Origin of the sequence: Winogradskya consettensis (assembly GCF_018332715.1) — a bacterium.
GTDB lineage: Bacteria > Actinomycetota > Actinomycetes > Mycobacteriales > Micromonosporaceae > Actinoplanes > Actinoplanes consettensis.
This window is the reverse complement of record NZ_BOQP01000051.1, coordinates 115343-173013: the sequence shown is the minus strand read 5'-3', so window position 1 is coordinate 173013 and position 57671 is coordinate 115343. Positions and strand designations below refer to the sequence as shown.

Sequence of the window (57671 nt, the reverse complement as noted above, 5' to 3'; positions counted from 1 at the left end):
CCGGTCGAGGCCGAGGTGCGGGCGCCGGTTGTCCCGCCCGCGCTCACGCCGTGGGTGCTGTCCGGGCGTACCGCCGAGGCCCTCGCCGGCCAGGCCGAACGCCTCGCCGCCCTGCTGCGGGCCCGCCCGGACCTCGACCCGACCGACGTCGGCTGGTCGCTCGCCGGCACCCGCGCCACGTTCGAGCACCGCGCCGTCATCCTGGCCGCCGGCCCGTCCGCGACCACCGAGGGCCTGGACGCGTTGCGGCGGGGCACCGCCTCGCCCGCGCTGGTCCGCGGCGCCGCGGGCACCGGCCGGCTCGCCATGCTCTTCACCGGTCAGGGCGCCCAGCACCCCGGCATGGGCCTCGACCTGTACGCCCGTTTCCCCGTGTACGCCGAGGTGTTCGACGCGATCGACGCGCGCCTCGACTGGTCGCTGCTCGACGTGCTCGCCGACGAGCGGATCCACGACACCCGGTTCACGCAGGTGGGGCTGTTCGCCGTCGAGGTGGCGCTGTTCCGGCTCCTCGAGAGCTGGGGTGTCACCCCCGACCACCTGCTCGGCCACTCGATCGGCGAGCTGGCCGCCGCGCACGTCGCCGGCGTGTTCGACCTCGACGACGCCGTGCGGCTGGTGTCCGCCCGCGGTCGTCTGATGAAGGCGCTGCCCGAGGGCGGCGCGATGCTGGCGATCGAGGCCGACGAGGCAACGGTTCGCTCGCTGATCGGCGACAGCCTCGACATCGCCGCGGTCAACGGCCCCACCTCGGTGGTCGTGTCCGGTCCGGCCGGGGCGATCGAAGCGCTGGTGACGGACAAGCGGACCAAGCGTCTGCAGGTCTCGCACGCGTTCCACTCGCGGCTCATGGAGCCGATGCTCGAGGAGTTCCGGGCCGTCGCGGAGAGCATCGAGTACGCCCCGCCGCGGATTCCGCTCGTGATGGACGGCTGGGACGCCGACTACTGGGTGCGGCAGGTACGCGGGACCGTACGGTTCGCCGACGGCATCGCCCGGCTCAGCGCGCAGGGCGTGACGCGGTTCCTCGAGGTCGGGCCGTCGGGCGTACTCGCCGGCATGGCCCGGACCTGCCTCGACAGCACCGCGACCGTGGTGGCGGCGCTGCGTGGCGACGAGAGCGAGAGCCTGCTGCGCGGGCTGGCCCAGCTGCACGTGGCGGGTGGCGGCGTGGACTGGACCGCCGTGCTCGGGGGCTGGGGCGGACAACGGATCGCTCTGCCCACGTACGCCTTCCAGCACGACCGTTACTGGCTCGGCCCCACCGCCGTCACCGCGGAGAACGCCGGTCCCGGCACCGGCAGCGGCTGGGACGCGGGGTTCTGGGAGGCGGTCGAGCGCGAGGACCTCAGCCGTCTCGCGGGCGTGCTCGAACTCGGCGACGACAGCGCGATGGCCTCCGCGCTGCCCGTCCTCGCGGCGTGGCGCCGCAGCCGCCGGCAGACCTCGCTCGTGGACTCGTGGCGGCACCGGATCAGCTGGCAACCGCTGAGCACGCTGCCGGCCGCGAACCTCACCGGCACCTGGCTCGTCATCACCGTCGCGGACGACGAGCTGCCCTCCGGGCTCGACGCCGCCCTCACCGGGCACGGCGCGACCGTCCGGCACGTCGTCGTTCCGGGGCGGGCCGATCGCTACGAGCTCGCCGCCCTGCTCTCCACCTTGGTCTCCGGTGATGAGATCGCCGGTGTGCTCAGCCTGGCCGGCCTGCGTGCAGGCGCGGACCCGGCTCACCCTGCCGTGCCGGCCGGTACGGCGCTCACGCTCTCACTCGTCCAGGCGCTCGGCGACGCCGGCCTCGACGCGCCGCTCTGGGTCGCCACCCGCGGCGCGGTCACCGCCGGGCACTCCGGCCCCGCCGGCGACATCGAGCAGTCCCCGCTGTGGGGCCTCGGCCGGGTCGCCGCGCTGGAGGTCCCGCAGCGCTGGGGCGGCCTGATCGACCTCCCCGCCGAGCTCGACACCCGCGCCGGCGCCCGGCTCGCCGCCGTGCTCACCCAGCGCGGCGAGGACCAGGTCGCGATCAGACCCGCCGGGGTGTACGCCCGCCGCCTCGTCGCCGCCCCCGTCTCCGGCGCCGCCCGCACCTGGCAGCCCGGCGGCACCGTGCTGATCACCGGTGGCACCGGCGCGCTCGGAGCCGAGGTCGCCCGCTGGCTCGCCGGACGCGGCGCGGGCCACCTGATCCTCGCCGGTCGTCGCGGACCCGCCGCCCCCGGCGTCGACGCCCTGACCGCCGAGCTGACCGAGGCGGGCGCACGGGTCACCGTGGTCGCCTGCGACGTCGCCGACCGGGCGGCCCTCGCCGAGGTCGTCAACGCGTACCCGCTGACCGGTGTGGTGCACGCCGCCGGGGTCAGCGACGCGCTCGAACTCGAGGCCACCGAGCTGACCGGGTTCGCCGCCGTCGTCGCGGGCAAGGCGGCCGGTGCGGCCAACCTCGACGCGCTGCTCGGCGACGCCGACCTCGACCTGTTCGTCGTCTTCTCCTCGATCGCGGGCGTGTGGGGCAGTGGCGGGCAGTCCGCGTACGCCGCCGCCAACGCGTACCTCGACGCCCTCGTCGAATCCCGCCGCGCCCGCGGCCTCGCCGGTCTCGCCGTCGCCTGGGGCCCCTGGGCCGAGGTGGGCATCGCCGCCGACGACGCCACCCGCGGCTACCTCGAACGCCGCGGTCTGCGCGCGATGAACCCGGATCAGGCCATCGCCGCCCTGGCCCGCGCCGTGGACCACGACGACGTGGCCGTCACGGTCGCGGACGTCGACTGGGTACGCTTCGCCGACCAGTTCACCGCGGGCCGGGCCAGCTCCCTGTTCGCCGAGCTGCCCCAGGTCCGGGACCGTGCGGCCACCACGGCCGCCCCCGGCGACAACGAGCTGGCCCGCCGTCTGCGGGGCGAGCGTCCCGCCGAGCGCCGCCGTACGCTGCTCGACCTGGTCCGCTCGCACGCCGCGGCCGCCCTCGGTTTCTCGTCGACGAGCGACGTCGAGCCCGGCCGCGCCTTCCGCGACATGGGCTTCGACTCGCTGACCGCCGTCGAGCTGCGCAACGCGCTCGCCGACGCCACCGGGCTGACGCTGCCAGCCTCCCTCGTCTTCGACTACCCGGCCCCGGAGGTGCTCGCCGAACATCTCGTGGACGCGTTCGGCCTGGCCGAGGAGCCGACGCTCGCCGATGTCGCGGTCCGCCCGGTGCTGCCCGTCGTGGACGACGAGATCGTCATCGTCGGCATGGGCTGCCGGTACCCGGGCGGCGTGCAGTCACCGGAGGACCTGTGGCGGCTCGTCCTCGGTGGCGGGGACGGCGTTTCCGCGTTCCCCGACGACCGCGGCTGGTTCGTGCCCGCCGACGCCGCGTTCGCCCGCGCGGGTGGATTCGTCTACGACGCCCCGGAATTCGATGCGGGCCTGTTCGGGATCTCGCCTCGTGAGGCCCTGGCGATGGATCCGCAGCAGCGGCTGTTGCTCGAGGTGTCGTGGGAGACCTTCGAGCGGGCAGGCGTTGACCCGCGATCGCTTCGCGGGCGTCCGGTGGGTGTGTTCGTCGGTGCTTCCAACTCCGGGTACGGCTTCGGCGGCCAGGTTCCCCCCGAAGCTCAGGGTCACCTGCTGACCGGGAGCGCGAACAGCGTGATCTCGGGTCGGGTGGCGTACACGTTCGGCCTCGAAGGCCCCGCCGTCACGGTTGATACGGCGTGTTCGTCGTCGCTGGTCGCATTGCACTGGGCCACTCAGGCGCTGCGGTCCGGTGAGTGTGAGATGGCGCTGGTCGGTGGTGTCACGGTCATCACCGGCCCCGAGGTCTTCGCCGAGTTCTCGCGACAGGACGGCCTCTCGTCGGACGGCCGATGCAAGTCGTATGCCTCCGCCGCTGATGGGACGGGCTGGGCCGAGGGCGCCGGTCTCATCCTGGTCGAGCGGATGTCGGACGCTCGTCGCAACGGGCATCAGATCCTTGCTGTCGTACGCGGTAGCGCCGTCAACCAGGACGGTGCCTCCAACGGTCTGACCGCGCCGAACGGGCCCTCGCAGCAGCGGGTGATCCGGCAGGCTCTGGCCAGCGCTGGTCTGAACGCGTCGGATGTGGATGTCGTCGAGGGCCACGGCACCGGTACCCGGCTGGGTGACCCGATCGAGGCGCAGGCCCTGCTGGCCACCTACGGTCAAGAACGTGACCGGCCGCTGTGGCTGGGGTCGGTGAAGTCGAACATCGGGCACACACAGGCCGCGGCCGGTGTCGCGGGCATCATCAAGATGGTCATGGCGATGCGGCACGGTGTATTGCCGTCGACGCTTCATGTTGACGAGCCGTCGAGTCAGGTTGACTGGACGACCGGCGCCGTCAAGTTGTTGACGGCTACCCAGTCGTGGGACAGCGATGTCCGGCGGGCGGGTGTGTCGTCGTTCGGGATCAGTGGGACGAACGCGCACACGATCATCGAGCAGGCGCCTGGTGCTGATGAGCCGGCGGCGGTTGCTCCGGTGCTGGACGGTCCGACGGCGTGGCTGGTGTCCGGCCGGTCCCCGCAGGCGTTGCGGGGTCAGGCCGCGCGACTGAGCACTGTGGACCCCGCGGATCCGGCTGCGGTAGCGGCGGCGTTGGTGCGGACCCGGGCGGCGCTGGAGCACCGGGCCGTGGTGATCGCCGATCGGGCCGAGGGCTTTGCCGCGGGGCTGGCCGCGGTCGCTGAGGGCCGGTCCGCCGCCGGTGTGGTGACCGGGCGCTCGGGCGACGGCCGGCTCGCGATGCTGTTCACCGGCCAGGGGTCTCAGACACCGGACATGGCCGCGGATCTGTACGAGCGTTTCCCCGTTTTCGCTGATGCTCATGACGCGGTCGGTGCGCGGGCCGAGATCGTTTCGGATGAGCGGGTTCACGAGACGCAGCACACCCAGATCGCTCTGTTCGCGTACGAGGTGGCGTTGTTCCGCCTCCACGAGAGCTGGGGCATCGTCCCCGACTTCCTGCTCGGTCATTCGATCGGTGAGTTGGCCGCCGCGCACGTGGCGGGCGTGTTCGATCTCGACGATGCGATCAGGTTGGTGTCCACTCGTGGTCGTCTGATGCAGGCGCTTCCCGCGGGTGGTGCCATGCTGGCGATCGAAGCTTCCGAGGCGGAGGTTCGTTCGATCATCGGTGACGATCTCGATGTCGCCGCGGTGAACGGTCCAACCTCGGTGGTGGTGTCCGGTCCGGTCGAGGCGATCGAAGCTTTGATCACGGACAGGCGGACAAAACGTCTGCAGGTGTCGCATGCGTTCCATTCGCGGCTGATGGAACCGATGCTCGAGGAGTTCCGCGCGGTTGCGGAGACGGTCACTTACGCGCAGCCACGGATCCCGCTGGTGATGGACGGGTGGGACGCGGACTACTGGGTGCGTCAGGTGCGCGGGTCGGTGCGGTTCGCCGACGGCATCGCCCAGCTGAGCGCTCACGGGGTGTCGAGGTTCCTGGAGGTCGGGCCGTCGGGGGTGCTCGCCGGGATGGCGGCCACCTGCCTGGGCGCCGATGACGTTGTCGTGCGGGGTGATCGGCCGCTGGAGGCGGCCGCGCGGCTGCACGTGAACGGCGTCGGCGTGGACTGGACAGCCGTGCTGCCGGCAGGGCACCGCGTGGAGCTGCCGACGTACGCGTTCCAGCACGACCACTACTGGATCCGGCCCGCCTGGCCCACGCCGACCGCCGCGCACGCCGCCGAGGCCGGCTTCTGGCGTGCCGTCGAGGACCGGGACGTCGACGCCCTCAGCGCCACCCTGCGCCTCGACCGCCACCACGACGAACTCAGCACGCTGCTGCCCGCCCTGTCCCGCTGGCGGCTCGGGTTGCGCACCGACGACCTGGTCGGCGAGCTGCGCTACCGGATCTCCTGGCAACCGGCCGAGCTGACCACCGCCTCCCTCGACGGCGAATGGCACCTCCTCGGCACCGGCCTCGACGACATCGCCGCGGCCCTCACCTCAGCCGGCGCCACCGTCACGCTGTCCGAGGACGCCGACCCGGCCGGGCTGCCGACGGCCGGGACCCTGGTCCTGGTCGACGCCGATCCGGCCACGCTGGCCACCACGATGCAGGCCCTCGCCGGAACCGCGGTACAGATCTGGGCCCTGACCCGCGAAGCCGTAGGCCCCGACGCCCCGGCAGGCTCGGACCGCGGCGCGCTGACCTGGGGTGCCGGTCGGGCGGTCGCGTTCGAGGCCACGGGAACCTGGCGCGGCCTGGTCGACATTCCCGCCGTCCTGGACGAGGCAACCGGGAACGCGCTGGTCGCGGCCCTGGGTCAGACCGGCGAGGACCAGCTGGTCGTCCGCCCCGGCGCCACCTACGTCCGCCGGCTGATCGACGCGGGGGGCGAGGCACCGGCCACCACCTGGGAGCCGCGCGGCACGGTCCTGGTCACCGGCGGCACCGGAGCCCTGGGCGGCCACGTCGCGCGCTGGCTCGCCGGACGAGGTGCCGAGCACATTCTGCTCGTCGGGCGTCGTGGCCCGGACGCGCCGGGTGTCGCGGAGCTCGTGGCCGACGTCGAGGCGTCCGGTTGCCGGGTGACCGTGGTGGCCTGTGATGTGGCCGATGGGGATGAGCTGGCCGGGGTGCTGGCGGCGGTCCCCGCCGAGTTCCCGTTGCGGGCCGTCGTGCACGCCGCCGGAGCCGTCGACACCGTCGAGCTGGCCGACCTGGACCCCGATCGCCTGGCGTCCGTCATGCGGGCCAAGGTCGAAGGTGCGGCCACCCTGGACAGGCTGACCGGCGAGCTCGACGCGTTCGTGCTGTTCTCCTCCATCTCGGGCGTGTGGGGCAGCGGTGGCCAGCTCGGCTACGGTGCCGCCAACGCGTTCCTGGACGCCCTCGCCGAGCGTCGCCGCGCCGCCGGGAAGCCCGCCACCGCCATCGCCTGGGGCCCGTGGTCCGACGCCGGCATGCTCACCGACGCCGGCGCCGAGGACTACCTGCGCCGCCGTGGATTGCGCCCGCTCGCCGTGCCGGTGGCCATCGCCGCGCTCGGCCGGGCCGTGGACGCCGCCGAGACCACCGTGGTGGTCGCGGACGTCGACTGGCCGGTCTTCCGGTCCACGTTCACCGCGGTCCGCGCCAACCGGCTCTTCGACGAGCTGGCCGGTGCCGAGCCCGAGCAGGCCCCCACCGCGGCCGCGTCGGACGCCCTGCGCCGCAGCCTGGCCCCCGTCGGCGAGACCGAGCGGCGCCGCATGCTGCTCACCGTGGTCCGCACCGAGGTGGCTACCGTCCTCGGCTACTCCGACACGCACGCGATCGAGCCCGGGAAGCCGTTCAAGGACCTGGGCTTCGACTCGCTCACCGCCGTCGAGCTCCGCAACCGGCTGGCCACCGTCACCGGCCTCACCCTGTCGGCCGGCATCGTCTTCGACTACCCGAATCCTTCCGCGCTGAGCGAGCACCTGCGCGCACTGCTGGCCGAGGAACCGGGCGACGTCCGGCGTGACGACGTCGTACTGCGCCGTGACGGTCTCGACGAGCCGATCGCCATCGTCGCGATGAGCTGCCGTTACCCGGGCGGTGTCGAGTCGCCCGAGGACCTGTGGCGCCTGGTCATGCAGGGCGTGGACGGCGTCGCCGAGTTCCCGTCCGATCGCGGCTGGGACCTCGGTGCCCTGTACGACCCGGACCCGGACCGGCCCGGCACCTCGTACACCCGGGCCGGTGGTTTCCTGGCCGGTGTCGCCGATTTCGACGCCGGCCTGTTCGGGATCTCGCCGCGTGAAGCGGTCGCGATGGACCCCCAGCAGCGTCTGCTCCTGGAAGCCTCGTGGGAGGTGTTCGAGCGGGCATCGCTGAACCCCCGCGGGATGGCGGGCAGCCGCACCGGTGTGTTCATCGGTACGAACAGCCAGGACTATCTCGCGCTGCTCGCCACCGGCGGCTCGGACACGGACGGTTATCTCGCGACGGGTAGTTCGGCGAGTGTGGTGTCCGGCCGGATCTCGTACTCGTTCGGTCTCGAGGGCCCTGCGGTCACGGTGGATACGGCGTGTTCGTCGTCGCTGGTCGCCTTGCACCTCGCCGCGCAGGCGTTGCGGTCCGGCGAGTGCGACCTGGCGCTCGCCGGTGGTGTGGCGGTTATTTCGACGCCGGGTATCTTCACCGAGTTCAGTCGTCAGCGTGGCTTGGCGGCGGACGGTCGGATCAAGGCGTTCGCTGCTGCCGCTGATGGCACGGGCTGGGGTGAGGGTGTCGGCCTGCTGCTGGTCGAGCGGCTGTCGGATGCCCAGCGCAACAACCATGAAATTCTTGCCGTGGTACGCGGTAGCGCAGTCAACCAGGACGGCGCCTCGAACGGTCTGACCGCGCCGAACGGGCCTTCCCAGCAGCGCGTCATCCGGCAGGCCCTCGCCGCCGCGGACCTGTCGGCCGCCGACGTCGACGTGGTGGAAGCCCACGGAACCGGCACCACGCTGGGTGACCCGATCGAGGCCGAGGCGTTGCTCGCCACGTACGGTCGCGATCGTGCCGGTGACCCGCTGTGGCTGGGGTCGGTCAAGTCGAACATCGGCCACACCCAGGCCGCGTCCGGCGTCGCGGGCGTCATCAAGATGGTGATGGCGATGCGGCACGGTGAACTGCCCCGCACGCTGCACGTCGATGCGCCGACACCCCACGTCGACTGGTCGATGGGCGCGGTCGAGCTGCTCACGGAACCGCGTACCTGGCACGCAGGCGACCGGATCCGGCGCGCCGGTGTGTCGTCGTTCGGGATGAGCGGCACCAACGCCCACGTCATCATCGAAGAGCCGCCGGTACCCGTCCGTGTGCCGGAGCCGGAGCCGCCGGTCACCGGAACCGTGCTGTGGCCGCTGTCCGGTGGCACCGCCGAGGCACTGCACGCGCAGGCCGCCCGGCTCGCGACCCTCGACCCCGCCGCCGGAAGCACCCTCGCCGTCGGTCGCGCCCTCGCGCACGACCGTGCCCCGCTCGCGCACCGCGCCGCCGTACTCGCCACCGGCCACGACGAGGCCGCCGCGACGCTCGCCCGGCTGGCAGCGGGCGACACCGACGCCCCCGGCCTGCTCACCGGCGTCGCCGCGGGCTCCGGCACCGGCGAGGTCGTCCTGGTCTTCCCCGGCCAGGGCAGCCAGTGGGCCGGCATGGCCGCCGACCTGCTCGACACCGACCCCGTCTTCGCCGCCCGCATCGCCGAGTGCGAGCAGGCCCTCGCCGAGCACGTCGACTGGCGTGTCTCCGAGGTGCTGCGTGGCACCGACGCGCTCTGGCTGGAGCGCGACGACGTGCTGCAGCCGGTGCTCTGGGCGGTCATGGTCTCGCTCGCCGAGGTGTGGCGCTCCCTCGGCGTCGCCGTCGCGGCCGTCGTCGGGCACTCCCAGGGCGAGATCGCCGCGGCCGTGGTCGCCGGTGCGCTCAGCCTCGCCGACGCCGCCCGGCTGATGGTGGTGCGCTCCCGCATCCTGCGTACGCTCGCCGACCTCGGTGGCATGCTGCTCGTCGGCATCGGCGCCGAGCGTCTCGACGACCTGCTCGACGGCATCGTCGGCGTCGGCCTGGCAGCCGTCAACGGCCCCGGCCTGACCGTCGTCTCCGGCGACGAGGACGGGCTCACCGTGGTCGGCGCGCGCTGCGCCGAGCAGGGCCTGTGGTCACGCCGGGTCCCGATCGAGTACGCCTCCCACTCCGCGCACGTCGACCGCATCCACGACGAGCTCGTGGCGGCACTGGCCGGGATCAGCCCGCAGCCGGGCCACACCCCGTTCTACTCCACGGTCACCGGCGGCCGCGTCGACACCGCGACGCTGGACGAGGAGTACTGGTTCGCCAACGCGCGGCGGCCCGTGCTGTTCGACGATGTCATCCGGCAGCTGGTCGCCGACGGCTGCACCACGTTCGTCGAGTGCAGCCCGCACCCCGTGCTCACCGGCGGCGTGGCCGACCGGACCGGGCCCACCGGCGGCACGGTCACCGGCACGCTGCGCCGCGACCGCTCCGGCCGCGACGAGCTGCTGAGCGCCGCTGCCCGCATCTGGACCGCCGGCGCCCGTCTCGACTGGGACGCGCTGCTCGGCACGGCTCCTTCCGAACGGGTCACGCGGGCCACCCTGCCGACGTACGCGTTCCAGCGCCGCCGCTACTGGCCGCTCCCGGGCGGCGGCACCGGCGACCTCACCTCCGCGGGCCTGGCCCCGGCCGCCCACCCCCTGCTCGCCGCCGCTGTGTGGCTCGCCGACGGCGACGGGCTGGTCCTCACCGGCCGGATCGGCACCGGCAGCCACCCGTGGGTGGCCGACCACCGGATCATGGGCCGGGTCCTGCTGCCCGGCACCGCCTTCGTCGAGCTGGCCCTGCACGCCGGCCGGTTCGTCGGCGCGGTCACGTTGCGCGACCTGACCATCGAGGCGCCGCTCGTGCTGCCCGAGACCGGGGGAGTGCAGCTACAGGTACGCCTCGGCGCGCCCGACGTCGCCGGGGACCGCCCGGTCCGCGTCTCCTCCCGCCCCGGCCCCGACGACGAGTGGACCGGTCACGCCGACGGCCTGCTCAGCCACGCCCCGGCCGCCACACCGCGCGACCTGGCCACCTGGCCGCCGCCGGACGCCGAACCCGTTGCCGTCGAAGGCCTCTACGAGAGCAGTGCCGGCACCGGGTACGAGTACGGCCCGGTCTTCCAGGGTCTGCGACAGGCCTGGCGGCTCGGCACCGATGTCTACGCCGAGGTGGCCCTGCCCGCCTCCGCCCGCGAGGACGCCGCCCGCTTCGGTCTGCACCCCGCCCTGCTCGACGCCGCCCTGCACGCCGTCGGTCTCGGCAGCTTCGTCAGCGGCGACGGTGTGTGGCTACCGTTCTCGTGGAACGGCGCCGCCCTGCACGCCGGTGGGGCCGCGTCCCTGCGCGCCCGGCTCAGCCCGGCCGGCACCGACACGATCGCGCTGCACCTGGCCGACGGCACCGGCGCGCCCGTCGCCACGGTCACCGGCCTCACCATGCGGCCGCTGGCCGACAACCGCCCCGGCGACGACGCCGGCCCGGTCCGCGACTCACTGTTCACCGTGGACTGGCAGGCTGTTGCGCTTGCGGCCACCGCCGACGTCCCGGATGCCGTGGTGCTGCGGGACGCCGGACACGCTCGCGCGCTGGGCGCCGTACACCTCGACGACCTGCCGGACACCGACGTGCCCGCGCTGGTCGTCCTGCCGATCACCGGCGGCACCCCGCAGGAGGGTACGGAACTCGCGCTCGACGTCGCCCAGCGCTGGCTCGCGGCGGACCACTCCGCATCCAGGCTCGTCGTGCTCACCCGCGGCGCCTGCGCGGTGGACGGCCCGGCCGAGGACCTGACCGGCGCCGCGGTGTGGGGTCTGCTGCGCTCGGCCCAGACCGAGAACCCGGGCCGGATCGTGCTCGTCGACATCGACGGCACCGAGGCGTCGACATCCGCCGTGCTCGCCGCCGCGGAGCTCGGTGAACCACAGATCGCCCTGCGCGACGGCATCGCCCGGGCGCCCCGCCTGGTCCGGGCGACTGCCGGGCCCGTCGAGACCCGCCCGCTCGACCCCGCCGGTACGGTCCTCATCACCGGCGGCACCGGCCAGCTCGGCGCGCTGTTCGCCGAGCACGTCGTCCGGGCGTACGGCGTACGCAGCCTGCTGCTCACCAGCCGGCAGGGTCTCGCCGCCCCCGGCGCCACCGACCTCGCCGCCCGCCTGGCCGCGCTCGGCGCCGACGTCACGATCGAGGCCTGCGACATCACCGACCGGGCCGCGCTCACCGGGCTGCTCGACGGCGTCGACCTGACCGGCGTGCTGCACTGCGCCGGCGTGCTCGACGACGGCGTGTTCGGCGCGCTCACCCCGCACCGACTGGCCACGGTGTGGGCACCCAAGGCTGCCGCCGCGCAGCTGCTCGACGAGCTGACCGCCGGCCGTGACCTCGCCTGGTTCGTGGTGTTCTCGTCGGTGGCGGCCACGCTCGGCTCCGCCGGGCAGGGCAACTACGCCGCCGCGAACGCGTACCTGGACGGGCTCATGTCGCAGCGCCACGCCCGTGGCGCCGCCGGGCTGGCCCTCGCCTGGGGCCTGTGGGACCAGCAGGCCGGCATGACCGCCCAGCTCGCCGGGCGCGACGTGGCCCGGGCCACCCAGGCCGGCGGCGCGCTCACCGCCGACCTCGGCCTCGCCCTGTTCGACCGGGCGCTGCTCATGGACGCCGCGCAGCTCGTGCCGGCCCGGGTCGACGTCCGCGCGCTGCGGGTCAGGGCGGCCACCGAGGAGCTGCCGGCCCTGCTGCGCGCGCTCGCTCCCGCACCGCTGCGTCGCGCCGGCACCGGCGGCGCCGAGGCCGCCGGGCTCGTCCGCAGCCTCGCCGGCCGCACCGCCGCCGACCAGCAGCGGATGCTGATCGACCTGGTGGCGACCGCCGCCGCCGGGACACTGGGCCACGCCTCCACCGCCGAGATCGGACCCGGCCAGGCGTTCAAGGACCTGGGCTTCGACTCGCTGACGTCCGTCGAGCTGCGGAACCGGCTCAACGCCGCCACGGGGCTGCGGCTGCCCGCCACGCTCGTGTTCGACTACCCGACACCGGAGGCGCTGGCCGCGTACCTGCGTGGTGAGCTCGCCGGTGTGGCCGAGACCGCCGCCGCACAGCCCGCCCGCGCCCGCCGCTCCACCACCGACGACCAGATCGCCATCGTCGGCATGGGATGCAGGTTCCCCGGCGGGGTCCGCAACCCCGCCGACCTGTGGCGCCTGCTCGACGGCGGGGTCGATGCGATCACCGAGTTCCCGTCCGACCGCGGGTGGGACCTCGGTGACGGCAGCATCTCGTACGCGCAGGCCGGTGGTTTCGTCTACGACGCCATCGACTTCGACGCCGCCTTCTTCGGGATCTCGCCGCGCGAGGCGCTCGCCATGGACCCGCAGCAGCGGCTGCTGCTGGAGACCGCCTGGGAGACGTTCGAGGACGCGGGCATCGACCCCGTCGCGCTGCGCGGCAGCCGCACCGGCGTGTTCATCGGCGCGGCCACCTCCAACTACGGCATGGGCAAACAGGTCGCCGACGGCGTCGAGGGATTCCTGCTCACCGGCTCCGCCACCAGCGTCGCGTCCGGGCGGCTCTCGTACGCATTCGGCCTCGAAGGCCCCGCCGTCACCGTGGACACCGCGTGCTCGTCGTCGCTCGTCGCCCTGCACTGGGCCGCGCAGGCCCTGCAGACCGGCGACTGCGACCTCGCCCTCATCGGCGGCGTCACCGTCATCAACGGCCCGGAGGTATTCGCCGAGTTCAGCCGTCAGGACGGGCTCTCGTCCGACGGCCGTTGCAAAGCATTCGGGGGTACGGCCGACGGTACGGGCTGGGCCGAAGGAGCCGGCCTGCTGCTCGTCGAGCGCCTCTCCGACGCCCGCCGCAACGGTCACGAGGTACTGGCCGTGGTCCGCGGCAGCGCGATCAACCAGGACGGCGCCTCCAACGGGCTGACCGCCCCGAACGGCCCCTCGCAGCAACGCGTCATCCGGCAGGCGCTCGCCTCCGCCGGGCTCACGACCGGCGACATCGACCTGCTGGAGGCGCACGGGACCGGGACCCGGCTCGGCGACCCGATCGAGGCGCAGGCCCTGCTCGCGACGTACGGTCAGGACCGCCCGTCCGGCAGCCCGCTCTGGCTCGGCTCGGTCAAGTCCAACATCGGCCACACCCAGGCCGCCGCCGGTGCCGCCGGCCTGATCAAGGCTGTGCTCGCCCTGCGGCACGCCATGATGCCGGCGACACTGCACGTGGACGAGCCGTCGCCACACGTCGACTGGTCGGCGGGCGCGGTGTCGCTGCTGAGCGAGGCCCGGCCGTTCCCGGAGGCCGGCCGTCCGCGGCGGGCCGCGGTGTCGTCGTTCGGCATCAGCGGCACCAACGCGCACGTGATCCTCGAGGAGGTCGCCACGCCTGCGGTTGCCGCACCGCAGCCGGTTGCGGCGCCGTTGCCGTGGCTGCTGTCCGCGCGTACCGCTGAGGCGCTCACCGCCCAGGCCGTCGCCCTGAACGATCTGATCGAGAACCGCCCCGACGTGCCTGCCGGCGACATCGGATGGTCGCTGGCATCGACCCGGGCGACGCTGGAGCACCGCGCGGTGGTGTCCGGGGCCGAGGGGCTGCGCGCGTTGATCGCCGGTGAGCCGGGCGCGCTGTCCGGCATGGCGGTGCGCGGCCGGATGGCGATGCTGTTCACGGGCCAGGGGTCTCAGACGCCGGACATGGCCGCGGATCTGTACGAGCGGTTCCCGGTGTTCGCCGCCGCCTATGACGAGGTGGCTTCGCGGCACGAGGTTGTCGCTGATGAGCGTGTTCACGAGACGCAGCACACGCAGATCGCTTTGTTCGCGTTCGAGGTGGCGTTGTTCCGCTTGTACGAGAGCTGGGGGATCGTTCCGGACTTCCTGCTGGGTCATTCGATCGGTGAGCTTGCCGCCGCGCATGTGGCGGGTGTGTTCGATCTCGACGATGCGATCAGGCTGGTGTCTGCTCGTGGTCGTTTGATGCAGGCGCTTCCTGCGGGTGGTGGCATGTTGGCGATCGAGGCTTCCGAGGCGGATGTTCGGTCGATCGTCGGCGACACACTGGATGTTGCGGCGGTGAACGGTCCGACGTCCGTGGTCGTGTCTGGTTCCGTCGCGGCGATCGAGGCGCTGAGGACGGATAGGCGGACGAAGCGGCTGCGGGTGTCGCATGCGTTCCATTCGCGGTTGATGGAGCCGATGCTCGACGAGTTCCGGGCGGTCGCGGAAACGGTCAGCTACGCGGAGCCGTCGATTCCGTTGGTGATGGACGGTTGGGATGCGGCGTACTGGGTGCGGCAGGTGCGGGAGGCTGTCCGGTTCGCTGACGGCATCGCTCAGCTGAGTTCGCAGGGGGTGACGCGGTTCCTGGAGGTCGGGCCGTCGGGTGTGCTGGCCGGGATGGCCGCCCATTGCGTGGACGGCGATGCTGTTGTCGTTCGCGGTGACCGGCCGCTCGATGCGGTCTCGCGGCTGCACGTCGTCGGTGTGCCGGTGGACTGGCCCGCGATCCACCGCGGGGCCGGGCGCCGTACCCCGCTGCCCACGTACGCGTTCCAGCGCCGTCGGTACTGGCCGGAACCGATCAACTGGCTGCCGGTCACCGCGGCCGGCAGCGAGACCCGGTTCTGGCAGGTCGTCGAGCAGGGCGACCTCGCCGAGCTGGCCGCCGCGCTGCGCATCGACGACCACGAGGAACTCCGGGCCGTCCTGCCCGCGCTGTCCTCGTGGCGCCGCCGCTCCACCGAGGACCAGGCCGCCGACGCGTGGCGCTACCGCATCGACTGGGCGCCCCTCGCCCCGCTGCCCGCCACCCGCCTCCACGGCACCTGGCTGCTCGTCACCCCGGCAACCGCCGACGCCACCTCTGCCGACCTGGCCGAGGCACTGCGGCGGGCCGGCGCGACCGTTGTCATGGTCGCCGTGCCGGCTGGTGCCGACCGTGACGCGGTGCGGTTGCTGCTCGACGAGGCGGAGCCGGGCGATCCGGCCGGTGTTGTCAGCCTGCTCGGGCTGTCCGAGGAACCCGCTGCCGGGCATACCGCGCTCACCGAGGGGCTGCGGGCGTCTGTTGCCCTGCTCCAGGCGCTTGTCGGCGGCACTCGGCGTACACCTGTCCATTGGGTGACGCGCGGTGCCGTCCGGGCGAGCCGGTCGGACCGGCTGACCTCGCCGGTGCAGGCGATGGTGTGGGGTTTCGCCCGGGCTGCCGCGCAGGAGGAGCCCGGTACGTGGGGTGGCCTGATCGATCTGCCCGCCACGCTCGACGCCCGGGCCGCGGGCCGGTTCGCCGCCGTGCTGGCGCAGGACGCGGGTGACCGGGCCGGAGAGGACCAGGTCGCGATCCGGGCGTCCGGTGTGTTCGGCCGTCGCCTGCACCGCGCGGCGCCCGTCACCGGGGAAGCCTGGACCGCCCCGACCGGCACGGTGCTCGTGACCGGCGGTACGGGAGCGCTGGGTGCCCAGGTCGCCCGGTGGCTGGCCGGGGCCGGGGTGCCGCACCTGGTGCTGGTCAGCCGGCGCGGTCCGGCTGCGCCCGGTGCGGACGATCTGGTCGCGGAGCTGACCGCGGCGGGAACCCGGGTGACGGTTGCCGCGTGTGACGTCACCGACCGTGACGCGCTGGCCGGGGTGCTCGCCGCCGTCCCGGAGGATCTGCCGCTGACCGGTGTCGTGCACACCGCGGGCGTGCTCGACGACGGGACCGTGCCGACGCTGACCGATGAGCGGTTCGAGGCGGTGCTGGCCGGGAAGTCACTGGCCGCCGCCCACCTCGACGAGCTCACGGCCGGCCTGGAGCTTGCGTTCTTCGTGCTGTTCTCGTCGATCGCCGGCATCCTCGGCAGCGCCGGGCAGACGAACTACGCGGCGGCCAACGCGTACCTGGATGCGCTCGCCCTCAGCCGTCACGACCGGGGACTGCCCGCGACGTCGGTGGCCTGGGGACCGTGGGCGGACGCGGGTATGGCCGTCGACGACGCCGTCACCCAGCGGATGCGCCGGGGTGGGATGCCGCCGATGCCGGCCGGTCCCGCGCTGGCCGCGCTGCGTCGCGCCCTGGCGGCGCCGGACCCGGTCACCGTCATCGTCGACGTGGACCCGGCGGTGCTGACGCGTACGGGCCCGAGCGCACTGCTCACCGACCTGCTGCCCGCCGCGCCGGCCGCCCCCGCCGCGCCCACCGGCCCCGCCGGGGGACCGGACCTGCGCAGCCGGCTCGCGTCCCGCCCGGCCCCGGCCCGGCTGCGCCTGCTCACCGAGCTCGTCCGCGGGCACGCCGCCGCGGTCCTCGGGCACGACGGCGCCACCGCGGTCGGTGCCGACGTGGCGTTCCGCGACCTGGGGGTCGACTCGCTGCTCGCGGTCGAGCTGCGCAACGTGCTGGATGCGGCCACCGGTCTGCGGCTGCCCGCCTCGCTGATCTTCGACCATCCGACGCCGCTGGCCCTGGCCGCATTCCTGCTGGGCGAGCTGTCCGGCGACGCGGGCCCGGTCGCCGCCGTCGTGGCGCCGTCGCGGGTGGACGGCGACGAGATCGTGATCGTCGGTATGGCGTGCCGCTTCCCCGGCGGTGTCGAGTCGCCCGAGGATCTGTGGCAGCTCGTGCTCTCCGGCGGCGACGGCGTCTCCGCGTTCCCCGCCGATCGCGGCTGGTACGTTCCCGACGATCCCACGTACGCACCCGTCGGCGGCTTCGTCCACTCGGCCGGGCAGTTCGACGCGGGCCTGTTCGGGATCTCGCCGCGCGAGGCGCTGGCCATGGACCCGCAGCAGCGGCTGCTGCTGGAGACGTCGTGGGAGACGCTGGAGCGCTCCGGCGTCGACCCGCGCTCGCTGCGTGGCCGCCCGGTCGGCGTCTTCGTGGGCGCCACGAACTCCGGGTACGGCGTCGGCGGCGTGCTGCCCGAGGGCACCGAGGGGCACATGCTCACCGGCAGCTCCACGAGCGTCATCTCGGGCCGGGTGTCGTACGCGTTCGGCTTCGAGGGTCCTGCCGTCACCATCGACACCGCGTGCTCGTCGTCGCTGGTCGCGCTGCACCTGGCCGCGCAGGCCCTGCGTGCCGGGGAATGTGAGCTGGCGCTCGCGGGCGGGGTCACCGTGGTGGCCGGTCCCGAGCTGTTCAGCGAGTTCGCCCGCCAGGACGGCCTGGCCGGGGACGGACACTGCAAGTCGTACGCGGACGCCGCCGACGGCACCGGCTGGGCGGAGGGTGTCGGTCTGCTCCTGGTCGAGCGGATGTCGGACGCCCGCCGCAACGGCCACGAGGTCCTCGCGGTCGTCCGGGGCAGCGCGGTCAACCAGGACGGCGCCTCCAACGGTCTCACCGCCCCGAACGGCCCCTCGCAGCAGCGCGTCATCCGGCAGGCCCTGGCCACCGCCGGGCTGAGCGCCGCGGACGTGGATGTCGTGGAAGGCCACGGCACCGGCACCCGGCTCGGTGACCCGATCGAGGCGCAGGCGCTGCTGGCGACGTACGGCCAGGAGCGCACCCGGCCCCTGTGGCTGGGCTCGGTCAAGTCGAACATCGGTCACACCCAGGCCGCGGCGGGCGCGGCGGGCCTGATCAAAATGATCATGGCGATGCGGTACGGCGTCCTCCCACCCACCATCAACGTCGACGAGCCGTCCCGCCAGGTCGACTGGTCCACGGGCGCCGTGCAGCTGCTGACCACCGCCCGGACGTGGGACAGCACCGTACGCCGCGCGGGCATCTCGTCCTTCGGCATCAGCGGGACGAACGCCCACACGATCATCGAGCAGCCGCCGGCCCTCGACGACCCGGAGCCGCTCGCCGCACCCGCTGACAGCCCGACGGCGTGGCTGGTGTCCGGCCGCTCAGCGCAGGCGTTGCGCGGGCAGGCAGCCCGGTTGCGCGCGGTGGACGAGCCGGACGTGGCCGCGGTCGCCGCCGCCCTGGCCCGCACCCGCGCGACCCTGGAACACCGGGCCGTGGTCATCGCCGCGCAGCCCGCCGGCTTCCGGGCGGCTCTGGACGCCCTGGCGCAGGACCGCCCGGCAACCGGGGTCGTCTCCGGCGTCGCCGCCCCCGGCGGCCTGGCAATGCTGTTCACCGGCCAGGGGTCCCAGACGCCAGGCATGGCCGCTGATCTGTACGAGCGGTTCCCGGTGTTCGCCGACGCCTATGACGAGGTTGCTTCGCGGCACGAGGTCGTTGCCGATGAGCGTGTTCACGAGACGCAGCACACGCAGATCGCTCTGTTCGCGTTCGAGGTGGCGTTGTTCCGGCTGTACGAGAGCTGGGGCATCACGCCCGATTACCTGCTTGGTCATTCGATCGGTGAGCTTGCCGCCGCCCACGTGGCGGGTGTGTTCGATCTGGATGATGCGATCACACTGGTGTCCGCTCGTGGTCGTCTGATGCAGGCGCTTCCTGCGGGTGGCGCGATGTTGGCGATCGAGGCTTCCGAGGCGGATGTTCGTTCGATCATCGGCGATGATCTCGATGTTGCCGCGGTGAACGGTCCGACCTCCGTGGTGGTGTCCGGTCCGGTCGCGGCGGTTGATGCTTTGATCACGGATAAGCGGACAAAACGTCTGCAGGTGTCGCACGCGTTCCATTCGCGGTTGATGGAGCCGATGCTCGACGATTTCCGTGCGGTCGCGGAGACGATCGAGTACGCGCAGCCGTCGATTTCGCTCGTCATGGGCGGGTGGGATGCGGATTACTGGGTGCGGCAGGTGCGTGAGGCTGTTCGTTTCGCCGACGGCATCGCACAGCTGAGTGCGCAGGGGGTGACGCGGTTCCTGGAGGTCGGACCGTCGGGTGTGCTCGCCGGCATGGCGGCCTCCTGCGTGGACGGCGACGACGTCGTCGTGCGCGGTGACCGTCCGCTCGAGGCCGCGGCGAAGCTGCACGTGGCCGGTGTCGGCGTGGACTGGACGGCCGTGCTGCCCGCCGGGCACCGGGTCGAGCTGCCGACGTACGCGTTCCAGCGCGACCACTACTGGATCGAACCGGCCTGGCGCACCGCCACGGACACGGTCACCACCACCGGCGGCGCGGGAGCGGCCGAGGACACGTTCTGGGCGGCCATCGACCGCGACGACACCGACGCCGTGGCCCGCACCCTGCACGTCACCGACGGCTCCACGCTCAGCGACCTGCTCCCCGCGATGGCCGCCTGGCGCCGCCGCGAACGCGACCGCAACGTGCTCGACTCGTGGCAGTACCGGGTCACCTGGGCGCCGCTCACCGGCCTGCCCACGGCGGCGCTGACCGGTACGTGGCTGCTCGTCACCCCGGCGGGCGTCGAGGACGACGACGTGGCCGCCGCGCTGACCCGTCACGGTGCCGACGTGCGCCGGGTGGTTCTCGCGGGCGCGGACCACGACCGGGAGCACCTCACCGGAACGCTGCGGGCGGCGGCTTCGGGCGTACAACCGGCTGGTGTCGTGTCCTTGACCGCCCACGCAGCAGGCGGTGAGCCCGCTCTGCCCGCCGGCACCGCCCTCACCGCGACCCTCATCCAGGCGCTCGGCGACGCCGGCCTCGACGCCCCGCTCTGGTGCCTCACCAGCGGCGCGACCGGTGTGTCCGAGAGTGATCCGATCCGGGAGCCCGGCCAGGCGCAGGTCTGGGGCCTGGGCCGGGTCGCCGCGCTCGAACTGCCCGGCCGCTGGGGTGGCCTCGCCGACCTGCCCGAGCTGCTCGACACCCGCTCGGGCGACCGCCTCGCCGCGGTCCTGAGCCAGCGCAACGACGTCGAGGACCAGGTCGCCATCCGCGCGGCCGGCGTGTTCGGGCGGCGCCTGGAACGGGCCGCGGGGGACGCCGGCACCGGCTTCACCACCCCTGACGGCACGGTCCTTGTCACCGGCGGCACCGGCGGCCTGGGGGCGCACGTCGCCCGCTGGCTCGCCACCGAGGGTGTTCCGCATCTGCTGCTCGTCTCCCGGCGCGGCGCCGGCGCACCGGGCGCGGGGGAGCTGGCCGACGAGCTCGTCGCGCTGGGCGCCCGGGTCACCCTGGCAGCCTGCGACGTCGCCGACCGGGACGCGCTGGCCGGGCTGCTCGCGGAGCTGCCCGAAGGCGAGCCGCTGCGGGGCGTCGTGCATGCCGCCGGCACGCTCGACGACGGCATTCTCACGGCGCTGACCCCGGAGCGGTTCGAGGGCGTGCTGCGGGCCAAGGCGCTCGCCGCGCTGCACCTGGACGAGCTCACCGCCGGCCTCGACCTGCCGCTGTTCCTGCTGTTCTCGTCCGTCGCGGGCACCATCGGCAGCGCCGGGCAGGCGAACTACGGCGCCGCCAACGCCTACCTCGACGCGCTCGCCCGCCGGCGCCGCAGCCGGGGCCAGGCCGCCACGTCGGTCGCCTGGGGCCCGTGGGCCGGTCCGGGCATGACCACCGACGATGCGGTGGCCCGCCGGCTGCGACGCGGTGGCCTGCCGCCGCTCGACCCGGCGCTCGCGCTCGCCGCGCTGCGCCGCGTGCTCGGCCGCACCGAGCCGAACCCGGTGCTGGTGGACGTCGACTGGCCGGTGCTGACCGCGGGGCTCGCCGCCGCGCGGCCCACCCGGCTGCTCGCCGCGCTGCCCGAGGCACAGGTCACCGCCGCCCCGGCCCAGCCGGACCTGCGACGTCGCCTCGCCGGGCTGGACGCCGCGGCCGCCCGCACGCTGCTGCTCGACCTGGTCCGCGCGCACACCGCAGGGGTGCTGGGCCACCGCTCCGAGTCCGATGTGGAACCGGGACGCGCGTTCCGCGACCTGGGTATCGACTCGCTGACCGCGGTCGAGCTGCGCAACGTGCTCGACACCGCGACCGGGCTGCGGCTACCCGCCACGCTCGTGTTCGACTTCCCCACACCGCTGGCCGTGGCGGACCTCCTGCGCGACGAACTGCTCGGCGCCGCCGCGGCCGTGCCCGCCGGGCCGGTCACCGCCACCTCCACCGACGAGCCGATCGCGATCGTGGCGATGGCCTGCCGCTACCCGGGCGGCGTACGCAGCCCCGAGGAGCTGTGGGACTTCGTGCTCGGCGGCGGCGACGGCATCGGCACGTTCCCCGAGGACCGCGGCTGGGCCACCGCGAGCACCGGCTACGAGCGGCTCGGCGGCTTCGTGTACGACGCCGGCGACTTCGACCCCGAGCTGTTCGGCATCTCGCCGCGCGAGGCCCTCGCCATGGACCCGCAGCAGCGGTTGCTGCTCGAGGCGAGCTGGGAGACGTTCGAGCGGGCACACCTGGACCCCCGTGGGCTGGCCGGCACCGACACCGGCGTGTTCGTCGGCACGAACAGCCAGGACTACCTGGCGCTGCTGGTCGGAGGTGCCGAGGACGCCGAGGGGTACGCGGTGACCGGTGCGGCGGCCGCGGTGCTGTCCGGCCGGCTGGCGTACACCTACGGCCTGGAGGGCCCGGCGGTCACCGTCGACACCGCGTGCTCGTCGTCGCTGGTGGCTCTGCACCTCGCCGCGCAGTCACTGCGGGCGGGGGAGTGCTCGCTGGCCCTGGCCGGTGGTGTCACGATCATGAGTACGCCCGGAGCGTTCGCGGAGTTCGGCAAGCAGGACGGGCTCGCCGCCGACGGGCGCTGCAAGGCGTTCTCGGCCGACGCGGACGGCACGGGCTGGGGCGAGGGCGTCGGCGTCCTGCTGCTGGAGCGGCTCTCCGACGCGCGCCGCAACGGCCACGAGGTGCTCGCGGTCGTCCGCGGCAGCGCTGTCAACCAGGACGGCGCCTCCAACGGCCTCACCGCCCCGAACGGTCCCTCGCAACAGCGCGTGATCCGGCAGGCGCTCGCGTCGGCGGGCCTGAAACCCGCCGATGTGGACGTCGTCGAAGCGCATGGAACCGGCACCCGGCTCGGTGACCCGATCGAGGCGCAGGCGCTGCTGGCCACGTACGGTCAGGATCGGGACCGGCCGTTGTGGCTCGGGTCGGTCAAGTCGAACATCGGGCACACGCAGGCCGCGTCCGGTGTCGCGGGCATCATCAAGATGGTCATGGCGCTGCGTCACGCCACGATTCCCGCGACGCTGAACGCCGCCGAGCCGACCCCGCACGTCGACTGGTCGGCGGGCGCCGTCTCGCTGCTCACGCAGGCCCAGCCGTGGGAGCGCGGCGAGCGTACGCGCCGCTTCGGCGTCTCGTCCTTCGGGCTCAGCGGCACCAACGCGCACATCGTCATCGAGGAACCGCCCGCCGCCGCCCCGGCCCGTGCCGAGGGTTCCGGCCCGGCGGTCTGGCTCCTGCACGCCAGGACGCTGCCCGCTCTGCGTGATCAGGCCGAGCGGCTTTCCGCGTACGCGCTGAGCGCCGGCACCACCCTCGACCCGCACGCCGTGTCCCGGGCCCTGGCCGGTCGCGCCGTGCTGGACCACCGCGCGGTCGTGGTGGGCACCGACGCCGGGTCCTTCGCCACCGCCCTCGCGGATGTCGGCACCGGCCCCGCGGTCCCGGGCGGCCCCGACGGCGTCGTGCTGGTCTTCCCCGGCCAGGGTGGCCAGTGGGCCGGTATGGCCGCTGACCTGCTCGACTCCGACGCGGTGTTCGCCGAGCGGATCCGCGAGTGCGAGGCGGCGCTCGCCGGTCTGGTCGGCTGGTCGGTCAGCGACGTGCTGCGTGGCAGCGACGCGAGCTGGCTGCACCGCGACGACATGCTGCAGCCGATCCTCTGGGCGGTCACGGTGTCGCTCGCGGAGGTGTGGCTGTCGCTGGGCATCCGCGTCGCCGCCGTGGTCGGCCACTCGCAGGGCGAGATCGCCGCCGCCGTCGTCGCGGGCGGCCTGAGCCTGCAGGACGCCGCGCGGATGATGGTCGCCCGCTCACGGATCCTGCGCACGCTCGGCGGGCTCGGCGGCATGCAGCTCGTCGGCGCGGGCGCCGGACGCACCGAGCGGCTGATCGCGGATCTCGACGGGATCGGTGTCGCCGCGTACAACGGGCCCGGCCTGACGGTCGTCTCGGGTGACGAGACCGGGCTCGCCGCGGTCGCCGAGCGCTGTGCGGCCGAGGGACTGTGGACCCGCCGGGTGCCGATCGAGTACGCCTCCCACTCCCACCACGTCGAGCTGGTCCGCGCGGACCTGCTGGACACACTGGCCGGTCTGGAACCGCGCTCCTCGCAGGTGCCGTTCCACTCGACCGTCACCGGCGCCGCATTCGACACCGCCGGTCTCGACGCCGCCTACTGGTACGAGAACGCGCGCCGGCCGGTCCGTTTCGACGAGGTCGTCACCGCCCTGGTCGCCGCCGGGCACACCACGTTCGTGGAGGTCAGCCCGAACCCGGTGCTCGCCGCCGGGCTGCAGGACCGCGCCGAGCCCGCCGGCGGCACGGTTACCGGCACGCTGACCCGCGACCAGGACGGCCGGACCGCGCTGCTGCGCGCCGCCGGACGGATCTGGGCCGCCGGTGCGACCGTCGACTGGGGCTCCGTGCTGACCACGGCGGGTCCGCTCGCCGACCCGCCCACGTACGCGTTCCAGCACCGCCGTTTCTGGCCGCGCCCCGGCGCGCTCACCGGCGACCCCGCCTCCGCGGGCCAGGCAGCCGCGGGTCACCCGCTGCTCGCCGCGGCGGTGCACCTCGCCGACGGCGACGGGCTCGTGCTGACCGGCCGCCTCTCGGTGGCCACCCACGGCTGGCTCGCCGACCACACCATCATGGAACGGGTGCTGCTGCCCGGCACCGGCTTCGTCGAGCTGGCCCTGCACGCGGGGCAGCACGCCGGCGCCGCGGTGCTGCGCGAGCTGACCATCGAGGCCCCGCTGGTCATCCCGGAGAACGGCGGCGTCCAGCTGCAGGTCCGGGTCGGCGCCCCGGACGGCTCCGGCGACCGGCCGGTGCGGATCTCGTCGCGTACGGCCGAGGACGACGTCTGGACCAGCCACGCCGCCGGCTTCCTCGGCACCGGTGCCCCCGCCCCCGCCTTCGACCTCGCGGCCTGGCCGCCGGCCGGTGGTGAGCCGGTCGACCTCGACGGCTACTACACGCGCAGCATCGACGCCGGTTACCGCTACGGCCCGGTCTTCCAGGGCCTGCGCCGCGCCTGGCGCCTCGGTGACGACGTGTACGCCGAGGTCGCGCTCGGCGACCCCGCCCAGGGCGACGCCGACCGCTACGGCCTGCACCCCGCCCTGCTCGACGCCGCCCTGCACGCCAGCGGCCTGGGCCGGTTCGTCGAGCCCGGTGGCGTCTGGCTGCCGTTCTCGTGGACCGGCATGCAGCTCAGCTCGGTCGGCGCCGCCGCCGCCCGGGTGCGCCTGACTCCCGCCGGCCCGGACGCTGTCCGCGTCGAGGTGGCCGACGGCACGGGCGCCCCGATCGCGCTGGTGGACAGCCTCGTGCTGCGCCCGGTCGCGGCGACCCAGCTCGCCACCGCCGGCGACGCCGCTGCCCGTGACGCGCTGTTCGCCGTCGAATGGCAGGCCGTCCCGGCACCGGAGAACCCCGCGACGACCAGGGCTGTGGTGCTCGGCGACACCGCGCTCGCCGCCCGCCTCGGCGTGCCGTCCATCGAGGACCTGGCCGAGCTCGGCCAGGCGGCGCCGGACCACGTGCTGCTGCGGTTGCCCGCCACGGAGCCCGTCCAGGTCGCGTTGCGCCAGGTGGGCGCGCTGCTCGACATGGCCGGCGACGCGCGGATCGTCGTGCTGACCAGCGGCGCGGTCCCGGCCGGCACACCGGTGAGCGACCCGGACGCCGCGGCGGCCCGGGGGCTGCTGCGCTCCGCACAGAGCGAGAACCCGGACCGGATCGTGCTCGTCGACGTCGACGACGCGTCCTGGGACGTGCTGCTCGCCGCGGTGGCGGGGGACGAGCCCCAACTGGCGTTGCGCGGCGGCGAGCTGTTCGCGCCGCGGCTGGTCCGCGCCCGGGACGCGCTGACGCTGCCGGACGGCACCGATGCGTACCGGCTCGACACGGTCGCGGGCGGCACCCTGGACGACCTGAGCTTCGTCCCGGCGCCCGAGGCCCTCGCCCCGCTGGCACCCGGCCACGTCCGGCTGCAGGTCCGGGCCGCGGGCATCAACTTCCGCGACGTCATGGTGGCGCTGGGCATGTACCCGGAGCCCGGTGTGATGGGCGCCGAGGGAGCCGGCGTGGTGGTCGAGGTGGCGCCCGACGTCACCGCCCTGGCCGTCGGCGACCGGGTGTTCGGCCTGCTGTCCGGCGGCTTCGGCCCGCTCGCGGTCACCGACGCCCGGGTGCTCGCGAAGATGCCGCAGCGGTGGACGTTCGCCGAGGCCGCATCGGTGCCGATGGTGTTCCTGACCGCCTGGTACGCACTGCGCGACCTGAGCGAGCTCGCCGAAGGCGAACGCGTGCTGATCCACGCCGCGACCGGTGGCGTCGGCATGGCCGCCGTCCAGCTCGCGCAGCTCTGGGGCGCCGAGGTCTTCGGCACCGCCGGCCCGGCCAAGTGGGCGACGCTGCGCGGGTCCGGCCTCGACGACGAGCACATCGCGTCGTCTCGTGACCTGGCCTTCGCCGACACGTTCCCGCAGGTCGACGTCGTGCTCAACGCGCTCGCCGGTGACTACGTCGACGCGTCGCTGGGTCTGCTGCGAGCCGGTGGCCGGTTCGCCGAGATGGGCAAGACCGATGTCCGCGACCCCGAACCGCTGCTGCCCGTCCGCTACCGGGCGTTCGACCTGTCCGAGGCCGGTCCGCAGCGGATCGGGGAGATGCTGGGCGAGCTCGTGGCGCTGTTCGAGACCGGGGCGCTGACCCTGTCGCCGGTGCGGGCGTGGGACCTGCGCGACGCCGCCGACGCGTTCCGGCACATCGGGCAGGCACGGCACGTGGGCAAGAACGTGTTCACGCTGCCCGCGCCGGTGGACCCGGACGGCACGGTGCTGATCACCGGTGGCACGGGCATGCTGGGCGCGCTGTTCGCCGAGCACGTCGTCCGCGCGTACGGTGTGCGTGATCTGCTTCTGGTCTCCCGCCGCGGTGGTGGGGACGAGCTCGTGAGCAGGCTCGCCGATCTGGGCGCGACGGCCCGGGTGGCCGCCGTGGACGTGAGCGACCGGGCGGCGCTGGAGCGGCTGCTCGACGGCGTGCGCCTGACCGGTGTCATCCACTGCGCCGGTGTCCTCGACGACGGCGTGTTCGCGACGATGACGCCCGAGCGGGTGGCGACGACGTGGGAGCCGAAGGCCGCCGCGGCCCGGCATCTGCACGAGCTGACCCGGGACATGGACCTCGCGTGGTTCGTCGCGTTCTCCTCGGCGGCGGCGACGTTCGGGTCACCGGGGCAGGCGAACTATGCGGCCGCCAACGCGTACCTGGACGGCCTGGCGTCGTTGCGGCAGGCCGCGGGTCTGCCGGCGCTGTCGCTGGGCTGGGGCCTGTGGGCCGACGACTCCGGGATGGCGGGTTCGCTGGGTGCGCGTGACGTGGCGCGGATCGGTGGCAGCCTGTCGCACGAGTTCGGACTCAGCCTCTTCGACCGGGCGCTGCGCGGGCCGCAGAGCCACCTCGTACCCATCACGCTCACTCTGCGACCCGGCGGCGACACCGGATCCGTGCCGCCGCTGTTCCGGGCCCTCGCCCGGCCGTCCCGCCGGCGCGCGCTGCCCGCCGCGGCGACCGGTCTGGCCGGCGAGATCACCGCGCTGCCCGCGGCGGACCGCCGCCGGGTGCTGCTCGACGTCGTGACCTCCGGTGCGGCTGCCGTGCTCGGGCACGCCTCCGGGGACGCCGTCGGCGCGGACAAGGCGTTCAAGGACCTCGGCTTCGACTCGCTGACCTCCGTCGAGCTGCGCAACCGGCTCAACGCCGCGACCGGCCTGCGGCTGCCCGCCACGCTGGTGTTCGACTACCCGACGCCCGCCGAGCTCGCGGACTTCCTGCTCACCGAGCTGGTCGGCGCCGCCGAGCCGGCAGCGCGGCAGGTCACCCGCGTCACCACCACCGACGACGAGATCGTGATCGTCGGCATGGGGTGCCGCTTCCCGGGCGGCGTCCAGTCGCCGGAGGACCTGTGGCAGCTCGTGCTCGACGGCGGGGACGCGATGGTGGCGTTCCCCGACGACCGCGGCTGGCACGTGCCGCCGGACTCGGCGTTCGCGCCGGTCGGCGGGTTCATCCCCGAGGCGTCGCGGTTCGACGCCGGCCTGTTCGGGATCTCGCCGCGCGAGGCCCTGGCGATGGACCCGCAGCAGCGGATGCTGCTGGAGGTGTCGTGGGAGACGTTCGAGCGGGCGGGCGTGGACCCGAGGTCGCTGCGCGGGCGCCCGGTGGGCGTGTTCGTCGGCGCCTCCAACTCCGGGTACGGCCTGAACAGCGAGCTGGCCACCGAGGCCGCGGGACACCTGCTCACGGGTACGGCGAACAGCGTGATCTCGGGCCGGGTGGCGTACACGTTCGGCCTGGAGGGCCCGGCCGTCACCGTCGACACCGCGTGCTCGTCCTCGCTGGTGGCGTTGCACTGGGCGGTGCAGGCCCTGCGCAACGGCGACTGCGAGATGGCGCTGGTGGGTGGCGTCACGGTCATCACCGGCCCGGAGGTGTTCGCCGAGTTCGCGCGGCAGGACGGGCTGGCCACCGACGGCCGGTGCAAGGCCTATGCCAGTGCCGCGGACGGTACGGGCTGGGCCGAGGGCGCCGGTCTCCTCCTGGTCGAGCGCATGTCCGACGCCCGCCGCAACGGTCACCAGGTCCTGGCGGTCGTCCGGGGCAGCGCGGTCAACCAGGACGGCGCGTCCAACGGCCTCACCGCCCCGAACGGCCCCTCGCAGCAACGCGTCATCCGGCAGGCCCTCGCCTCGGCGGGCCTCAGCACGTCCGATGTGGATGCGGTGGAGGGACACGGCACCGGCACCCGGCTCGGCGACCCGATCGAGGCGCAGGCACTCCTGGCCACCTACGGTCAGGAGCGTGACCGGCCGCTGTGGCTCGGCTCGGTGAAGTCGAACATCGGTCACACGCAGGCCGCCGCGGGTGTCGCCGGTGTCATCAAGATGGTCATGGCGATGCGGCACGGCGTGCTGCCGTCGACGTTGCACGTGGACAAGCCGACCGATCAGGTGGACTGGTCCACCGGTGCGGTGCAGTTGCTGACGTCCTCCCGGTCGTGGGACAGCGAGGTCCGCCGGGCGGGCGTCTCGTCGTTCGGCATCAGCGGGACGAACGCGCACACGATCCTCGAACAGGCACCCGCCGGTGACGAGCCGGCTGCGGCCGGCCCGATGCAGGACGGTCCGGTGCAGGACGGTCCGACGGCGTGGTTGTTGTCCGGGCGATCCGCACAGGCTTTGCGGGGACAGGCCGGGCGGTTGAGCACCGTGGCGGAACCGGATGTCGCCGCCGTGGCGGCGGCGCTGGCCGGGACACGGGCGAGCCTGGAGCATCGGGCCGTCGTCATCGCCGACGACCCGGCCGGGTTCGCCGCCGGTCTGGAAGCCGTCGCTGCCGGCCGCCGTTCGGGCGAGGTGCTGACCGGTGTCTCCGGCCCCGGCCGCCTGGCCATGCTGTTCACCGGCCAGGGCTCGCAGCAGCCGGGAATGGCCGACGAGCTCTACCGGCGTCACCCGGTGTTCGCCGAGGCCTACGACGCGGTGGCTTCGCGGCACGAGGTTGTCGCTGATGAGCGGATCCACGAGACCCGGCACACCCAGATCGCCCTGTTCGCGTACGAGGTGGCGTTGTTCCGCCTCTACGAGAGCTGGGGCGTCGTCCCGGACCACCTGCTCGGTCATTCGATCGGTGAGTTCGCCGCCGCGCACGTGGCCGGTGTGTTCGATCTCGACGATGCGATCAGGTTGGTGTCCGCTCGTGGTCGTCTGATGCAGGCGCTTCCTGCGGGTGGTGCCATGCTGGCGATCGAAGCTTCCGAGGCGGATGTTCGTTCGATCATCGGCGACACGCTGGATGTTGCTGCGGTGAACGGTCCGACGTCGGTGGTGGTGTCCGGCTCGGTCGAGGCGATCGAAGCTTTGACCACGGATAGGCGGACAAAACGCCTGCAGGTGTCGCACGCTTTCCACTCGCGGTTGATGGAGCCCATGCTCGACGAGTTCCGGGCCGTCGCGGCGACAATCACTTACGGACAACCGCGGATCCCGTTGGTGATGGACGGGTGGGACGCGGACTACTGGGTGCGTCAGGTTCGCGAGGCGGTGCGGTTCGCCGACGGCATCGCGCAGCTCGCGGAGCGCGGGGTGACCCGGTTCCTGGAGGTCGGTCCGTCGGGGGTGCTCGCCGGGATGGCGGCCACCTGCGTGGACGACGAGGCCGTCGTCGTGCGGGGGGACCGGCCGCTGGAGGCTGTGGCGAAACTGCACGTCGTCGGGGTCACGGTCGACTGGGCAGCCGTGCTCCCGGCCGGGCGCCGGGTGGACCTGCCGACGTACGCGTTCCAGCGCGAGCACTACTGGCCCAGCCCGATCGCCCGCCCGCAGGCCTCCACCGACCCCTGGCGCTACGAGGTCACCTGGACGCCGATCGCCGTACCGCAGATGTCCGTCCTGTCCGGCGCCTGGCTGGTCCTCACCCCCGACGGTGTCGCCCCGGCCGATGTGACCGGTGCCCTGTCCCGCGCCGCGGCCACGGTGATCGAGGTGCCGATCCACGCCGGCGACGACCGCGTGTCGCTCGCGGCCCGGCTGCACGCCGCCGCGACGACACCCGCGGGTACGGCGCCCGCCGGTGTGCTCTCGGTGCTCGACAGCCCGGCCGCCATGCTGACGGCGCTGCAGGCCCTGGACGACGCCGGGCTCGACGTACCGCTGTGGTGCCTCACCCGCGGCGCCGTCGGCGTCCAGCCCGGTGAGGCCCCGGCCGTCCCGGACCGCGCGCAGATCTGGGGTCTCGGCCGCGTCGCCGCGCTCGAGTACCCGAGGCGCTGGGGCGGGCTGATCGACGTACCGGAGAAACTGACCGACGCCGACGGTGCGCGGGTGACCGCCGTGCTCGCCGCCCCGGGCGGCGAGGACCAGATCGTGGTCCGGCCCGACACCGTGCTGGCCCGGCGCCTGCGCCACGCCGGACCCGCCACGGCGGACAAGCCGTGGGCGCCCACCGGCACCGTCCTGATCACCGGCGGCACCGGCGCGCTCGGCGCGGCTGCCGCCCGCTGGGTCGCCGGCCGTGGCGCACCGCACCTGCTGCTGGTCAGCCGGGGTGGTGCGGGGGCGCCCGGCGTGGCGGACCTGGTCGCGGAGCTGGAGACAACGGGCTCACGGGTGACCGTGGCGGCCTGCGACGTCACCGATCGGGACGCGCTGGCCGGACTGCTCACGACGATCCCCGCCGAACTGCCGCTGACCGCGGTCCTGCACGCGGCCGGCACCGGCGACACCGGGCCGATCGCGACGCTGACCGCGCAGGCCTACGACCGCACCGTACGGGCCAAGGTGGACGGCGCGGCGCACCTGGACGCGCTGACCGCGGACCTGCCGCTCGACGCGTTCGTGGTGTTCTCGTCGGTCGCGGGTGTGTGGGGCAGCGGTGGGCAGGGCGCCTACGCGGCCGCCAACGCGTACCTCGACGCCCTCGTGCACCGGCGGCGCGCGACCGGCCGTCCGGGCACCGCGGTGGCGTGGGGCCCGTGGGCCGGGTCCGGCATGGCCGCCGATCCCGAGGTGGCGGGCTACCTGCGCGAGCGGGGCCTGAACCCGCTCGACGCGGGCCTCGCGGTCACCGCCCTGGCCGCGGCGGTGGACGGCGGCGACCTGTGCCTCACGGTGGCGGACATGAGCTGGCCGCGCTTCGTCGCCACGTTCACCGCGGGCCGGGCCAGCCGGTTCTTCGCCGACCTGCCCGAGCTGCGGGCCGACCCGGCCCCGGACGAGAGTGCCGCCGGCAACGCCCGGGAGGCTCAGGCGCGGCTCACCGCGCTCAGCGGCCCGGACCGCAGGGCGGCCCTGATCGAGATCGTCCGGACCCAGGCGGCGCTCGTGCTCGGCCACCCGGACACGTCCGGTATCGAGACCGGGCTGGCGTTCCGCGACCTCGGGTTCGACTCGCTGACCGCGGTCGAGCTGCGCACCGCGCTGACCCGGGAGACCGGGCTGCGCCTGGACGCGGCGCTCGTCTTCGACTACCCGACCGTCAGCGAGCTTGCCGGGCACCTCGACGAGCAGCTCCGCGGTGAGGATCCGGCCGCCGCGGACCCGCTCGGCGACCTGAGCCGGCTGGAGGCCGCGCTGAGTGACGGGGTGGACGACTCCGTGCGTACGGCCGCGGTGGGCCGGCTCCGGCAGCTGCTCGCGACGCTCACCGAAACACCCGCCGCCCCGGGAGAGGACGTGGCCGGCAAGCTGGCCGGCGCCTCGGCCGAGGAGCTGGCACGGTTCATCGACCAGGAGATGGGGTTGGCATGACCGGCATGGACCAGGACAAGCTCGTCGAGTACCTGCGGCGGGTCACCACCGACCTGCACCGGACCCGGCAGCAGCTGCAGACGGTCGAGGAGTCGGCCCGCGAACCGCTCGCCATCGTGGCGATGAGCTGCCGGTTCCCGGGCGGCGTCGGCAGCCCCGAGGACCTGTGGGAGCTGGTCGTGGACGGCCGTGACGCGATGGGGCCGTTCCCGGCCGGGCGCGGCTGGGACCTCGACGGGGACGCCGCCGGCTGGAGCCGGGTGGGCGGATTCCTCGACGATCCGGGCCGCTTCGACGCGGCGCTGTTCGGCATCTCGCCCCGCGAGGCGCTGGCCATGGACCCGCAGCAGCGGCACCTCCTCGAATGCGCGTGGGAGGTGTTCGAACGCGCCGGCACCGACCCCCGCTCGGTCAAGGGCAGCCGCACCGGGGTCTTCGTCGGCACCAACGGCCAGGACTACGCGAGCATCCCGATCGGCCTGCCCGAGGGACTCGAGGCGTTCCTGGCCACCGGCACGACCGCGAGCGTGCTGTCCGGGCGGCTGTCGTACGTCTACGGCCTGACCGGCCCGTCCGTCACGATCGACACGGCCTGCTCCTCGTCGCTGGTCGCCCTGCACTGGGCCGCCCAGGCGCTGCGCCAGGACGAATGCGACCGGGCGCTGGTCGCCGGGGTGACCGTCATGGTGTCCCCCGGGGCATTCGAGGAGTTCGACCGGCAGGGCGGGCTGGCCGGCGACGGGCGCTGCAAGCCGTTCGCCGCCGCCGCCGACGGCACCGGCTGGGGCGAGGGCATCGGCGTGCTGCTCGTCGAACGGCTCTCCGACGCGCTCCGCGACGGCCACGAGGTGCTGGCGGTCGTTCGGGGCAGCGCCGTCAACTCCGACGGGGCCAGCAACGGCCTCACCGCGCCCAACGGGCCCTCGCAGCGCCGGGTCATCCGCCAGGCGCTCGCCGCGGCGGGTATCGGGCCGTCCGACGTGGACGCTGTGGAGGCGCACGGCACCGGCACCACGCTCGGCGACCCGATCGAGGCGCGGGCGCTGCTGGAGACGTACGGCAAGGACCGCGACGGCGACCCGCTGTGGCTCGGCTCCGTCAAGTCGAACATCGGCCACACCCAGGCGGCGGCCGGGGTGGCCGGCATCATCAAGATGGTCATGGCGCTGCGCCACGGCGTGCTTCCCCGGACCCTGCACGTCGACGAGCCCAGCCCGAACGTCGACTGGTCCGCCGGGTCGGTCCGGCTGCTCACCGAGGCCGTACGCTGGCCGGAGCGCAACCGGCCGCGCCGGGCCGCCGTCTCGTCGTTCGGCATCAGCGGGACGAACGCGCACACCGTCCTGGAGCAGGCGCCTGAGCGGGCGGCACCCGCCGAGCCGGCGGCCGGCACCCACCCCTGGATTCTCTCGGCGAACAGCGCCACCGCCCTGGCCGCGCAGGCGGCACGTCTGCACGCGGCGGTGCCCGGTCTGGCGGATGCCGCGGTCGCCCGGTCGCTGGTCACCGGCCGGGCCGCGCTCGATCACCGGGCGGTGGTGCTCTCCGGCGCCGTGGGTCTCGCCGCTCTGGCGGAGGGTTCCGGCTCGCCCGATGTGGTCACCGGGGTTCTGCGACCCGGCCGGCTCGCGATGATGTTCACCGGGCAGGGTGCTCAGCGGCCGGGGATGGCCGACGAGCTCCGCGCCCGGTTCCCCGTCTTCGCCGAGGCCCACGACGCGATCGCCGGGCGGACCGAGATCGTGTCGGATGAGCGGATCCACGAGACCCGGCACACCCAGATCGCTCTGTTCGCGTACGAGGTGGCGTTGTTCCGGCTTTACGAGAGCTGGGGCATCACGCCCGACTTCCTGCTCGGTCATTCGATCGGTGAGTTGGCCGCCGCGCACGTTGCTGGCGTGTTCGGTTTGGACGATGCGATCACGTTGGTGTCCGCTCGTGGTCGTTTGATGCAGGCACTGCCGGCTGGTGGTGCGATGCTGGCGATCGAAGCCGCTGAGGCGGAGGTCCGGTCGATCATCGGCGACGATCTCGATGTTGCCGCGGTGAACGGTCCGACCTCCGTGGTGGTGTCGGGTCCGGTCGCGGCGATCGACGCTCTGATCACGGACAGGCGGACGAAACGCCTTCAGGTGTCGCATGCGTTCCACTCGCGGCTGATGGAGCCGATGCTCGACGAGTTCCGGGCCGTCGCGGAGACGATCACTTACGGACAGCCACAGATCCCGCTGATTATGGACGGGTGGGACGCGGAGCACTGGGTGCGCCAGGTGCGGGACACCGTACGGTTCGCCGACGGCATGACCCGGCTCGCGGAGCGCGGCGTGACGCGGTTCCTCGAAGTAGGACCCTCCGGCGTGCTCGCCGGGAGCGCCGCCGGAACGCTGGACACCACCGCGGTGGTGGTCCGCGGCGACCAGCCGCTGACCGCCGCGGCCCGGCTCTGGTGCCACGGCACCGTCGTCGACTGGCCGGCGCTGCTGCCGGCCGCCGCGCCCGTGCCGCTGCCCACGTACGCGTTCGAGGGCGACCACTACTGGGTGCAGACCATGGCCCTGCTCGCCGAGGCCCGGGACGGGGGACTCGCCGCCGCCGGGCACCCGCTGCTCGCCGGTGTGGTGCAGCTCGCCGGGGACGACGGCCTCGTCTGCACGGGCAGGCTGTCGGTCACCACCCAGCCCTGGCTCGCCGACCACGTCGTCCTCGACCGGGTCGTCCTGCCCGGCACCGCGTTCGCCGAGCTCGCCCGGCACGCGGGTGCTCTCGCCGGGGCGCCGGAGCTGCGCGAGCTGGTCATCGAACAGCCGCTGCTGCTGCCGGAGCGCGGCGGCGTGCAGGTGCAGATTCGCGTCGGCGCGCCGGGAGCCGACGGGGACCACCCCGTCCAGGTCGCGTCGCGGGCCGCCGGTGAGGAGGCCTGGACCGGTCACGCCACCGGCCGGGTCGGTGTCCTGGCCGCGGTGCCCGCCTGGGATGTGCCCGCGTGGCCCCCGGCCGGTGCCGAGCCGGTCGACGTCACCGATCACTACGTGCCGAACGGCGGCTACCGCTACGGGCCCGTGTTCCAGGGCCTGCGGCGCGTGTGGCGCCACGACGGGGACGTCTACGCCGAGGTCGCGTTGCCCGGCGACGTCCGGATCGAAGCGCAGCGGTACGGCCTGCACCCGGCCCTGCTCGACGCCGCGCTGCACGCCGTCGCCTACGACGGGTTCGCCGTGGACGGCAGCGTCCGGCTGCCGTTCGCGTGGTCCGGTTTCCGGCTCGCGGCCACCGGCGCGGCGGCCGCCCGCGTGCGCGTGTCACCGGCCGGCCCGGACACGGTCAGCGTCACCCTCGCCGACGAGGCCGGGGCGCCCATCGCGGTCGTCGACGCGCTGACCCTGCGGGCGGTCAGCTCCGACGGGATCGCGGCCCGTGGCCAGGGGCCGGACTCGCTGTTCGCCGTGGACTGGACGCCGGTCGACCTCGAACCCGCGGACGCGGACGGTGTCGTGGTACTGGGCGACGCGGAGTGCGCCGAGCTGCTCGGCGTGCCGATGATCGCCGGTCATGCCGCCGGGAAGTCCGCGGTGAAGATCCTGGTGGGCGGCGATCGGGACGTGGTGCTGCGTACGGTCCGCGACTGGCTCGCCGACGACCGGTTCACCGACGAGCGGCTGGCTGTCCTCACCCGGGGTGCCGTACCCGCCGGGAGGCCCGTGGCCGATCCGGGCGCCGCGGCCCTGCACGGCATGCTGCGTTCCGCGCAGACCGAGAACCCCGGCCGCATCGTGATCGTCGACGTGGACGACGACTCGTGGCCGCTGGTCCTGGACGCCGCCGCGGGCACGGAACCCGAGGTGGCGCTGCGGGACAGCGAGGCGTTCGCGCCCCGCCTGGTCCGGGCGGCTCCCACCGCCGAGCCGGCGCAGGACGGCCTCCGGGGCCCCGGAGGCGGCACGGTGCTGGTCACCGGCGGCACGGGCGCCCTGGGCTCGCTGTTCGCCGAGCACCTGGTCCGCGAGTACGACGTGCGCAAGCTCGTCCTCGCCTCCCGTCGCGGCGGCGGGGAGGAGATCGCCGACCGGCTCCGCGGGCTCGGCGCCGACGTCACCGTGGCCGCCTGCGACGTGTCCGACCGGACGGCCGTCGCGGCGCTGGTCGGCGGCATCACCGATCTGACCGGTGTCGTGCACTGCGCGGGCGTGCTGGACGACGGCGTGTTCACCGCGATGACCCCGGACCGGCTCGACGCGGTCGCGGCACCCAAGTCGGACGCCGCGCTGCACCTGCACGAGCTCACCAAGGACCGCGACCTCGCCTGGTTCGTGCTCTTCTCGTCGGTCGCCGCGACGTTCGGCACGGCCGGCCAGGCCAACTACGCCGCCGCCAACGCGGTCCTCGACGCGCTGGCCTCCCACCGGCACGGGCTGGGGTTGCCGGCGCTGTCGCTCGGCTGGGGTCTCTGGGAGCGCTCCGGGGGCATGGCCGGCACCCTCGCCGGGCAGGACGCCGCTCGCGCCACGCAGGCCGGTGCGGCACTCAGCGACGAGGAGGGGCTGGCGCTGTTCGACCGGGCGGTGAGCACGGGACGCCCGCACGTCGTACCGGTGACGTTGGACGTGCGTGCCCTGCGTGCACATGCCGCAGTGGCGGAACTGCCGGCGTTGCTGCGCGGCCTGGCGCCCGGGACGGCGGTGCGGACGGCCGCGGTGGCCGCCGATTCGCGTACCCTCGCGCTGCGCCTGCTCGACGAGGTGCCCGGCGAACGGCACCGGGTGGTCGCCGACGTGATCCGTGCCGAGGTGGCCGCCGTCCTGGGCCACCCGAGCGGTGCCGCTGTCGACCCCGATCGCGGGTTCAAGGAGCTGGGCCTCGACTCCCTGACCGCGGTCGAGCTGCGCAACCGCCTCTCCGCCGTGACCGGGCTGCGCCTGCCCGCGACGCTGGTCTTCGACTATCCGAGCACCGGCAAGCTCGCCGGGCACCTGCTCGAACAGCTCGTCACGGACGTGCCGGCCGGTGCCGGGCTGCTGGACGACCTGGACCGGATCGCGGCGGCGCTAGCGGACGCGGGCACCGACGACGAGGTCCGCCGCCGGGCCGTGGCCCGGCTCGCGGCGCTGGCCGCGGCGTACGCGGGCGGCGCGGGCGAGGACGTCGTGTCGGTCGCGGGTGACCTCGACACGGCCGGGGACGACGACCTTTTCGACTTCATCGACAACGAGCTCGGCGTGGCCTGAACCTCGTGGAGGTTCGGTCCCCATAGGGGCGCGGTCGCAGGGGTAGGGGTTGGCCCCCTGCCGGGCGCGCTCCTAGTCTCGCCACTGTAAATCCCCGCGTATTCGCCGGTCACCATGGCCGGCCGGCGGACCTGTGGTCGTTGCCGTACCCCGTCACGCCCCCGTTCAGGACATGAATATGAGGCATTGATGTCGGAAGTAAATGTCGGCGGGAACGAGCCGATCGCCGTCATCGGAATGGCTTGCCGATTGCCCGGGGCGCCGAACCCGGCCGCTTTCTGGCAATTGCTGAGCGACGGCGGGGACGCGATCAGGGAGGCACCCGCCGGGCGCCGTACGCCCGACGGCGGCACCCCGCGCGGCGGCTACCTCGACGACGTCGGCCACTTCGACGCGGGCTTCTTCGGCATCACCGCGGACGAGGCCGGCGCGATCGACCCGCAGCAGCGCCTCGCCCTGGAGCTGAGCTGGGAGGCCCTGGAGGACGCCGGGATCGTGCCGGCCGCGCTGCGGGGCACCGGGACCGCGGTCTTCGTCGGCGCGATGGCCGGCGACTACGCCACCGTCACCCAGGAGAGCCGGACACCCGCCGCCCAGCACACGGTCACCGCGCTGAGCAGGGGCATCATCGCCAACCGGGTCTCCTACCGGCTCGGGTTGCGCGGCGCCAGCGTCACCGTGGACGCCGGGCAGGCATCCTCGCTGGTCGCCGTGCATCTGGCCTGCGACGCCCTGCGCTCCGGGCAGGCGGGCATCGCGCTCGCCGCCGGTGTGCACCTCAACCTCGCCCCGGAGAGCACCCGGCAGTTCGAGGCCTTCGGGGCGCTGTCCCCGGACGGCCGGGCCGCCGTGTTCGACGCCGCCGCGAACGGCACCGTCCGCGGCGAGGGCGGCGCGGTCGTCGTGCTCAAGCCGTACGCGCGGGCCGTCGCGGACGGCGACCACGTGTACTGCGTCATCCGGGGCAGCGCCGTCAACAACGACGGTGGCGGCGCCACGCTCACCACGCCGGTCGCGGCCGCCCAGCAGGACGTGCTGCGCGCGGCGTACCAGCGGTCCGGTCTCGGCACCGGACAGGTCCAGTACGTCGAGCTGCACGGCACCGGCACCCCGCTCGGCGACCCGATCGAGGCCGAGGCGCTCGGCGCGGTGCTCGGGGCCGGACGCGACCCGGCCGACCCCCTCGTGGTCGGGTCGGTGAAGACGAACATCGGGCACCTCGAGGGTGCCGCCGGGGTCGCCGGGCTGGTCAAGGCCGTGCTCGCGATCGCGCACCGGCGGCTGCCCGCCAGCCTGCACTTCAGCGTCGCCGATCCGCGGATCCCGCTCGACGAGCTGCGGCTGCGGGTGCAGACCGAGACCTCGCAGTGGCCGCATCCCGGCCTGCCGCTGGTCGCCGGGGTGAGCGCGTTCGGCATGGGCGGCACGAACTGCCACGTCACGCTCGCCGAGGCCCCGGCCCCGCCGGTGGTCTCCGGCGGATCCGAAGCGGCGGCCGTGTTGTGGCCGCTGTCGGCGTTGACCGAGGCCGGGATGCGGGACCAGGCCCGGCGGCTCGCGGCCTACGCGCGGGCCACGGCCGACACCGGCACCGACATCGCCGCCGCGCTGGCCACCGGGCGCACCCACTTCGACATCCGGGCCGCTGTGGTCGGCCGGGACCGCGCGGAGCTGGTACGGGAGCTCGACGCCCTCGCGACGGACGGCCCGGCCCGGCCCGGACCCGGCGCGCTCGTGTTCGCGTGCCCGGCGGTCATCCCCGCCGAGGCGGCCCTGCTGCTCGCCGACGCGCCCGTGTTCGCCGCCGAGATCGCCGCGTGGAACGCCGTCGCGGGCCGGCCCGGCGAGATCCGGGCGGTCGCGGCAGCGCTCATCACCCTGTGGCGGTCCTACGGGATCGAGCCCTACGCGATCAGCGACGGACCCCTGGCCGCTTACTTCCGTGGTGAGCTCACCCGCGACGAGATCGCCCGGGACAGCACCCCGGCCACCGAACTGACGTTCCGTGTCGGCGCCCCCGACGCGACCGCCGCCGAGCCGTCCGACGCGATGCTCACCGGCGGCCTGCCCGGGTTCCTCACCGCGCTGGCCGGGCTCGTCACGGCCGGCTACGACCCGGACTGGGACGCCGCCCACGCGGGCCGCCCCCGGACCCGGGCCGCCCTGCCCACCTACGCCTTCCAGCGCGAACGGCACTGGCTGCCGGACCCGCCGGACGCCGCCCCGGCTCCCGCCGCGACGTCGGAGCTGGGCCGGCTGCTCGCACCGCTGAGCCCGGACGAGCGGTCCCGTGCCGTGCTGGACGTGATCCGCGAGCAGGCCACCGCGACCGGCCACGCGTTCGACGAGCGCAGCACGTTCAAGGACCTCGGCTTCGACTCGATCGGCAGTGTCGACCTGCGGAACCGGCTGGCCGCCGGGACCGGGCTCCCGCTGGCCAGTACCGTCCTGTTCGATCACCCGACCCCGCTGCGCCTGGCCCGGCACCTGCTGGAGCGGGCGACACCGGCCGCGGGGACGCCGACCGGGACGGCCCGCGCCGTCGTGGATCCCGGTGACCCGGTGGTCATCGTCGGCATGGGCTGCCGCTTCGCCGGCGGCGTGGAGAACCCCGACGACCTGTGGCGGCTGCTGGCCGACGGCGGTGACGCCATCGGCGAGTTCCCCGCCGACCGGGGCTGGGACCCGGCCGCCGTCTTCGGGCCCGCGTCCGGCGGCGTGCTGCCGGCGGGGGCGTTCCTCACCGGCGCCGCCGACTTCGACGCGGCGTTCTTCGGCATCTCCCCGCGTGAGGCGACCGCGATGGACCCGCAGCAGCGGGTACTGCTGGAGACGGCATGGGAAGCGGTCGAGCACGGCGGGATCGACCCGGCCGGGCTGCGGGGCACGGCGACCGGCGTCTTCATCGGGGCGACCGCCCAGGAGTACGGCCCCCGCCTGTACGAGGCTCCCGAGGCGATCGAGGGACATCTGCTCACCGGCACCACGATCAGCGTGGCGTCGGGGCGGATCGCGTACGTCCTCGGCACCGAGGGCCCGGCGGTCACCGTCGACACGGCCTGCTCGTCGTCACTGGTCGCGCTGCACCTGGCGGCGCAGTCCCTGCGGTCGGGGGAGTGCGACCTGGCGCTGGCCGGCGGCGTGACGGTGATGCCGTCACCGGGCATGTTCGCCGAGTTCAGCCGTCAGCGCGGGCTGGCGCCGGACGGCCGCTGCAAGGCGTTCGCCGAGGGCGCCGACGGTACGGGCTGGGGCGAGGGCGTCGGCGTCCTGCTGCTGGAGCGGCTGTCGGATGCCCGGAGCAACAACCACACGATCCTCGCGGTGGTACGCGGCTCCGCGGTGAACCAGGACGGCGCGTCGAACGGGCTGACGGCGCCGAACGGTCCCTCGCAGGAGCGCGTGATCCGTCAGGCGCTGGCGAGCGCGGGTCTCCGATCGTCCGATGTGGACGTCGTCGAGGCGCACGGCACCGGTACGAGGCTGGGCGACCCGATCGAGGCGCAGGCGCTGCTCGCGACGTACGGGCAGGACCGGGACCAGCCGTTGTTCCTCGGCTCCGTGAAGTCGAACATCGGGCACACGCAGGCCGCCGCCGGTGTCGCCGGGGTGATCAAGATGGTGCTCGCGATGCGGCACGGCGAGCTGCCCCGCACCCTGCACGCGGACACCCCGTCGTCGTACGTGGACTGGACGACCGGCCGGATCGAGCTGCTCACGTCGGCGCGGCCGTGGACCGGCGGTGACCGGACCCGCCGTGCGGGCATCTCCTCGTTCGGGATCAGCGGCACCAACGCCCACGTCGTCATCGAGGAACCGCCCGCGACACCCGCCGTGGCGCCTGCGGCGGACGACCGCCCGTACCCGTGGCTGATCTCCGCGAAGTCCCCGGCCGCGCTGCTGGCGCAGGCCGAGCGGCTGAGCGGGTACGCCGGCGACGCTGTGCCGGACATCGCGGCCGTGGCCCGGGGGCTGCTCTCCGGCCGTGCCGCGCTCGGATTCCGTGCGGCGGTCGTGGCCAGGAACGCAGCTGGCTTTGTGGCCGCCTTGGAGAAGCTGGAACCGGGTGCCGCGGCGGTGCCCGGCGACGGCGACGTGGTCATGGTCTTCCCGGGTCAGGGTGGTCAGTGGCTGGGCATGGCCGCCGATCTGCTCGCGTCCTCGCCGGTTTTCGCTGCCCGGATCGCCGACTGCGAGGCCGCATTGGCGCCGCAGGTGGATTGGTCGTTGACCGAGGTTCTGACCGGTGACGACGACTGGTGGATGAGCCGCGTCGACGTGGTGCAGCCGGTCCTCTGGGCTGTGATGGTCTCCCTCGCCGCGGTGTGGGAGTCCCTGGGCGTCGAGATCTCCGCTGTGATCGGTCATTCGCAGGGTGAGATCGCGGCCGCCGTGGTGGCGGGCGCACTGTCCGTCGAGGACGGTGCCTTGATCGTCACAGCACGATCCCGCTTGCTGCGGTCGCTGGCCGGTACGGGTGGCATGGTCGCGGTCGGTGCGGGCCGTGACCGCGTGCTGGAGCTGCTCGACGGGCTGGACGACGCCGGCGTGGCGGCGGTCAACGGCCCCACCTCGGTGGTCGTCTCGGGTGGCACGGCGCACCTGGATGAGCTTGTGGCGCGGTGTGAGAGTGCGGGTGTGTGGTGCCGGCGGGTGCCGGTGGACTACGCGTCGCACTCGGCGCACGTCGACGCGGTGAAGGACGATCTGCTGGCGGCGCTGGCAGGTGTCACACCCAGGGCTGCGCGAGTGCCGTTCCAATCGACCGTCACCGGGGCCAGGGCCGCCGGGGAGACCCTGGATGCCGGGTACTGGTTCGAGAACCTGCGGCGGCCGGTGCGTTTCGACGACGCCGTGCGGGCGCTGGTGGCCGACGGCCGCACGTTGTTCGTCGAGGCGAGCCCGCATCCGGTGCTGACGGCGGCGATGTCGGAGCACGCGGCCGCGGTGGGGACGCTGCGCCGCGACGAGGGCGGCTGGGACCAGATGCTGCGGGCCGCGGGTCAGCTGTGGGCGGCCGGTGGGAACGTCGACTGGACCGCCGTGCTCGGCGTCGCCACCGCACCGCCGGTCGGCCTGCCCACGTACGCCTTCCAGCGCGAACGCTACTGGCACCCGGCCGCGATCGGCACCGCGGACCTCGCGACGGCCGGTCTCGCCGACGGCAGCCACCCGTTGCTCGCCGCCGCCGTGTCGTTCGCCGACGACGACGGCATGGTGCTCACGGGCCGGCTCTCCACCGCCGCGCACCCGTGGCTCGTGGACCACGTCGTGCAGGATCGGATCCTGTTCCCCGGCACCGGCTTCGTCGAGCTGGCCCTGCACGCCGCCCGGCAGGCCGGCGCCGGCTCGCTGCGGGACCTCACCATCGAGGCACCGCTGATGCTCGGCGACGACCGGGTGCAGCTGCAGGTCCGGGTCGGCACGAGCGACGCCTCCGGCGACCGGACCGTACGTGTCTCCGCGCGCCCCGAGGGCAGCGACACCTGGACCGTGCACGCCACCGGCGTCCTCGCCCCGGGGGCAGCGGAACCCGGCTTCGACCTGAGCGTGTGGCCCCCGCCCGGCGCCGAGCCGATCGACATCGACGACCTCTACCCGGCGGTCGCCCGGCGCGGTCTCGACTACGGGCCGGCGTTCCAGGGGCTGCGGCGCGCCTGGCGGTCCGGCGGTGACGTGTACGCCGACGTCGACCTGCCCGCCGACCCGGACGGTTACGCCCTGCACCCGGCTCTGCTCGACGCCGCCCTGCACACCCTCTACGCCGGGGACCTGCTCAGCGACCCGACCCGCCCGGCGCTGCCCTTCGCGTGGAGCGGCGTGCACCGCTACGCCGACGGCGCGACCTCGCTGCGGGTGCACACGATCGGCCTCGGCGCGGACACGGTCGCCCTGCGCATCGCGGACCCCGCCGGCACCCCGGTCGCCGTCGTCGACAGCCTCGCCCTGCGACCGATCGACGCGGGTGCCCTCAGCACGGGCGCCGCCGCCGTCCGTGACTCGCTGTTCGCCGTCGAGTGGACCGCTCTCCCGCCCGCCCCGGCGCCGTCGCCGGACCGGGCCACCCCGGTCGTCGTCGCCGCACCCGGGCTGGCCGCCGCGCTCGGCCTGCCGGACACCGCCGGGGTACCGGGCGACGCCGAGCTGGTCCTGCTGTCGGCCCGCGACACCGGCGGCGACATCGCCGGCCTGCCGGGCAGGGTCCGCACGCACCTCGGCACGCTGCTCGCGACGCTCACGCCGCTGCTGGCCGGCGACGCCCGCATCGTGGTCGTCACCCAGCGGGCGGTGCCCGCCGGGGGAGGCGTCGAGGACCTGACCGGCGGTGCGGTGTGGGGGCTCCTGCGGTCCGCGCAGACCGAGAACCCCGGCCGGATCGTGCTCGCCGACGTCGACGGGACGGCCGCCTCCTGGGCCGCCCTGCGGGACGCGGTGCAGCGCGACGAACCACAGCTCGCCCTCCGCGACGGTACCGTCCTGGTGCCCCGCCTGACCCGCGCCGCCGCCGCGTCGGCGGACGCCGCCGAGGCCGCCCCGGTGATCGAGGGGACCGTTCTGGTCACCGGCGGGACCGGGGTGCTCGGCGCCCTGATCGCCGAGCGGCTCGTGACCCGTCACGGCGTCCGCAGGCTCGTCCTCACCGGCCGCCAGGGACCCGCCGCCGCGGGCGCCGCAGAGCTGGTCGACCGGCTGCGGGCCCTGGGCGCGCAAGCCGAGGCCGTCGCGTGTGACGCCGCCGACCGTACGGCGCTCGCCGGCCTGATCGCCGGACTGCCCGCCGACGCCCCGCTGACCGGCGTGGTCCACTGCGCCGGACTGCTCGCCGACGGACTGTTCACCGCGCTGACCCCGGACCGGCTGGACCGGGTGCTGCGCCCCAAGGCCGACGCGGCCGTCCACCTGCACGAGCTGACCGCGGGTCTCGGGCTGCGCTGGTTCGTGGCGTTCTCGTCCGTCCAGGCGACCCTCGGCGGGGCCGGACAGGCCAACTACGCCGCCGCCAACGGATTCCTCGACGCGCTGATGTCGTACCGGCGGGACCGCGGGCTGCCCGGTGTCGCCATGGCGTGGGGCCTCTGGGCCGAGGCCACCGGGCTGACCGCGCACCTGGGCGCCCGCGACCTGGCCCGGGTCGGGAACGGGCTGTCCACCGAGGACGGCCTCGCGCTGTTCGACGCCGTGCTCGACGGGCCGGACGCCCACGTCGTACCCGCCCGCCTGGATCTGCGGTCGATCCGGGAGCGCGCGGCCACCGGTGAGGTGCCGCCCCTGCTGCGCCGGCTCGCCCCGCCCGCACCGCGCCGCGCCGCCACGGCCACCGGCGGCTCCGGCCTCGCTCAGCGCCTGGCCGCGCTCACCGTGACGGAACAGCAGCACGCACTGCTCGACCTGGTACGCGAGCAGGCCGCCACGGTCCTCGGCTACCCCGATGCGTCCGCCGTCGATCCCGGCCGGGTCGTCAAGGACCTGGGCCTGGACTCGCTGACCGCCGTCGAGCTGAGCAACCGGCTCGCCGCCGCCACCGGGCTGCGCCTGCCCGCCACGCTGATCTTCACCCACCCCACCCTGGCGGCCGTGGCGGAGGCGCTGCACGGCAAGCTGACCGTCGCGGACGCCGCTGCCCCGCAGGCCCCGTCCCCGGCCACCGCCCTGCCGAGCGACGAGCCCATCGCGATCATCGGGATGGGCTGCCGCTATCCCGGCGGGGTCGAGGGACCCGACGACCTGTGGCGGCTCGTCGCCGACGGTGTCGACGCGATCGGGCCGTTCCCCGCCGACCGCGGCTGGGACACCGACGCGCTCTACGACCCGGACCCGGACCGCAGCGGGCACACGTACGCCGTCCACGGCGGTTTCCTGCGCGACGCCGCCCGGTTCGACGCCGGCTTCTTCGGGGTGTCGCCGCGCGAGGCGCTCACCATGGACCCCCAGCAACGGCTGCTGCTGGAGACCGCGTGGGAGGCGTTCGAGTCGGCCGGGATCGACCCGGACTCCGCCCGCGGCAGCCGGACCGGCGTGTTCGCCGGACTCATGTACCACGACTACGCGTCGCTGCTGGAGACCGGCACGGACGCGGACGGCTACCGGATCACCGGCGGGGCTGGCAGCGTCGTCTCGGGCCGGGTCTCCTACGCGCTCGCTCTGGAGGGCCCGGCGCTCACCGTCGACACCGCCTGCTCGTCGTCGCTGGTCGCCACGCACCTGGCGGCCGGGGCGCTGCGCCGCGGCGAGTGCACGATGGCGCTGGCCGGCGGGGTCACCGTGATGGCGACACCGGCCACGTTCGTCGACTTCAGCCGGCAACGCGGCCTGTCCCCGGACGGGCGGTGCAAGTCGTTCTCGGCCGCCGCCGACGGCACCGGATGGTCCGAGGGGTCCGGACTGCTGCTGCTCGAACGGCTCTCCGACGCCCAGCGCAACGGCCACCCCGTGCTGGCGGTCATCCGTGGCTCGGCGGTCAACTCCGACGGCACCTCCAACGGGCTCACCGCCCCGAACGGCGGATCCCAGCAGCGGGTCATCGCCCAGGCGCTGTCCGCCGCCGGGCTGGTCCCCGCCGACGTCGACGCCGCCGAGGCGCACGGGACCGGCACCGCGCTCGGCGACCCCATCGAGGCCGAGGCGCTCATCGCCGCGTACGGGCCGGGCCGGGCCGCCGACCGGCCGCTCTGGCTCGGCTCGCTGAAGTCGAACATCGGGCACACCCAGGCCGCCGCCGGGGTCGGCGCCGTGATCAAGATGGTGATGGCGATCCGGTACGGCCGGCTGCCCCGCACCCTGCACGTGGACGCGCCGTCCCCGCACGTCGACTGGAGCTCCGGAGCGGTCGAGCTGCTCACCGAGGCCCGCGAATGGCCCGGTGCCGACCGGCCGCGCCGCGCGGCCGTCTCCGCGTTCGGTATCAGCGGCACCAACGCCCACCTGATCCTCGAGCAGGCGCCGTTCACCGCCGAGCCCGCCGCCACGCCACCGGTCCGGGGCCCGCTGCCGGTGCTCCTGTCGGCGCGGTCCGCAGCAGCCCTGCGCGCCCAGGCCGGCCGGTTGCTGGACCACCTCGGCGACGGCCCCGGCCCGGACCTCGCCGAGCTTGGTGCCGCCCTGATCAGCGGCCGGGCCCGGCACGAGCACCGCGCCGCGGTCCTGACCGGGACCCTCGCCGGTGCCGTCGACGGGCTCGCCGCGATCCGTGACAGCGACGGGGACGGCTACGACAACCCGGACGTGCTGGCGGGCACCGCCCGCGACGGGCGGCTCGCGCTGCTGTTCACCGGTCAGGGCGCCCAGCGTCCCGGCATGGGCCGCGCGCTGTACGAGCGGTTCCCGGTGTTCGCGGCGGCGTTCGACGCGGTCGCGGAGCGGCTGGACTGGCCGCTGCGCGAGGTCATGGACACCGAACGCGTGCACGAGACCCGCTACACCCAGGCGTCGCTGTTCGCGATCGAGGTGGCGGTGTTCCGGCTGCTGGAGTCGCTGGGCATCGTCCCGGACCAGCTGCTGGGCCATTCGATCGGCGAGCTCGCCGCCGCGCACGTGGCCGGCGTGCTGTCCCTCGACGACGCCGTGGCGCTGGTCGCGGCCCGGGGCCGGCTGATGCAGGCGCTGCCGGCCGGCGGGGCGATGCTGGCGATCGAGGCGGACGAGGAGACCGTACGGGAGATGATCGGCCCGGACCTCGACCTGGCCGCCGTCAACGGGCCCCGCGCCGTGGTCGTCTCCGGCCCGGCCGGGGCCGTCGAAGCACTGGACACCACCGGGTGCCGGACCGCACGGCTCACCGTCTCGCACGCGTTCCACTCGTCGCTGATGGATCCGATGCTGGACGACTTCCGGGCCGTCGCCGAGGCCGTCACGTACCACGCGCCGCGCATCCCGATCGTGTCCAACCTGACCGGGGAGCCGATCACCGCCTTCGACGCCGGGTACTGGGTGCGGCACGCCCGGGGGACGGTCCGGTTCGCCGACGGGGTACGCCACCTCGCCGACCAGGGCGTGACCCGGTTCCTGGAGGTCGGCCCGTCGGGGGTGCTCACCGCGATGGCGCAGACCACGCTGGACGGCGACGAGGTCGTGGTCGCGGCCGTGCTGGAGGACGAGGTCGAGAGCCTGCTCCGGGCCGTCGTCACGCTGCACGTCGCGGGGGTGCCGGTCGAGCTCGGCGCCGTCTTCCCGGCTGCTCCGCGGCGGGTCGCGCTGCCGACGTACCCGTTCCAGCGCAGCCGCTACTGGCCGGAGCCGCAGCAGGCGGCCGTCAGCCGGGCCGACGAGGCGGAGAACGCGTTCTGGGCGGCGATCGACCGGGGTGACGTCGCGGCGCTGGCCGACCGGCTGCCCGGCACGGACGGCCTGGAGACGATCGTGCCGGCCCTCGCAGCCTGGCACCGGGGGCACCGCGCCGCGGCGGCCGCGGACGCATTGCGCTACCGCATCACGTGGACACCTGCGGATCTGCCCAGCGGCGGCCGGGTGTCCGGGACGTGGCTCGTCATCGTGCCCACCGGTGTCGTCGCCGACGACGTGCTCGCCGCGCTGCGGGCCGGCGGCGCGGACGTCCGGGAGCTCAGCGTCGACGAGACCGACCTGGACCCCGCCCGGCTCGCCGGCCGGTTGCACGCCACCGACGCCCGGCCCGCCGGGGTCGTCGCGCTGCTCGGGCCCGCCACCGATCCGCTGCCGGGCCACGAAGCTGTACCCGCCGGCCTGGCCATCGCCGTCGCCCTCGTGCGGGCGCTGACCGACCTGGGCGGCGACACACCACTGTGGTGCCTCACCCGCGGCGCGGTGTCCACCGGCCCCGCCGACGTGCCGGGCGATCCTGCGCAGGCCGCCCTCTGGGGACTCGGCCGGGTCGCCGCACTCGAACAACCCGGGCTCTGGGGCGGCCTCGTCGACCTGCCGGCCGTCCTCGACGACCGGGCGGGGCGGGGGCTCGTCGAGGTGCTCGCCACGCGTACCGAGGATCAGGTCGCCCTGCGCGACAGCGGCGTCCTCGGCCGCCGGCTGATCCGGGCCACCCCCGCGGCACCGGCGCCCGACCACGACGACCCGGTGACGGGCACGGTCCTGATCACCGGCGGGACCGGGGCGCTCGGCGCCGAGACGGCCCGCTGGCTCGCCGCCGGGGGCACCCCGCACCTGCTGCTCGTCAGCCGCCGGGGCCCGGACGCGCCCGGCGCCGCCGAGCTGACCGCCGAACTGGCCGCCCTCGGTGCCCGTGCCACCGTGGTCGCCGCCGACGTCACCGATCGCGCCGCCCTCGCCGGGCTGATCGCGTCCGTCCCGGCGGACCTGCCGCTCACCGGGGTCGTGCACACCGCCGGGATCGTCGACGACGCGGTGCTCACCGCGCTGACGCCGGAACGCCTCGACAGCGTCCTGCGGGTCAAGACCGTCGCCGCCGGCCACCTGGACGATCTCACCGCCGGCCTCGGCCTGACGATGTTCGTGCTGTTCTCGTCGCTCGCCGGCAGCGTCGGCAACCCGGGGCAGGCCAACTACGCCGCCGCGAACGCCTGGCTCGACGCGCTCGCCGAACGCCGCCGGCACCGGGGGCAGCCCGCGACCGCGCTCGCCTGGGGTCCCTGGGCGGAGGCCGGCATGGCCGGTGGCGCGGACATCGCCGCCGGGATGCGCCGGGCCGGCCTGCGCCCGCTGGCCGCCCCGGACGCGCTGGCAGCCCTGCGGGCGAGCCGGTACGGCACCGACGCCGCGGTCACCATCGCCGACGTCGACTGGGAGCAGTTCGGCGCCGGCTTCACCGCGGCCCGGCCGAGCCCGCTGCTCGACATCCTGGCCCCCGCCGGCACGGCCCCCGCCGAGACCGGTGCGACCAGTCACGAGCGCCTGGCCGCGCTGCCCGCGGAGGATCGCGAGCGGGCCCTCATGGATCTCGTACGCTCGCGTGCCGCCCGGATCCTCGGGCACCGCGACGCCGCCGCGATCGGGAAGGACCGGGCGTTTCGCGACCTCGGCTTCGACTCGCTCACCGCGGTGCAGCTGCGCAACCTGCTCGGCCAGGGCACCGGGCTGGCCCTGGCGCCCACCCTCGTCTTCGACCATCCGACCCCGGCCGACCTGGCCGCGTATCTCGCCTCCCGGTTCGGCGACGACGGCCCGCCCGCCGTCACCGACGAGATCGACCGGCTGGAGGCGGCGCTGTTCGGCGTCACCCCCGGCGCGGACGTCCGGGACGCCATCACCACCCGCCTGCGTGACCTGCTCGACAAATGGAACAAGGCGCACGGCGAACCCGCGGAAGCGCAGGAGTTCGACGGCGACTTCGACCAGGCGACCGCCGACGAGATGCTCGAGCTGATCCAGCGCGAGTTCGGCAGCCCCCAGTGACCGACCACACCACCCGCACCCGCGTGCTCGGAGATTCTCATGACCGATGACACCAAGCTCCTGAACCAGCTCAAGTGGATGACGGGTGAGTTGCGCCAGGCCACCCGGCGGCTGCGCGAGGTCGAGGAGGCCGACCAGGAGCCCATCGCCATCATCGCGATGAGCTGCCGCTTCCCGGGTGGCGCCGACACCCCCGAGAAGCTGTGGGATCTGGTCGCCGAGGGCCGTGACACGGTCGGTGAGTTCCCCGGCGGGCGCGGCTGGGACATCGACGCGATCTACGACCCGGCCGCCGATGCCCCCACCGGGACGTCGTACGTGCGCGAGGGCGCCTTCCTCGACGACGCCGCGGACTTCGACGCCGCACTGTTCGGCATCTCGCCGCGCGAGGCGCTGGCGATGGACCCGCAGCAGCGGCTGCTGCTGGAGACGTCCTGGGAGGTGTTCGAACGCGCCGGGATCGACCCCCGCTCGCTGGGCCACAGCCGGGTCGGTGTCTTCGCCGGCAGCAACGGCCAGGACTACGCCACCCTGTTGCAGGGCGACGACGAGGCGGTCGAGGGGTACCGGGCCACCGGGACCGCGGCCAGCGTGCTGTCCGGGCGGGTCGCGTACACGTTCGGCCTCGAAGGCCCTGCGGTCACCGTCGACACCGCCTGCTCGTCCGCGCTGGTCGCGTTGCACCTGGCCATCCAGTCGCTGCGCCGCGGCGACTGCACGATGGCGATCGCCGGCGGGGTCACGGTGATGGCCACCCCCACCACGTTCGTGGAGTTCAGCCGGCAGCGGGGGCTGGCTCCCGACGGCCGGTGCAAGGCCTTCGCGGAGTCCGCCGACGGTACGGGCTGGGGTGAGGGCGCCGGCGTGCTCCTGGTCGAGCGTCTCTCCGACGCCCGACGACTCGGCCACCGGGTGCTCGCTGTTGTCCGCGGCAGCGCCGTCAACCAGGACGGCGCGTCGAACGGCCTGGCCGCCCCGAACGGACCGTCCCAGGAACGCGTCATCCGCCAGGCGCTGGAGAGCGCGGGCCTGTCCCCGGCCGAGGTCGACGCCGTCGAGGCGCACGGCACGGGCACCACGCTCGGTGACCCGATCGAGGCGCAGGCGCTGCTCGCGACGTACGGGCAGGACCGGTCCGCGGACCGGCCGCTGTGGCTCGGCTCGGTGAAGTCGAACATCGGGCACACGCAGGCCGCCGCCGGTGCCGCCGGAATCATCAAGATGGTCATGGCGATGCGGCACGGCGTACTGCCCCCGACGCTGCACGTGGACGAGCCGACCGGGCACGTCGACTGGAACGCCGGTGCCGTCCGGCTGCTCACCGAGGGGCGACCCTGGCCGGAGACCGGACGGGCGCGACGCAGCGGTGTCTCGTCGTTCGGCATCAGCGGCACCAACGCGCACATCGTCCTGGAGTCCGTGCCCGAGCCGGAACCTGCCACCGAGCCGGCCGCCGGCGCCGGTCCGCAGCCGTGGCTGATCTCCGCCCACACGCCCGAGGGCCTTGTCGCGCAGGCGGGGCGGCTGAGCGCGTACGCCGAAACGGCCGTCCCGGACATCGCCGCCGTGGCCCGCGAGCTGGTCTCCGGTCGTGCGGCGCTGGGATTCCGCGCGGCGGTGGTGGCCGAGGACGTGCCCGGCTTCGTGACCGGGCTCGGCGCTGTCGAGGCCGGGCCGGGTGTGCCTGCCGGCGACGGCGACGTGGTGATGGTCTTCCCCGGTCAGGGTGGTCAGTGGCTGGGCATGGCCGCCGATCTGCTCACGTCCTCGCCGGTGTTCGCCGCCCGGATCGCCGACTGCGAGGCCGCATTGGCGCCGCAGGTGGACTGGTCGTTGACCGATGTTCTGACCGGTGACGACGATTGGTGGATGAGCCGCGTCGACGTGGTGCAGCCGGTCCTCTGGGCTGTGATGGTCTCCCTCGCCGCGGTGTGGGAGTCCTTGGGCGTCGAGATCTCCGCGGTGATCGGTCATTCGCAGGGTGAGATCGCCGCTGCCGTGGTGGCGGGCGCACTGTCTATCGAGGACGGTGCGCTGGTCGTGGCGGCCCGTTCGCGGCTGCTGCGTTCTCTGGCCGGTACGGGCGGGATGCTCGTCGTCGCGGCTACGGCTGCGAAGGCGGAGGAGCTGCTCGACGGGTTGGACGACGCGAGTGTCGCGGCCGTCAACGGTCCCGCGTCGCTGGTCGTCTCGGGCGGGACGGCGCACCTGGATGAGCTTGTGGCGCGGTGTGAGAGTGCGGGTGTGTGGTGCCGGCGGGTGCCGGTGGACTACGCGTCGCACTCGGCGCACGTCGACGCGGTGAAGGACGATCTGCTGGCGGCGCTGGCGGGTGTGACGCCCCGGGTCGCGCGTCTGCCGTTCCACTCCACGGTCACCGGGTCCCAGGTCGGCACGGAGACCCTGGATGCCGGGTACTGGTTCGAGAACCTGCGGCGCCCGGTGCGCTTCGACGACGTGGTGCAGGACCTCATCGCCTCCGGACACGCCCTGTTCCTCGAGGTCAGCCCGCATCCCGTGCTGGTCGGCGGCATCCAGGAGCGCCTCGGCACCGGTGTCGGCACGCTGCGCCGTGACGAGGGCGGCTGGGACCAGATGCTGCGGGCCGCGGGTCAGCTGTGGGCGGGCGGCGGTCACGTCGGCTGGAGCACCGTGCTCGGCGACGCCCCGGTACCGGTCGTCGACCTGCCCACGTACGCCTTCCAGCGGGAACGCTTCTGGCACACGGCCGTGACGGGCACCGGCGACCTCGCCTCCGTGGGGCTCGCCGAGGGCGGTCACCCGCTGCTCGCCGCCGCGGTGTCGCTCGCCGACGACGACGGGCTCATCCTCGCCGGCCGGGTGTCCATCGCCGCGCACCCGTGGCTCGCCGACCACGGCGTCCTCGGCCGGGTGCTGCTGCCGGGCACGGCGTTCGTCGAGCTCGCCCTGCACGCCGGTGACCGCGCCGGCACCGGCAGCCTGAGCGAGCTCACCATCGAGGCCCCGCTGATCGTCCCGGCCACGGGCGGGGTGCAGCTGCAGGTCCGGGTCAGCGCCGCCTACCCGGACGGCGCCCGCCCGGTGCGGATCTCGTCGCGCGCCGGCGACACCGGTGACTGGACCACCCACGCCACCGGTCTGCTCGGTGCCGCCACGGTTCCCGTACCGGCGGAGACGGCCGCGTGGCCACCGCCCGGCGCCGAACCGATCGACCTGGACGGCTTCTACGAACGCCACGCCGACGCCGGCTACGAATACGGCCCGGTCTTCCAGGGCCTGCAGCGCGCCTGGCAGGACGGCGCCGACATCCTCGCCGAGGTCGAGCTCACCGCCGGGGCCCGCGACGAGGCCCAGCGGTACGGGCTGCACCCGGCCCTGTTCGACGCCGCCCTGCACGCCGCCTCGTTCGGGAACTTCGTGTCCGGTGACGGCGTGTGGCTGCCGTTCGCCTGGTCCGGCGTCACCCTGCACGCGGTCGGCGCGAGCACGCTGCGCGTACGGATCAGCGCGGCCGGCACCGACCGGATGACCGTCGACCTCGCCGACGCGACCGGCGCCCCCGTCGCCACCGTGACGGACCTGGCGCTGCGCCCGACGTCCCGCGACCAGATCGCCTCCGAGAGCACGGCCGCCCGTGAGGCGCTGCACCGCGTCGAGTGGACCACCCTCGCCCCCGCGACCCCCGGCCCACGACCGGACGCCGTCCTGCTCGACGGCGACCCCGCGGATCTGAGCGAACCGGCACCCCGCGCGGTGGTGCTCGACGCCGTCGGGCTGTCCACGGCGGAGGTGCTCGGCGCCGTACAGTCCTGGCTCGCCGTCGACCGGCTCGCCGGCACCGAGCTGATCGTGCGTACCCGCGGCGCGGTGCCCGCCGGGGGACCGGTCACGGATCTCGAAGCCGCCGCGTCCTGGGGCCTGCTGCGCTCCGCGCAGACCGAGAACCCCGGCCGGATCGTCCTCGCCGACACCGGCGCCGAGGGCTGGGAGGCGGCCGTCCGGGCGGCCGGCCTCGACGAGCCCGAGGTCGCGATCCGGGCCGGTGCCGTGTCCGTTCCCCGGCTGGTCCGGGTCACCGCCGGGCGGCTCACCCTGCCCTCGTCCGGCCCGCACCGGCTCGACGTCGCGGACGACGGGGGCACGATCGACAGCCTCGCTTTCGTACCCGCGCCGGAAGCTGCCGCACCGCTGGCCGCCGGTCAGATCCGCCTCGAGATCCGCGCCGCCGGCGTCAACTTCCGCGACGTCGTGGTGGCCCTGGGCATGGTGCCCGACCAGTCCGTGATCGGCTCCGAGGCCGCCGGCCTGGTGGTCGAGGTCGCACCGGACGTGACCGCCCTGGCGCCCGGTGACCGGGTCTTCGGCCTGGTACGCGGCTCGTTCGGCCCGATGGCGGTCACCGATCATCGGCTCGTCACCCGCATCCCGGACGGCTGGACGTTCGCCGAGGCCGCGTCCGTCCCGGTGGTCTTCCTGACCGCGTACTACGGCCTGCGGGACGTGATCGACGTCCGGCCCGGCGAGCGGGTGCTCGTGCACGCCGCGACCGGCGGCGTCGGCATGGCCGCGGTGCAGCTCGCCCGGCTCTGGGGCGGCGAGGTGTACGGCACCGCGAGCCCGGCCAAGTGGGACACGCTGCGCGGGATGGGGCTGGACGACGAGCACATCGCGTCGTCCCGTGACCTCGCCTTCGCGCAGAGCTTCCCGTCCGTGGACGTGGTCCTGAACTCCCTCGCCGGCGAGTTCGTGGACGCGTCGCTGGGCATGCTGCGCCCCGGCGGCCGGTTCGCCGAGATGGGCAAGACCGACAAGCGCGACCCCGCCGGCATCCCGGTCCGCTACCAGGCGTTCGACCTGGTCGAGGCGAGCCCGGACCGGGTCGCGGAGATGCTGGCCGAGCTGGTCACCCTGTTCGAGGCCGGTGAGCTGACGCTGTCACCGGTGCGCGCGTGGGACATCCGCGACGCGGCGGACGCGTTCCGGCACATCGGCCAGGCGAAGCACGTCGGCAAGAACGTGTTCACGGTGCCGGCCCCGGTGCGCCCCGAGGGCACGGTCCTGATCACGGGTGGCACGGGTCTGCTGGGTGGCCTGTTCGCCGAGCACATCGTGCGACGGCACGGCGTACGCAAGCTGATCCTGGCCAGCCGCAGCGGTGGCGGCGCGGACCTCGTGACCCGGCTGGTGGAGCTGGGCGCCGAGGTCGAGGTCGCCGCGTGTGACATCTCGGACCGCGCGGCGCTGGGCGCGCTCATCGAGGGCGTCGACCTGACCGGCGTGATCCACTCCGCCGGGGTGCTCGACGACGGCGTCTTCGGGGCGATGACCCCGGACCGGATCGCCACGGTGTGGCGGCCGAAGGCGGACCCTGCCCGTACGCTGCACGAGCTGACCCGCCACCTGGACCTCGCCTGGTTCGTGATGTTCTCCTCCGCGGCCGCCACGCTCGGCACGGCCGGGCAGTCGAACTACGCCGCCGCGAACGCCTACCTGGACGGTCTCGCCTCGATGCGGCAGGCGTCCGGCCTTCCCGCGCAGGCGCTCGCCTGGGGTCTCTGGGCCGACGCCTCCGCGATGACGGCGCACCTGGCCGGCCGCAACCTCGACCGGGCCGCGAACGCAGGCGGGGCCATCACCGCCGAGCTGGGTGCCACGCTGTTCGACCTCGCCGTCGCCGAGCCGTACCACCACCTCGTCCCGATGCCGCTGCAGCTGTCCGTGTACCGTGCCGCCGGCACTCCCATGCCCGCTCTGCTGCGCACCCTCGCCGGCCCGGCCCGGCGCCGGGCCGTCGCCGCCGCCGCGGGCACGGGCTCGTCGCTGGCCGGCCGGCTCGTCGGCAAGGCCGCCGAGGAGCAGCTGGAGATCGTGCGGGACGTGGTCGCCACCGCCGCCGCCGCGGTGCTCGGGCACGGCTCGGTGACCGCGGTCGGCGCGGACAGAGCGTTCAAGGAGCTCGGTTTCGACTCGCTGACCTCGGTCGAGCTGCGGAACCGGCTCAACACCGCGACCGGCATGCGGCTGCCCGCCACGCTGGTCTTCGACTACCCGACACCGGCTGCGCTCGCGGCGTACCTGCTCGCCGAGCTCGTCGGCGACGACGGTGCCCCGGTGGCACCCGTGCCGCATGCCGCCGTCGCCGGCGACCCGATCGTCATCGTCGGCATGAGCTGCCGGTTGCCGGGCGGCATCCGCAACCCCGAGGAACTGTGGGAGCTCGTCCGGGACGGCGTCGACGCGGTGTCGGACTTCCCCGAGGACCGCGGCTGGGACGCCGAGCTGGCCGGTGCGACCTACGCGCGGACCGGCGGATTCGTCCACGACGCCGCCGGGTTCGACGCCGAGTTCTTCGGCATCTCGCCGCGCGAGGCGCTCGCGATGGATCCGCAGCAGCGGCTGCTGCTCGAAGCGGCCTGGGAGGCGCTGGAGGACGCCGGTGTCGACCCCGCCACCGTCCGGGGCAGCGCCACCGGCGTGTTCGTCGGCGCCGCGAACTCCGGCTACGGCGCCGGGATGCGCGCCGAGGGCAGCGAGGGTTATTCGCTCACCGGCCTGTCGGGCAGCGTCGCGTCCGGCCGGATCGCGTACTCGTTCGGGCTCGAGGGCCCGGCCGTCACCATCGACACCGCCTGCTCGTCGTCGCTGGTCGCGTTGCACCTGGCCGCGCAGGCCCTGCGCTCCGGCGAGTGCGACCTCGCGTTCGCCGGCGGCGTCACGGTCATCGCCAACCCGGGAATCTTCGCCGAGTTCAGCCGGCAGGACGGTCTCGCCGCCGACGGCAGGTGCAAACCCTTCTCCGGTACGGCCGACGGCACCGGCTGGGCGGAAGGCGTCGGCCTGCTGCTGGTCGAGCGGCTCTCCGACGCGCGCCGCCGGGGCCACACCGTGCTGGCCATGGTGCGGGGCAGCGCCATCAACCAGGACGGCGCGTCCAACGGGCTGACGGCGCCCAACGGCCCCGCCCAGCAGCGGGTGATCCGGTCGGCGCTGGCGTCCGCGGGTCTGTCCGGCGCGGACGTCGACGTGATGGAGGCGCACGGCACGGGTACGACCCTCGGCGACCCGATCGAGGCGGGCGCGCTGCTCGCGACGTACGGCCAGGACCGCCCCGCGGACCGGCCCCTGCGACTCGGCTCGATCAAGTCCAACATCGGGCACACCCAGGGCGCCGCGGGTGTCGCGGGCATCATCAAGATGGTCATGGCGATGCGGCACGCCACCATGCCGGTGACGCTGCACGTCGACGGGCCGTCCCCGCACGTCGACTGGTCGGGCGGCACGGTCGAGCTGCTCACCGGGAACCGGTCGTGGGATCGCCCCGGCCGGGCCCGCCGCGCCGCGGTGTCGTCGTTCGGGATCAGCGGCACGAACGCGCACATCATCCTGGAGGAGGCGCCCGCCGACACGGTCGTCTCCACCGTGCACGAGGACGTGGCCGGGGCGGTGGCGTGGCCGCTGTCGGCTCGTACCCCTGAGGCTCTGCGCGGCCAGGCGACCGCCCTGCGCGAGTGGCTGGAGGGCCGCCCCGACGTGGCCGTCGCGGATGTGGCCCGGGCCCTGGCGACGACCCGCGCGGTCTTCGACCACCGGGCGGTGGCCGTCGGCGCGGACCGCGAGCGGCTGCTGGCGGACCTGGACGCGGTGATCGCGGGGGAGACCCTGACGCCGGCCCGGGGTGGCCTGGCGATGCTGTTCACCGGTCAGGGCGCGCAGCGCGTGGGGATGGGCGCGAAACTGTACGAGCGCTTCCCGGTGTTCGCGGCGGCGTTCGACGCGGTGGACACGCGGCTGGACTGGTCGCTGCACGCCGTGGTCGCCGACGAGCGGTTGCACGAGACCGAGTACACCCAGGTGGCGCTGTTCGCGATCGAGGTCGCGACGTTCCGGCTGTTCGAGAGCTGGGGCGTGCGGCCCGATCACCTGCTGGGCCACTCGGTGGGAGAGATCGCGGCTGCCCACGTCGCGGGTGTCTTCGATCTCGACGACGCGGTGAAGCTGGTCGTGGCGCGGGGCCGGCTGATGCAGGCGTTGCCCGCAGGCGGGGCGATGCTGGCGATCGAGGCCGACGAGGCGACCGTCCGCGAGCTGATCGGCGAGGAGCTGGACATCGCCGCGGTCAACGGCCCCTCGGCGGTGGTGGTCTCCGGCCCGGCCGAGGCGATCGACGCGCTCGTGACGGATCGGCGTACCAAGCGGCTGACGGTGTCCCACGCGTTCCACTCGGTGCTCATGGCGCCGATGCTGGAGGAATTCCGGCAGGTCGCCGACGCGATCTCCTATGCGCAGCCCCGGATC

Annotated in this window: 3 protein-coding genes and 1 pseudogene (2 of these 4 running past the window's edge); all 4 read left to right on the top strand. The window is 74.4% G+C overall.

The features are described from left to right. Positions 1–31830, top strand: the 3' portion of a protein-coding gene (locus Aco04nite_RS49315; RefSeq protein WP_244876660.1) for a type I polyketide synthase. 1422 nt of this gene lie to the left of the window's left edge; only the last 31830 of its 33252 coding nucleotides appear in the window; the start codon falls outside the window, past its left edge; its stop codon occupies positions 31828–31830. Between the two features lie 5 nt (positions 31831–31835). Beyond that, positions 31836–37052 (top strand): annotated as a pseudogene (locus Aco04nite_RS40535) (SDR family NAD(P)-dependent oxidoreductase); the annotation flags it as partial. Between the two features lie 189 nt (positions 37053–37241). Further along, positions 37242–49394, top strand: coding sequence for a type I polyketide synthase (locus Aco04nite_RS40530; protein WP_213002517.1), 12153 nt, complete (start codon positions 37242–37244; stop codon positions 49392–49394). A gap of 39 nt (positions 49395–49433) precedes the next feature. Beyond that, on the top strand, positions 49434–57671 hold the start of the coding sequence (locus tag Aco04nite_RS49310; RefSeq protein ID WP_280519480.1) for a type I polyketide synthase. Its footprint extends 31299 nt past the window's final position; only the first 8238 of its 39537 coding nucleotides appear in the window; it begins with the start codon at positions 49434–49436; its stop codon lies beyond the right edge, outside the window.

Excerpts from the sequence above, each read along its gene's own strand:
- Aco04nite_RS40530 (WP_213002517.1), top strand. The coding sequence starts at position 37,242 with ATGTCGGAAGTAAATGTCGGCGGGAACGAGCCGATCGCCGTCATCGGA.